This window comes from Egibacteraceae bacterium (assembly GCA_035540635.1).
GTDB lineage: Bacteria > Actinomycetota > Nitriliruptoria > Euzebyales > Egibacteraceae > DATLGH01.
In genome coordinates, this window is sequence record DATLGH010000034.1 from 1 (window position 1) to 55,611 (window position 55,611).

General features: G+C 72.2%; 56 protein-coding genes and 1 tRNA gene (1 of these 57 only partly in view). 29 read left to right on the plus strand and 28 right to left on the minus strand.

Translation table 11 applies throughout. The annotated features are described in order from the left end of the window. The coding region (locus VM324_06135; GenBank protein HVL98849.1) for a hypothetical protein at window positions 1–320 on the minus strand (320 nt) is incomplete at its 3' end. Between the two features lie 134 nt (window positions 321–454). Between VM324_06135 and VM324_06140 the strand changes: the two genes are divergently transcribed. The 4 genes from VM324_06140 to VM324_06155 all read left to right on the plus strand — a co-directional run bounded on the left by VM324_06140 (window position 455) and on the right by VM324_06155 (window position 4,904). Continuing rightward, window positions 455–1,669 (plus strand): acetyl-CoA C-acetyltransferase, encoded by a 1,215-nt coding sequence (locus VM324_06140; GenBank protein HVL98850.1) that lies wholly within the window; start codon window positions 455–457, stop codon window positions 1,667–1,669. A 99-nt stretch (window positions 1,670–1,768) separates the two neighbouring features. Continuing rightward, window positions 1,769–3,454, plus strand: coding sequence for a HAMP domain-containing sensor histidine kinase (locus tag VM324_06145; GenBank protein ID HVL98851.1), 1,686 nt, complete (start codon window positions 1,769–1,771; stop codon window positions 3,452–3,454). Between the two features lie 264 nt (window positions 3,455–3,718). Continuing rightward, window positions 3,719–4,375, plus strand: coding sequence for a response regulator transcription factor (locus VM324_06150; protein ID HVL98852.1), 657 nt, complete (start codon window positions 3,719–3,721; stop codon window positions 4,373–4,375). 316 nt (window positions 4,376–4,691) lie between these two features. Further along, window positions 4,692–4,904 carry a Flp family type IVb pilin gene (locus VM324_06155; GenBank protein ID HVL98853.1) on the plus strand — a complete coding sequence of 71 codons (213 nt, stop codon included), beginning with the start codon at window positions 4,692–4,694 and terminating at the stop codon, window positions 4,902–4,904. A gap of 230 nt (window positions 4,905–5,134) precedes the next feature. On the opposite strand, the gene VM324_06160 is transcribed toward VM324_06155, so the two are convergent. After that, the gene (locus tag VM324_06160) at window positions 5,135–5,464 is read right to left on the minus strand and encodes a hypothetical protein (protein ID HVL98854.1); all 330 of its coding nucleotides are present in this window, start codon (window positions 5,462–5,464) and stop codon (window positions 5,135–5,137) included. Between the two features lie 92 nt (window positions 5,465–5,556). On the opposite strand from VM324_06160, the gene VM324_06165 reads away from it, so the two are divergent. The 9 genes from VM324_06165 to VM324_06205 all read left to right on the plus strand — a co-directional run bounded on the left by VM324_06165 (window position 5,557) and on the right by VM324_06205 (window position 16,285). Then, a complete protein-coding gene (locus tag VM324_06165) occupies window positions 5,557–6,543 on the plus strand; it encodes a pilus assembly protein TadG-related protein (GenBank protein HVL98855.1) in 987 nt (328 codons plus the stop codon). A 26-nt stretch (window positions 6,544–6,569) separates the two neighbouring features. Beyond that, window positions 6,570–7,358, plus strand: a complete 789-nt coding sequence (locus VM324_06170; GenBank protein ID HVL98856.1) for an RcpC/CpaB family pilus assembly protein — start codon at window positions 6,570–6,572, stop codon at window positions 7,356–7,358. After that, a complete protein-coding gene (locus VM324_06175; GenBank protein HVL98857.1) occupies window positions 7,355–8,563 on the plus strand; it encodes an AAA family ATPase in 1,209 nt (402 codons plus the stop codon). The genes VM324_06170 and VM324_06175 overlap by 4 nt, the downstream gene beginning before the upstream one ends. Continuing rightward, complete coding sequence (locus tag VM324_06180) at window positions 8,560–9,984, plus strand: CpaF family protein (GenBank protein ID HVL98858.1); 1,425 nt, start codon at window positions 8,560–8,562, stop codon at window positions 9,982–9,984. Before VM324_06175 ends, VM324_06180 begins: the two co-directional genes overlap by 4 nt. Then, window positions 9,981–11,861, plus strand: a complete 1,881-nt coding sequence (locus tag VM324_06185; GenBank protein ID HVL98859.1) for a type II secretion system F family protein — start codon at window positions 9,981–9,983, stop codon at window positions 11,859–11,861. The genes VM324_06180 and VM324_06185 overlap by 4 nt, the downstream gene beginning before the upstream one ends. A gap of 11 nt (window positions 11,862–11,872) precedes the next feature. Then, window positions 11,873–12,808: a type II secretion system F family protein gene (locus tag VM324_06190; protein HVL98860.1), complete on the plus strand. Its 936-nt coding sequence runs from the start codon at window positions 11,873–11,875 to the stop codon at window positions 12,806–12,808. Window positions 12,809–12,903: 95 nt separating this feature from the next. Next, window positions 12,904–13,794, plus strand: a complete 891-nt coding sequence (locus VM324_06195; protein HVL98861.1) for a DnaB-like helicase C-terminal domain-containing protein — start codon at window positions 12,904–12,906, stop codon at window positions 13,792–13,794. A 2-nt stretch (window positions 13,795–13,796) separates the two neighbouring features. Beyond that, window positions 13,797–15,311: an alpha/beta hydrolase gene (locus tag VM324_06200; protein HVL98862.1), complete on the plus strand. Its 1,515-nt coding sequence runs from the start codon at window positions 13,797–13,799 to the stop codon at window positions 15,309–15,311. Window positions 15,312–15,739: 428 nt separating this feature from the next. Then, window positions 15,740–16,285 carry a Uma2 family endonuclease gene (locus VM324_06205; protein ID HVL98863.1) on the plus strand — a complete coding sequence of 182 codons (546 nt, stop codon included), beginning with the start codon at window positions 15,740–15,742 and terminating at the stop codon, window positions 16,283–16,285. A gap of 86 nt (window positions 16,286–16,371) precedes the next feature. Here the strand turns inward: VM324_06205 and VM324_06210 are convergent, their stop codons facing one another. From VM324_06210 to VM324_06220, 3 genes are all read right to left on the minus strand, one after another. Continuing rightward, complete coding sequence (locus VM324_06210) at window positions 16,372–16,611, minus strand: hypothetical protein (protein HVL98864.1); 240 nt, start codon at window positions 16,609–16,611, stop codon at window positions 16,372–16,374. Window positions 16,612–16,704: 93 nt separating this feature from the next. Then, complete coding sequence (locus VM324_06215) at window positions 16,705–17,229, minus strand: hypothetical protein (GenBank protein ID HVL98865.1); 525 nt, start codon at window positions 17,227–17,229, stop codon at window positions 16,705–16,707. Next, the gene (locus tag VM324_06220) at window positions 17,217–17,489 is read right to left on the minus strand and encodes a hypothetical protein (GenBank protein ID HVL98866.1); all 273 of its coding nucleotides are present in this window, start codon (window positions 17,487–17,489) and stop codon (window positions 17,217–17,219) included. The genes VM324_06215 and VM324_06220 overlap by 13 nt, the downstream gene beginning before the upstream one ends. 157 nt (window positions 17,490–17,646) lie before the next feature. On the opposite strand from VM324_06220, the gene VM324_06225 reads away from it, so the two are divergent. Beyond that, on the plus strand, window positions 17,647–18,099 hold the full coding sequence (locus VM324_06225) for a hypothetical protein (protein HVL98867.1): 453 nt from the start codon (window positions 17,647–17,649) through the stop codon (window positions 18,097–18,099). Window positions 18,100–18,157: 58 nt separating this feature from the next. Next, a complete protein-coding gene (rpe, locus tag VM324_06230; protein ID HVL98868.1) occupies window positions 18,158–18,829 on the plus strand; it encodes a ribulose-phosphate 3-epimerase in 672 nt (223 codons plus the stop codon). An 8-nt stretch (window positions 18,830–18,837) separates the two neighbouring features. Here the strand turns inward: rpe and VM324_06235 are convergent. The 3 genes from VM324_06235 to VM324_06245 form a co-directional block, all read right to left on the minus strand. Then, window positions 18,838–18,912, minus strand: a tRNA-Val gene (locus VM324_06235). A 43-nt stretch (window positions 18,913–18,955) separates the two neighbouring features. Then, window positions 18,956–19,711, minus strand: coding sequence for a hypothetical protein (locus VM324_06240; GenBank protein HVL98869.1), 756 nt, complete (start codon window positions 19,709–19,711; stop codon window positions 18,956–18,958). Window positions 19,712–19,769: 58 nt separating this feature from the next. Beyond that, on the minus strand, window positions 19,770–20,027 hold the full coding sequence (locus VM324_06245) for a hypothetical protein (GenBank protein HVL98870.1): 258 nt from the start codon (window positions 20,025–20,027) through the stop codon (window positions 19,770–19,772). Window positions 20,028–20,216: 189 nt separating this feature from the next. On the opposite strand from VM324_06245, the gene VM324_06250 reads away from it, so the two are divergent. Further along, a complete protein-coding gene (locus VM324_06250) occupies window positions 20,217–21,464 on the plus strand; it encodes an LCP family protein (GenBank protein HVL98871.1) in 1,248 nt (415 codons plus the stop codon). A gap of 4 nt (window positions 21,465–21,468) precedes the next feature. Then, complete coding sequence (locus VM324_06255; GenBank protein ID HVL98872.1) at window positions 21,469–22,794, plus strand: hypothetical protein; 1,326 nt, start codon at window positions 21,469–21,471, stop codon at window positions 22,792–22,794. Here the strand turns inward: VM324_06255 and VM324_06260 are convergent. Continuing rightward, a complete protein-coding gene (locus VM324_06260; GenBank protein ID HVL98873.1) occupies window positions 22,782–23,978 on the minus strand; it encodes a peptidoglycan DD-metalloendopeptidase family protein in 1,197 nt (398 codons plus the stop codon). The two genes, VM324_06255 and VM324_06260, sit on opposite strands and share 13 nt — an antisense overlap. 199 nt (window positions 23,979–24,177) lie before the next feature. Between VM324_06260 and VM324_06265 the strand changes: the two genes are divergently transcribed. The 4 genes from VM324_06265 to VM324_06280 all read left to right on the plus strand — a co-directional run bounded on the left by VM324_06265 (window position 24,178) and on the right by VM324_06280 (window position 29,824). Further along, entirely contained in the window at window positions 24,178–25,935 is a 1,758-nt protein-coding gene (locus tag VM324_06265; GenBank protein ID HVL98874.1) for a VanW family protein, read from the plus strand. A gap of 81 nt (window positions 25,936–26,016) precedes the next feature. After that, a complete protein-coding gene (locus VM324_06270) occupies window positions 26,017–27,360 on the plus strand; it encodes a hemolysin family protein (protein HVL98875.1) in 1,344 nt (447 codons plus the stop codon). Then, entirely contained in the window at window positions 27,357–28,661 is a 1,305-nt protein-coding gene (locus VM324_06275; protein ID HVL98876.1) for a hemolysin family protein, read from the plus strand. Before VM324_06270 ends, VM324_06275 begins: the two co-directional genes overlap by 4 nt. Continuing rightward, a complete protein-coding gene (locus VM324_06280; GenBank protein HVL98877.1) occupies window positions 28,658–29,824 on the plus strand; it encodes an alpha/beta hydrolase in 1,167 nt (388 codons plus the stop codon). The genes VM324_06275 and VM324_06280 overlap by 4 nt, the downstream gene beginning before the upstream one ends. Here VM324_06280 and moeB read toward each other — a convergent pair. The 15 genes from moeB to mutM form a co-directional block, all read right to left on the minus strand. Continuing rightward, the gene (gene moeB / locus VM324_06285) at window positions 29,778–30,944 is read right to left on the minus strand and encodes a molybdopterin-synthase adenylyltransferase MoeB (protein HVL98878.1); all 1,167 of its coding nucleotides are present in this window, start codon (window positions 30,942–30,944) and stop codon (window positions 29,778–29,780) included. The two genes, VM324_06280 and moeB, sit on opposite strands and share 47 nt — an antisense overlap. A 214-nt stretch (window positions 30,945–31,158) precedes the next feature. Continuing rightward, a complete protein-coding gene (locus tag VM324_06290) occupies window positions 31,159–31,566 on the minus strand; it encodes a metal-sulfur cluster assembly factor (GenBank protein HVL98879.1) in 408 nt (135 codons plus the stop codon). After that, window positions 31,559–32,020 (minus strand): SUF system NifU family Fe-S cluster assembly protein, encoded by a 462-nt coding sequence (locus tag VM324_06295; GenBank protein ID HVL98880.1) that lies wholly within the window; start codon window positions 32,018–32,020, stop codon window positions 31,559–31,561. The genes VM324_06290 and VM324_06295 overlap by 8 nt, the downstream gene beginning before the upstream one ends. A gap of 66 nt (window positions 32,021–32,086) precedes the next feature. After that, complete coding sequence (locus VM324_06300; protein ID HVL98881.1) at window positions 32,087–33,319, minus strand: SufS family cysteine desulfurase; 1,233 nt, start codon at window positions 33,317–33,319, stop codon at window positions 32,087–32,089. 27 nt (window positions 33,320–33,346) lie between these two features. Next, window positions 33,347–34,093: a Fe-S cluster assembly ATPase SufC gene (gene sufC, locus VM324_06305; protein HVL98882.1), complete on the minus strand. Its 747-nt coding sequence runs from the start codon at window positions 34,091–34,093 to the stop codon at window positions 33,347–33,349. A gap of 34 nt (window positions 34,094–34,127) precedes the next feature. Beyond that, complete coding sequence (locus tag VM324_06310) at window positions 34,128–34,478, minus strand: non-heme iron oxygenase ferredoxin subunit (GenBank protein ID HVL98883.1); 351 nt, start codon at window positions 34,476–34,478, stop codon at window positions 34,128–34,130. Beyond that, window positions 34,478–35,785, minus strand: a complete 1,308-nt coding sequence (gene sufD / locus VM324_06315; GenBank protein HVL98884.1) for a Fe-S cluster assembly protein SufD — start codon at window positions 35,783–35,785, stop codon at window positions 34,478–34,480. The genes VM324_06310 and sufD overlap by 1 nt, the downstream gene beginning before the upstream one ends. Before the next feature lie 193 nt (window positions 35,786–35,978). Beyond that, a complete protein-coding gene (gene sufB / locus VM324_06320; GenBank protein ID HVL98885.1) occupies window positions 35,979–37,385 on the minus strand; it encodes a Fe-S cluster assembly protein SufB in 1,407 nt (468 codons plus the stop codon). A 9-nt stretch (window positions 37,386–37,394) separates the two neighbouring features. Then, entirely contained in the window at window positions 37,395–38,075 is a 681-nt protein-coding gene (locus VM324_06325) for a helix-turn-helix domain-containing protein (protein HVL98886.1), read from the minus strand. A 122-nt stretch (window positions 38,076–38,197) separates the two neighbouring features. Further along, a complete protein-coding gene (locus tag VM324_06330; protein HVL98887.1) occupies window positions 38,198–38,641 on the minus strand; it encodes a response regulator in 444 nt (147 codons plus the stop codon). Window positions 38,642–38,743: 102 nt separating this feature from the next. Beyond that, on the minus strand, window positions 38,744–39,877 hold the full coding sequence (locus tag VM324_06335) for an NDP-sugar synthase (protein HVL98888.1): 1,134 nt from the start codon (window positions 39,875–39,877) through the stop codon (window positions 38,744–38,746). Between the two features lie 83 nt (window positions 39,878–39,960). Next, entirely contained in the window at window positions 39,961–40,794 is an 834-nt protein-coding gene (locus VM324_06340) for an ABC transporter permease subunit (protein ID HVL98889.1), read from the minus strand. Then, complete coding sequence (locus VM324_06345; GenBank protein HVL98890.1) at window positions 40,791–41,870, minus strand: ABC transporter ATP-binding protein; 1,080 nt, start codon at window positions 41,868–41,870, stop codon at window positions 40,791–40,793. The genes VM324_06340 and VM324_06345 overlap by 4 nt, the downstream gene beginning before the upstream one ends. A 131-nt stretch (window positions 41,871–42,001) precedes the next feature. Beyond that, entirely contained in the window at window positions 42,002–42,373 is a 372-nt protein-coding gene (locus tag VM324_06350) for a S1 RNA-binding domain-containing protein (GenBank protein HVL98891.1), read from the minus strand. Between the two features lie 190 nt (window positions 42,374–42,563). Then, window positions 42,564–43,421 carry a bifunctional DNA-formamidopyrimidine glycosylase/DNA-(apurinic or apyrimidinic site) lyase gene (gene mutM / locus VM324_06355; GenBank protein ID HVL98892.1) on the minus strand — a complete coding sequence of 286 codons (858 nt, stop codon included), beginning with the start codon at window positions 43,419–43,421 and terminating at the stop codon, window positions 42,564–42,566. 103 nt (window positions 43,422–43,524) lie between these two features. On the opposite strand from mutM, the gene VM324_06360 reads away from it, so the two are divergent. Both VM324_06360 and pruA read left to right on the plus strand, forming a co-directional pair. After that, the gene (locus VM324_06360; protein ID HVL98893.1) at window positions 43,525–43,968 is read left to right on the plus strand and encodes a hypothetical protein; all 444 of its coding nucleotides are present in this window, start codon (window positions 43,525–43,527) and stop codon (window positions 43,966–43,968) included. A 48-nt stretch (window positions 43,969–44,016) separates the two neighbouring features. Next, a complete protein-coding gene (pruA, locus tag VM324_06365) occupies window positions 44,017–45,639 on the plus strand; it encodes an L-glutamate gamma-semialdehyde dehydrogenase (protein HVL98894.1) in 1,623 nt (540 codons plus the stop codon). 59 nt (window positions 45,640–45,698) lie between these two features. Here the strand turns inward: pruA and VM324_06370 are convergent, their stop codons facing one another. Further along, on the minus strand, window positions 45,699–46,463 hold the full coding sequence (locus VM324_06370) for an SDR family NAD(P)-dependent oxidoreductase (GenBank protein HVL98895.1): 765 nt from the start codon (window positions 46,461–46,463) through the stop codon (window positions 45,699–45,701). A gap of 212 nt (window positions 46,464–46,675) precedes the next feature. On the opposite strand from VM324_06370, the gene VM324_06375 reads away from it, so the two are divergent. Further along, window positions 46,676–48,079, plus strand: a complete 1,404-nt coding sequence (locus tag VM324_06375) for a 3-deoxy-7-phosphoheptulonate synthase class II (GenBank protein HVL98896.1) — start codon at window positions 46,676–46,678, stop codon at window positions 48,077–48,079. A gap of 13 nt (window positions 48,080–48,092) precedes the next feature. On the opposite strand, the gene VM324_06380 is transcribed toward VM324_06375, so the two are convergent. Next, complete coding sequence (locus VM324_06380) at window positions 48,093–49,274, minus strand: MarP family serine protease (GenBank protein ID HVL98897.1); 1,182 nt, start codon at window positions 49,272–49,274, stop codon at window positions 48,093–48,095. Between the two features lie 54 nt (window positions 49,275–49,328). Next, window positions 49,329–49,823, minus strand: a complete 495-nt coding sequence (locus tag VM324_06385) for a hypothetical protein (protein HVL98898.1) — start codon at window positions 49,821–49,823, stop codon at window positions 49,329–49,331. Window positions 49,824–49,870: 47 nt separating this feature from the next. Between VM324_06385 and serB the strand changes: the two genes are divergently transcribed. From serB to VM324_06400, 3 genes are all read left to right on the plus strand, one after another. After that, complete coding sequence (serB, locus tag VM324_06390) at window positions 49,871–51,094, plus strand: phosphoserine phosphatase SerB (GenBank protein HVL98899.1); 1,224 nt, start codon at window positions 49,871–49,873, stop codon at window positions 51,092–51,094. Continuing rightward, on the plus strand, window positions 51,091–51,846 hold the full coding sequence (locus VM324_06395; protein ID HVL98900.1) for a hypothetical protein: 756 nt from the start codon (window positions 51,091–51,093) through the stop codon (window positions 51,844–51,846). Before serB ends, VM324_06395 begins: the two co-directional genes overlap by 4 nt. Window positions 51,847–51,913: 67 nt before the next feature. After that, window positions 51,914–53,125 (plus strand): pyridoxal phosphate-dependent aminotransferase, encoded by a 1,212-nt coding sequence (locus VM324_06400; GenBank protein ID HVL98901.1) that lies wholly within the window; start codon window positions 51,914–51,916, stop codon window positions 53,123–53,125. Between the two features lie 64 nt (window positions 53,126–53,189). Here VM324_06400 and VM324_06405 read toward each other — a convergent pair whose 3' ends face one another. Further along, window positions 53,190–54,065 carry a hypothetical protein gene (locus VM324_06405; GenBank protein HVL98902.1) on the minus strand — a complete coding sequence of 292 codons (876 nt, stop codon included), beginning with the start codon at window positions 54,063–54,065 and terminating at the stop codon, window positions 53,190–53,192. A 226-nt stretch (window positions 54,066–54,291) separates the two neighbouring features. Here VM324_06405 and VM324_06410 point away from each other — a divergent pair, with 226 nt between their 5' ends. After that, the gene (locus VM324_06410; protein HVL98903.1) at window positions 54,292–54,807 is read left to right on the plus strand and encodes a YbhB/YbcL family Raf kinase inhibitor-like protein; all 516 of its coding nucleotides are present in this window, start codon (window positions 54,292–54,294) and stop codon (window positions 54,805–54,807) included. Between the two features lie 64 nt (window positions 54,808–54,871). Then, a protein-coding gene (locus VM324_06415) for a Rieske 2Fe-2S domain-containing protein (GenBank protein HVL98904.1) crosses the window boundary here: on the plus strand, window positions 54,872–55,611 show its 5' portion. Its footprint extends 115 nt past the window's final position; only the first 740 of its 855 coding nucleotides appear in the window; the start codon lies at window positions 54,872–54,874; its stop codon lies beyond the right edge, outside the window.

A 55,611-nucleotide genomic window follows, 5' to 3' on the forward strand; every position in this document is an offset into this window, starting at 1 on the left:
GGCCCCACCAGCCTCGGCGCCCACACCGGCGGCGGCGGGTCGGGGACGGGCGCCGCCGGTGTGGGCGCCGAGGCTGGTGGGGCCTGCTCGGTCCCGGGCGGCGCGGCTTCGGGCGCGGCCTCGGCCACGGCGGCCGGGGGCGCCCCGCCGCCGCCGGGCGCGGCGATGACCGGTGGCGGACCGACTTCCGTGCGATGGACGGTCACCCCGGCCAGCGCCACGGTGAGCTGGACGGCGATGGCCGCCGCGGTCACGATCCGGCAGCGCTCCTGCCAGCTGCTCGCCCGACGCTGCTGCGGGCTCGACGCGCGCACGTCCATCTGGCCCCCCGAGAAGGTTCCGGCCCCACACAATGGCGGCTCCCGCTGCGGGGGGCAAGGGGTTCCTGGCTGCTCTGCGGCGGCCCCGCGGTCCGGCGCTACCCTCGGCGCCCCGCCGCCGGAAGGAGCACGCCGTGCCAGAGCCCGTGATCGTGGCCGCGACCCGCAGCCCGGTGGGCAGGGCGTTCAAGGGGTCGCTCGTCCACCTGCGACCCGACGACCTGGCCGCGGCGATGGTCACCGCGGTCCTCGACAAGATCCCTGAGCTCGACCGCACCGAGATCGACGACCTCATGCTCGGCTGCGGCCTGCCGGGCGGCGAGCAGGGCTTCAACATGGCGCGGGTCGTCGCGATCCTCGCCGGGCTGCCGACGGTCCCCGGCACGACCGTCACCCGCTACTGCTCCTCGAGCCTGCAGACCATCCGGATGGCGGCGCACGCCATCAGAGCGGGGGAGGGCGACGTCTTCGTCGCGGCGGGGGTGGAGACCGTCAGCCGCTTCGCCAAGGGCAGCGCCGACAGCCTGCCCGACACGCGCAACCCCCGCTTCGCCGAGGCGGGCGAGCGCACCGCGCGGCGCGCCGACGGCGGCGCGGGTCCGTGGGAGCCCCATGCGGGCCTGCCCGACGTCTACATCGCGATGGGCCAGACCGCCGAGAACGTCGCGCAGCTGGAGGGGGTGACCCGCGAGGGGATGGACGCCTTCGCCCTGCGCAGCCAGACGCGCGCCGTGGCGGCGCAGCGCAGCGGGTTCTTCGACCGGGAGATCACCCCCGTGACCTTGCCGGACGGCACGGTGGTGGCCGCCGACGACGGGCCCCGCCCGAACACGAGCCTCGAGAAGCTCGCGAGCCTCGAGCCGGTGTTCCGCCCCGACGGCACCGTCACCGCCGGCAACGCCTGCCCCTTGAACGACGGTGCCGCCGCGGTCGTCGTCATGAGCGACGAGAAGGCCCGCCGGCTCGGCGTGGCGCCCCTCGCGCGGGTCGTCGCGAGCGGCGTGTCGGCCCTGGACCCCGAGATCATGGGGCTCGGGCCGATCGGCGCGACCCGGCAGGCGCTCGCGCGGGCGGGCATGACCATCGCCGACGTCGACCTCGTGGAGATCAACGAGGCGTTCGCCGCGCAGGTCATCCCCTCCGCCCGCCGCCTCGACGTGGACATAGAGCGCCAGCTGAACGTCAACGGCGGCTCCATCGCCATCGGCCACCCCTTCGGGATGACCGGGGCGCGCATCATGTGCACGCTGCTGAACGGGCTGGCCACCGCGGACAAGGTCGTGGGGCTCGAGACGATGTGCGTAGGGGGCGGTCAGGGGATGGCGATGATCGTCGAGCGGCTCCGCTGATCGCCCTACCTGACCGGCACACTGTCCTGCCGGTCCCCTACTAAACACCCCCAATTGGGGGGTTCACAGACCGTCACCGGGTGTCTACACTCCCCCCTCGTGGCTACCAACGGCATAGGGTCGCGCTCATCCCCCTATTGGGGGGGCGACCGGCGGCAGACGCTCGCACGGCCAGGGGGGTCGCCGACGACCGCTCTCCTCGTTGGCGCGGGGCTCATCGTCGGCCTGTGGGCGCTGGTCAACCTCGTCGGCGGGCTGAGCGCCCCCGGCGCGGGCACCGACATGATTCTCCTCCACGCCTTGCTCGACACCGGTGCGGCGGCGCTTGCGGTGGTCGTGGCTGTGCTCTGCGTCGTGCGCTGGCGCCTGGTCGGGGAGGCGGCGGCGCTGTGGTCCGGCGTCGCGTTGCTCGTCTACGGGATCGTCACCCTCGCTCTCACGGGCGTGCTGCCGCACGTGTTCGACGTCGGTGATGCGGTCGTGTGGCTGCGGCCCGCCAGCCGCTTCGTCGTCATGGCGTTCCTCGCCGCCGCGGTCGTCAGCCCGCCCGTGGACGGGCGTCTCGGACTCACCAGGTTGCTCCTGTTCGCCGTGTCCGCGACCGTCGTCCTCGCCGTCGCGTTCCAGCTCATTCCGGGTGCCTCCCAGTACCTCACCGGCGGGGCCGACGCCCATCTCGGCGTCCCGGCGAGCGGCTACGGCTCCCTCCTCGTCACGGTGCTGTGGGGCGCCCTGTTCGCCGGGTTCATGCTTCGCGGCCACCGGGAGAGCCGTCCGCTGCTCAGCTGGCTGGGCCTGCTCCTCCTCGGGCTGGCGTTGGCGGAGCTCACCCGGCTCCTCGCGGCCTACAACGTCGACCTGTGGAGCGCCGGCGCCCATCTCCTGCGGCTCACGGCCCTGGCCGTCGCCATGGCCGGAGCGACCATCGAGCTGCAACGCGCGTTCAGCCTCCAGAGCGACCACCTCATGCGGACGGTGGTGTCGGCCCGCGCCGCGGAGGCACGCGTCCGCGCCGAGCGCCAGGAGGTCGAGGAGCGCGCGCACGAGGCCCGTAACGCGCTCACGGCGATCGAGGGGGCGAGCCAGACACTCGAGCGCTACCGCGACCGCCTCGACGCCGACACCCGCAGCTCGCTCATGACGGCGTTGAGTGCGGAGATCGCACGGCTGCAGCGGCTCGTGAGCGCGGAGAAGATCACCGCGGACCGGGTGCCGTTCAAGGTCGCCGAGTCGCTGGCCCCGGTCGTCACCGGCGCGCGTACGCACGGTGCCGGTGTGCTCGTCGACATCGACGACGAGCTCACCGCCTTCGGCCGCTGGGCCGACACGGCCGAGGTGGTGCAGAACCTCATCGAGAACGCCCGGCGCTACGCTCCCGGCTCACCCGTGGTCGTCCGCGCCCGTCGCGAGTGCGATAGAGTGCTCGTGCGCGTGGAGGACCGCGGCCCCGGCGTCGCCCCGGAGCAGCGCGAGGCGATCTTCCGTCGGGGCGTACGCGGCAAGCAGGGCGACGGCGTCGCGGGGTCGGGACTCGGCCTGTACGTGTCGGCCCGGCTCATGCGCGACCAGGGGGGTGACCTCCGGCTGGAGGACCGCCCGGGCGGCGGTGCGGTCTTCGTGGTGGACCTGCCGGCTGAGGAGGACTCAGCGGTCGAGACCGGTGGAGGGGGGCATGTCGAGGGCGTCAGCACAGCGCTGGACGAGCGCGACGAGGCTCCCGAGGTCGTCGAGGGGGACGGACCTGCCGCCCACCCTCGCCGTGCCGAGCGCGGGGGCCTCCGGTAGACGGATCACCACGGAGGCCTCCAGCTCGGTCTCTTCCGTGCCGACGAGGGCGATGTCGAAGTGGCCCTCGGCCTCGTCGCCGTCGAGGACCACGACGTCACGGTCCTCGCGGCTGAGCACCCGCGACAGCGCGTCGCTGAACAGTCGCGGCTCGACCGCGATGGCCAGACGGCGGCGGGCAGGCGTCATGAGAAGAGGATGGCCTGTCGCCTACCGTCCGTCATCCCTAATATTGATGAGCATGTGGGAATGTGCGGGGCTGCCATGAACACACGGATCCTGATCGTCGAGGACCACGCGCTGCTGGCGCAGAGCCTGCAGTTCGCCCTGGAGGACGACGGCTACGAGGTCGAGGTTGCCGCGGACATCAGCCCTGAGGCGGTGGTGAAGGCGGCTGACCGCTTCCGGCCCGCTATCGTCCTCCTCGACCTCGACCTCGGCGACGAGGGCTCCTCCCTGCCGATCATCCCGCCGCTGCGGGACATCGGCGCCTGCGTCGTCATGGTGACCGGTGAGGAGAACCGCGCGCGCCTCGGCGAGTGCGTGAACGCCGGGGCGATGGGGATCGTGCCGAAGTCGGCGCCCTTCGGCGATCTCGTCAGCGCCGTGCGCGAGGCCGCGGAGCTGCGCAGCCTGCTGCCGAAGCCCGACCGCGACGCGCTGCTCGCCGAGATGCGCCGCCAGCACGCCGAGGCCGAGAAGCGCCTCGCCGCCTTCTCCCGCCTCACCATGCGGGAGAAGGAGGTCCTCGCCGGCCTCTGCGACGGCAAGTCCGCCGAGACCATGGCCACCGAGGCGTTCGTGTCCCTCGCGACCATCCGCAGCCAGATTCGCACGCTGCTGCAGAAGCTCGGCGTCAACTCCCAGATCGGCGCCGTCGCCATGGCCCGCCGCGCCGGCTGGGAGCTCGACCGCGACTGACCCGCATTCGCCGGGGTTGCCACGCCCCGACACGGCGGCCCCCATCGACGAGCACGGTCGTCTGCCCACGCCATCATCGGGGCGCCGACGGCCACGCGGCCTCGCGTTCTCCACCCGAGTAGTACGCAAGCCGTGGCCCCGGGTCATCAATATTGATGATCGCAGCGCCGCCAACGCCGACGAAGCCTCCCGAAACGGACGAGGGGACATTCATCAATCTTGGGGATGACGCCCTCCCCCGGCCGCGCGACTATTCCGTCATCAAGCAAGACGTTCGCACGAAGGCGGGCGTCGCGAGCACCAGGAGAAGATCACAATGATTCACGCACTTGTCACCCTCCAGATGCTGGCGCAGCGCGCCGGCGAGCGTCTCAACCGCGAAGAGACCGGCGCCACTGCCGTTGAGTACGGCCTGCTGGTCGCCCTTATCGCTGCCGTCATCGCCGCTACGGTCTTCACCCTCGGTGGCGAGATCGATACTGCATTCCAGACCGTCGTCGACTGTATCCAGGCCCCCGCCGCCTGCTAGTTAGCTAGCCAAGCCGCACAACGGGAGGCCCGGTGGTTCCTTCGGGGCCGCCGGGCCTCCCACTCTTACTACGCACGAGGTCCACCGATGAACACGAGCGAGTCGAACCTCGGCGATGGTCTGGCCTGCTCGGGCGCAGGCGAGCAGGGTGCTACCGCCGTTGACTACGCACTGATCGCCGCGGTCATGCAGGAATCGTCGGCACGTCGGTCAGCAGATACTCAACCTCTTCACCAACCTCGAAGGTGCGTTCTGACATGAAGCGGCGGCGTGGACACAACGGCGAGCGCGGCGCAGCCGCCGTCGAGTTCGCCCTCGTATTCCCACTCCTCATCGTTTTGCTCTTTGGGATACTCGTATTCGGCCTGGTGTTCTTTCAATGGCAAGGCGTCCAGGCCGCCGCTCGGGAGGGCGCTCGCATGGCATCCCTGAGCCAGACCACGCAAGCTCAGATCCGCGACCGTGTTGACAACTCCTTGCAAGGCGTTCCACTCCCCAACGGCCGGACGATCGCCGTTGATCCCAACGTGGCCCGTCCGTGCAATTTCCGCGCAGGTCAAACCGTCAGGGTGCGAGTGGCTACTACCACCACCATCAATATCCCGCTCATCCCCACCGCAACGGTGTCCCTTGGGGGACAGGGAGTCTTCCGGTGCGAATAGCTGCCCGCATCGAAGTTATTCCCCAGGATCACGGTGCAGTCTCGGTCATGGTGGCCGTGTGCCTCGTCATGCTGTTCGGTGCCACAGCCCTGGCCGTGGATGCTGGCCGCTTGTGGGAGCAACGTCGCCATCTTGTCACGACCACCGACGCCGCGGCGCTCGCTGCTGCCCAGTTGTACGGCGAGGCCAGCAATGGCTGCGCGGCCGCCCCTGGTTGGATAGCTAACAACCACGCCACCGCCGCCATGACATCCTGCAACCTGGTTCCCATTGGCTCAAATGCCGGCCATGTCACCGTACAAGCCCGCACGGACGTCGACTTCTCCTTCGCACCGGCCCTGCCTAGCGCCCCTAGCAGCGCAAGCGTGCCATCCAGCTCCACGGCCATCTTCGGCCAGGCCAACACCGTGTTTGGCTTGCGCCCGATCGGCATCTGCAAGGACCACCCTGCGCTCCAAGCATGGATCACCGCGGGTGCTCAGGACGATGGCCAGATACACCGCATCGGCTATAACAAGAATGACAACGCCCACTGCGGCGAGGCCACTGGGAACTGGGGCCTGATGGCCTTCACCGGTGAGCAGTCAAACGCGGTGTTCAAAGAGCACGTGGAGGTGGGGTACGACGGCGGCGTTTCCATCGGCGATGAAGTGCGTGCGAGCACCGGGTCGTTCAACAACTCCATTCAGCCTCAGTTGAACACGCTCAAGGGGCAAACCTTCGCGGTGCCCATCTTCAGCTCGGTCATCGATCCAAACGGGCAGAACGCCCGCTACGTCATCTCCGGGTTCCTGACCATCACCCTGCACGATTTCAAGGTCACAGGCGCTGCGGCTGGTCGCTGGATGGACGTTGAGTTTCACCGGCGCGCCCTTACAGGGACATGCTGCTCAAGCGGGCCTTCGACCGGAGCGATCGTCATCGCCATCTGCGCGGTGGACCCCGATGCCACGGCCATCGCAGCTTGCAACCCTTAACAACAACTAAAGGAAAGAGACGGACAATGGCAAGACGGATACTCGGTATCGTGGCGGCGGTGGTGCTCGCCGCGGTCGGCACGGGCGTGCTAGTGCTGTACGTGCAGGGCGCCGAGCAGCGCGCCCTGGCCGGTGAGCGCACCGTCGACGTGCTCGTCGTGCAGGCGCCCATCAAGAAGGGCACGACCGCCGAGCAGTTGGCGGGTCTGGTCGAGTCCAGCAAGATCCCGGCCAAGGTGCAGGCCATCGACAGCGTCAGCAGCCTCGACGAGCTCGACGGCAAGGTCGCCGCAGTGGACCTCGTGGTCGGCGAGCAGCTCGTCGCCACGCGCTTCGTCGAACCGGCGCAGCTGGCTCGTACCGGCTCCGTGGACATCCCCGACGGTCTGCAGCAGGTGACCCTGTCGCTGGAGCCGCAGCGGGCTGTCGGCGGCCGGCTCGCGCCGGGGGACACGGTCGGGGTGTTCATCTCCTTCGCGCCGTTCGACCTGGAGGGCGTCATCCTATCGGACGAGGAGGGGAACACCGCGGAGGTCAGCAAGACACCGAACACCACACACCTCACTTTCCACAAGGTCCTGGTGACCAACGTCCAGGGCGAGGCCGCGCCCGCAGCCGAGGACGACGAGGACGCCACCACCGGTCCCACGCCCGCACCCGGCGGGAGCTACCTGATCACCCTGGCGGTCGACGCGGCCCAAGCCGAGCGGATCGTCTTCGCCGCCGAGTTCGGGCTCCTGTGGCTGTCCAACGAGCCGGGCGCCGCCGTTGAGGACGGGACCGAGATCCGCACGAGAGGAAACGTGTACCCATGACCGACAGCCGCATCGTGCTGGCGACCACCGACCCCGACTACGAGCGCCGCCTGCGCAGCGCCTACGCGGGGGCGCTCAACGGTGACCTGCGTACGCTCTCCGACGAGGTGCTCGGCCTGCCGGCATCCCAGATCGTCGAGGCGATCGCCGGGGGCTCGTCCCCCGTCGAGGTCCTCGCCCTGGGCCCGGGCTTGCCGGTCGAGGAATCACTCGAGCTGGCGCGCCGCTTCGACCTCGACCATCCCGAAGTCAGCGTCGTGCTCATCACCCGGCCCTCAGCCGACTTGTGGGCCAAAGCCGCACGCTCCGGCGTGCGCGACATCCTCGATCCCGACGCCGACTCCGCGGAGCTCCTCGACGTCATGGAGCGGGCCAGCCAGAGCGCCGTGCGGCGCCGGGCCAGCTTCGCCGGGGACCCCGATGCCGCAGACGCCACCCCCGGTCATATCATCACCATCGTCTCTCCGAAGGGCGGGTCCGGCAAGACCACCGTGGCGACCAACCTGGCCGTGGGCCTGGCCCAGGTCGCACCCGGAGAGGCCGTGATCGTCGACCTCGACCTGCAGTTCGGCGACGTGGCGGGGGCGTTGCAGCTCATCCCCGAGCACACCATGGCCGATGCCGCCCGCACCCCAGACCTCCTGGACGCCACCGCCCTCAAGGTGCTGCTCACCCCCCACAGCAGCGGGCTGTACGCGCTGTGCGCCCCCGACTCACCCGCCGAGGGCGAACTGATCACCGGCGAGGCCGTCACGGCGATCCTGCGGCGCCTCAGCGAGAACTTCCGCTACGTCATCATCGACTCCTCCGCAGGCCTGACGGAAGCGACCCTCTCGGCGCTCGAGGCGTCCACGGACATCATGCTGATGTGCTCCATGGACGTGCCCAGCGTGCGCAGCCTGCGCAAGGTCGTCGTGGCACTGGACCAGCTGCATATGACCAGCCAGCGCCGTCACCTGGTGCTCAACCGCGCCGACACTCGCGTCGGCATGTCCGCACAGGACGTCGAAGCCACCGTCGGGCTGCCCGTCGACGTCGCCGTGGCCAGCAGCAGAGCCGTTCCCCTCGCCATCAACCAGGGCATCCCGCTGGTGCTCAGCGACGCCAAGCACCCCGTGTCCAAGCAGCTTGCGCAGCTTGTCGGGCGGTTCGTGGAGCAGCCGGCCAGAGCCGGGCGGTTCGGCAAGCGGAGGAGCACCCGATGAGGCTGTCAGACCGCCTGAGCCAGGTCAACGGGGGCACGCCGAGGGCGAACCCCACCGAGCACCGCGTGCTGCCGCTGCCGGCGCCACCAGAGGAGCCGGCGACTGACCCGCTGGTCGAGCTGAAGCAGCGCGCCGAGCAGTCGCTGTTCTCCCGGCTCGGGGCCCGCCTGTACGACGCATCACTCAGCGAGGAGCAGCTGCACACCTTCGTGCGCCAGGAGCTCAGTAAGGTGATCGCCGAGGAGCGCGCGCCCCTCTCCGACACCGAGCGGGACAACCTCGTCAGCGCCATCAGCGAGAACGTCCTCGGTTACGGGCCGGTGCAGCCGTTCCTCGACGACCCCAGCGTGACCGAGGTGATGGTCAACGCGGAGAAGCGCATCTACATCGAGCGCGCGGGCAAGCTCGAGCGGACCAGCGCGCGGTTCTTCTCCGACGACCACCTGCGGCGCGTGATCGAGCGCATCGTCAGCCAGGTCGGCCGCCGCATCGACGAGTCCTCCCCCATGGTCGACGCGCGCCTGCCCGACGGGTCGCGGGTCAACGCCATCATTCCCCCGCTGTCGGTGGACGGACCGACCCTGACCATCCGCAAGTTCGCCGCGGACCCCTACCAGACCGACGACCTCGTCGGCTTCGGCACCATGACCCCCGAGATCGCCGAACTGCTCGCCGCGTGCGTGCAGGGACGACTGAACATCCTGGTTTCCGGCGGGACCGGCACCGGCAAGACGACGATGCTGAACGTCATCTCCTCGTTCGTGCCGCCTGGGGAGCGGATCGTGACCATCGAGGACTCCGTCGAGCTCCAGCTGCACCAAGACCACGTCGTCCGCCTCGAGGCCCGCCCGCCCAACATCGAAGGCAAGGGCGCGGTCGGCATCCGCGACCTGGTGCGCAACGCCCTGCGCATGCGCCCCGACCGCATCATCGTCGGCGAGGTCCGTGGCGGCGAGGCCCTCGACATGCTCCAGGCCATGAACACCGGCCACGACGGGTCACTGACGACCCTGCACGCCAACACCCCCCGCGACGCCATCGCTCGCCTTGAAACCATGGTGCTGATGGCGGGCATGGACCTGCCGATGCGGGCCATCCGCGAGCAGATCTCCTCCGCAATCGACGTCATGGTGCACGTCACACGGCTGCGCGACGGGAGCCGGCGCATCACCCATGTCACCGAGGTGCACGGCATGGAGGGCGACGTCGTCACCCTCCAGGACATCTTCACGTTTGACTACTCCGCAGGCATCGACGAGAGCGGCCGCTACCGCGGTGGCCAGCGTCCCACCGGCATCCGCCCGGCGTTCACCGAGCAGCTCAGCCACTACGGCATCCAGCTGCCGGTGCGCCTGTTCGGCCAGCCGGACAACGCCGCGGTCATCGAGGCCCTGCGCCCCGGCCGCCGGCCGCTGCCATGAGACACCGTTACGCCTTCGCGGGGGTCGCAGCAGTGGTGTTCGCGCTGGCCCTCGCGCCGGCGCTCGCAGCCGAGACGATCGACACCGACGGTCTGAGCATCACCGCGGTCGACACGACCGATCATCCTGAGGTCAGGGTCACGGTCAGCGCATCGCGGGATCAGGTCGGTCCCGACCTGCCAGCGGAGGCCTTCAGCCTCACCGAGGGCGGGCAGGATCGTGAAGTCGCCGTCCAAACACTGCCCCCTGATGAGCGCCAGGTTGTGGTCGCCATCGATGCCTCCGGCAGCATGGGCGTCGAACCAATGGAGGCCGCCAAAGCCGCCGCTGCGACGTTCGTGCAGCGGCTGCCAGAGGGGACGCGTGCCGCGGTCATCGAGTTCAGCGCGGATGCCAGGGTGGTAAGCCCCCTGTCGGCCGATGTCGCCGCGCACGTCGCGGCCATCGGTGGCATGTCGGCCGACGGTGGCACGGCGTTGTACGACGCGATCGCCGCCAGCCTGGAGCAGTTCGAGGGTGGCGACGGCCAGGCGCTCGTCCTGTTGTCCGACGGCGGCGACACGGAAAGCGCCCTCGCCCTCGACCAGATCGAGGCGCGCGTCAGGGCCTCCGGTGCCACCCTCTACATCGTCGGGCTGGAGACCGAGGCGACCGACACCGCGGCCCTCCAGCGCCTGGCCCTCGCCGGCAACGGTCGCGTCGTTTCCGCGACCGAGCCCGCTCAACTCGCGAGCATGTACGACATCATCGCGGAAGACATCATCGCGGCAGAACCACGCGACAACTACCTGCTGACCTACCGTTCCAACGTCCGGGGGCCTGTCGACCTGAGCGTCGTAGTAGCCCACCAGGCCGGCCTCTCCGAGGTGACCAGCCGGGTGACCATGCCCTCCCCGCCGGTCGTGGCCTTCGCACCCAGCATCCTGGCATCACCATGGACCCTTGCGGTCGGCGCGGCCATGGTGTTCATCGCCATCGGCCTGCTCATGCTCGTCGCCCTCTGGCCGGGCGAGGTGCGCTCGATTCTCTCCGTGCGCAGAGCGCACGACACGACGGGGGCACCCACGATCCCGGGCATGGCCTCGTTGGCCAACCGGGCGACCCTGGTGGTCGACCGCGCCCTCACCCGCCGGAGCTGGACTCCGTCGCTGAACGCCAGCCTGGAGCGTGCCGCCATCGCCCTGCGCCCGGCTGAGTTCGTCCTGCTGACCGGCTGCGCCGTGATCACCGCGTTCGCGGCCGGGCTGCTGTTCGGCGGGTTCCTGCTGGGTCTGATGCTGAGCGCAGTCGTGGTGATTGTGGCCTTCCTGGGCTTGAAGGCCCTGGGGGAACGCCGACGTGCGAGGTTCGCTGATCAGCTCGGCGAGACCCTCCAGCTACTCTCCGGCAGCCTCCGCGCCGGCTACAGCCTCCTGCAGGCCGTCGACGCCGTCGCCCGCGAGGCCGACTCCCCCACCGCCGAGGAGTTCCGGCGCATCGTGGTCGAGACCAGGCTCGGGCGCGAGCTCGACGACGCCCTGGAGGCCATGGACAACCGGATCGGCAGCGAGGACCTCCAGTGGGTGGTGCAAGCGATCACCATCCACCGCGAGGTCGGCGGTGACCTCGCGCAGGTCCTCGACACCGTCGCGGGGACCATCCGGGAACGCAACCAGATCCGCCGCCAGGTCAAGGCGCTGTCCGCCGAGGGCAAACTCTCCGCGATCGTGCTCTACGGCCTGCCGTTCGGCGTGGCTGGCTTCGTGGCCCTTACGAATCCCTCCTACCTCGCCCCTCTGGTGAGGGAGCCGATGGGATGGGCGATGCTGGCCGTGGGCGGGCTCCTGCTGGCGGTCGGCGGCGTCTGGCTGCGCAAGGTCGTCCGGATCACGTTCTAGGGAGTTGCCCGATGCCCATCCCGGTCCTTCTCGCCGCTGCCGCCGTCGCCGGCTCCCTGCCGCTGCTGTGGTGGGCCATCGCCGGCACCCGCGACCGCGCACGCCACGCCGTGGCCCACAACCTCGCCGGGGGCCTCGTCTCCACCGACCTGCGCCAGGCCGCCCTGGTGCGCGGCGCCGGCGAGCGGGCCGTGCGTCCCGCTCTCGCGTCGCTCGCCGAGCGCAGCCGCCGCTTGACCCCGGCCGGGTGGCTCGCCGCGCTCGAACGGCGCCTGGCACTGGCCGGTCGCCCGGCCGCCTGGCCGCTGGAGCGCGTTTTGGTCGTGAAACTGCTACTTGGCGCGGCCGGCGTGGTCTTCGGGATCTTGCTGTTCAGCACCAACGTCTCGCTGCGGTGGTTCGTCGGCGGTGTGGCAGCAGCCCTCCTCGCCTACTTCACCCCCGACCTGCTCCTCTACAGCAAAGGCACCGAGCGAGCGCAAGCCATCCAGCTGAAGCTGCCCGACACCCTCGATCAGATGTCGATCTGCGTGGAGGCAGGTCTTGGCTTCGAGGCCGCGATGGCTCGGGCCGGCCGGACGGGGGACGGCCCGCTGGCCGATGAATTGATGCGCACCCTCCAGGAGATGCAGGTCGGCGTGAAGCGCACGCAGGCGCTGCGCAATCTCGCGGACCGTACGAACGTGGCGGACCTGCGCCACTTCGTCCTGGCGGTCATCCAGGCGGAGTCCTACGGCGTCCCGACCGCCGACGTGCTGCGCACGCAGGCCGCCGAGCAGCGCGTGAAGCGCCGCCAGCGCGCCGAAGAGAAGGCCATGAAGATCCCGGTCAAGGTCATCTTCCCCCTGATCTTCTGCATCCTGCCGGTGCTTTTCATCGTCATCCTCGGCCCCGCGGTCATCAACATTTCCCAGACGCTGTTCGGCGCCGGGGGGCTCGGGGGGTGAGCGTCCCACGCACGGTCGCACGCGTCCTCGAAGACCTCCGAGCGGGGTCACCGGGCCGACGCACCGGGCCGCTGACGGCGTTTCCTACCGGATTCATGCCGCTCGACGAGGTGCTCGACGACGGCCTGCGCGCCCATGACCTCTTGCTCATGGGTGGCGTGCCGGGCGTCGGCAAGACCGTGGCGGCGCTGCAGATGGCCCGCAACATGGCCGCCGCCGGCAGCACGGCCATCTACGCGTGCTACGAGCACGACGAGGTCGACCTGCTCGGCCGGCTGCTGCTTCTGGAGCTCGGCGCCCTCGCGCGTCGGGAAGACGCCGTCGTGCTCGACAAGCTTCGCGTCGTCGTGCGGGAAGCCGCGCAGGGCCTGCGCAGCCTCGACGTCGTCGGTGAAGGACGGGCGCTGCTCGACGCGGCGCGCGACGCCATTGCTGACTACGCCGACCGCCTCCTGCTCGTGTGCGCCTCCGGCCGCCATACCGGCGTTGCCGAACTCGAGCAGCTCGTGACCGAACACGGCAACGGCACCGCGGCGCTGTTCGTCGACTACCTGCAGAAGGTGGCGGTCAAGCCTGATCCCCGTGACGAGGGCGAGAAGGTCACCGCGATCGCCGAAGGGCTGAAGGAGCTCGCGCTCGCCCACGACTGCCCGGTCGTCGCGGTCGTCGCCGCCGACCGGGCGTCGCTCGACGCGCGCCGGCTGCGCATGCACCATCTGCGCGGCTCGTCGGCGCTCGCCTATGAAAGCGACGTCGTCCTCATCCTCAACGAGAAGTTCTCCTGCGTGTCGAAGGTGCACCTGGCCTACGACGCGCGGCGCGCCGAGACCTACCGCCACTACGCGGTGTGGAGCATCGAGAAGAACCGCAGCGGCCCCACGGGGGTCGACCTGGAGTTCCGCAAGGACTTCGCCCACTACCGCTTCGACCCGCTCGGCGGCCACGTCGCTGAGCGGCTCGTCGACGAGCGCTTCGACGTCGACTGACGATGAGCCGGTCCAAGCCGCTCGGCCTCCTCCTCGCGGCCAGCCTCCTGCTCACCGCCTGCGGGCTCACGCAGCCGGCTCCCGAGGCGCTGCCCGCCGAGGAAGAGGCCACGGTGGACCCGACCGAGCCGCCCGAGGAACCACTCGAGAGCACGCTCGTGTGGACACCGTGCGAGGAGCCCTTCGAGTGCTCCACGCTGCCGGTGCCCCGCGACTACGGCCAGCCCGACGGCCCGACCGTCACGCTCGCGCTCATCCGCCTGCCGGCGCCTGCGGCCGCGCGGCGCATCGGCTCGCTCGTCGTCAACCCCGGCGGCCCGGGCGGCTCGGGCGTCGACTTCGTCCGCCAGGCGGGGGTGGAGACGTTCCCCGCCGAGCTGCGCGCCCGGTTCGACATCGTCGGGTTCGACCCGCGCGGCGTCGCCGCGAGCGAGGGCATCGCCTGCGACCAGGAGGCGGTCGCGCGCTTCGCCGGCACGCTCACCAGCGGCGTCGCCGACGTGCTCGCCGCCGCGCAGCGCTTCGCCGCCGGTTGCGCGGCACACGGCGGCGAGCTGCTCCCGCACGTGGCCACGCCGAACGTCGCCGCCGACCTCGACCTGCTCCGCGAAGCCCTGGGCGACCGCCGCCTGACCTACCTCGGCTACTCCTACGGCACGCTCATCGGCGCGATGTACGCCGAGCGCTACCCCGACAAGGTCCGCGCGATCGTGCTCGACGGCGCGGTCGACCCGGCGCAGGACGTCGTCGCCCGCGCCCGCGACAAGGCCGCCGCCACCGAGGTCGCGCTGCAGGACTTCCTGCAGTGGTGCAGGGACGAAGAGTGCTCGATGAGCGCCGTCGGGGAGCCGTCGATGGTGTGGGCCGCGGTGCTCGCCGCCCTCCAGCGGGGATCGGTGCCCGCACCGCTGCTCGGCGCCGGGCGCAGCATGAACCGCGGGGAGGCGATGTTCACCACCTCGGCGCTGCTCGCCGACCGCGCCGACGGTTGGCCGCTGCTCGCCGAGGCCCTCGCCATGGTCGCCGGCGACCACGACGCGAGCCTCCTGCTGGGGATGTTCGACGCCCTGAGCGGCCGCGACGCCGAGGCCGAGGAGCTGTCCGGCTTCGAGTTCGGCCAGCTCATGGCCGTCAACTGCCTCGACCTGCCGGCGCCGCCCGCCGAGGAGTACCCGCGCCTGCTCGCCGAGATGGAGGGCGTCTCCCCGCTGTTCGGCGCGGTGACGCTGCTGTCGTGGGCGCCGTGCAGCTACTGGCCGGTGCCCCCCGTGCGCCAGGCCGCGCCGATCCACGCGCCCGGCAGCCCGCCGCTCGTCGTCATCGGCACCCGCAACGACGGGGTCACGCCCTACGCCTGGTCGGAGGCGCTCGCCGGCCAGCTCGACAACGCCGTGCTGTTCACCCGCGACGGCGACACCCACACCGCGTTCGGCGGCGCGAACGTGTGCACCGACCGGGCGATCATGGGCTACCTGCTCGAGGAGCAGCCGCCCGAGGCCGGCAAGTCCTGCGGCTGACGTTCCTGCGATGGAGACTGCCCGTACCGCCAGAGGTGGTCCGGTCAGTCGTCGAACCGGCTCGGCAGCCCACGTTCACGCTGATCCGCCTCGACCGGGCAGGGGATCGTGGTCACGAAGTCCTCGCTGCCTGGCAAGGCGTCAAGCGGCCTGATTCGTACTACCCACTCCGCTTGGTAGCCGCCTCAGTAGCCGACCGCGGTCGCCAGCAACGCCACCGACCACAGGGCGAACGCCGCGGCCATCTTCGATCGGTCCATGCCGACCCCCCTCTCGTCCGGCGGGCCCCGCGGGCGTCGATAGTCACTCCTCCTGGCACGGACTCGGGACCTCGAGGGTCCCGGGGCTCGTCCACAGTCGGCCGGCGCATCGGGTGGCGGCGTACGCTGGCGCCCATAGCGTCGCTCCATGTGACCAGGAGGCAGCCGATGGGCACACCCGCTGGCGCCCGGCTCACCTACCGGGAGTACGAGGCGCTTCCCGAGCCGGACGACGGCAGCCGCTGCGAGCTCGTCGACGGACAGGTCGTCGTGACGCCGCCCCCCGACGACCCTCACCAGCAAGCGCTCCGGGAGCTCACCATCGAGCTGGGCCTGTGGGCTCGCGCGCACGCGGCAGAGGTGCTCCCCGGGCCCGGGCTGCTCGTCGCCGAGGACTCCGAGCTGATCCCCGACCTCATCGTCGTGCTCGCCGATCACCTGGACGAGGCCGGCCGGCGGGCGAAGACCCGTGCCGACCTCGTCGTCGAGATCTCCTCGCCGTCCACCCGACGGCGCGACCTCGGGCGCAAGCGTGAGCTCTACCAGGCGGCCGGCATCCCCGAGTACTGGTTCGTCGACCGGGAACGCGGCGAGGTGCTCGTGCACCGCCGGAAGGAGGGCGGCTACGCACCGGCGGTCCGCCTCACCCGCGGCACCAGTGTCACCTCGCCGTTGCTGCCGGGGTTCACGCTGCCCGTCGACCGGCTCTTCTGAGCCGCCGGCACCCGCGCAGGGCTACCTGCTCGAGGAGCAGCCACCCGAGGCCGGCAAGTCCTGCGGCTGACCGCCCCGCCGAGCGGTCAGGATGAGCGGGGCTGCTCTCGCCCGACCCTGAACATCCCGGTGAAAGCGCCCACACAGACGGCAAGCGCGAGAGTGGCGGCGCGGTTGCGGCCGAGCATCACGTACCAGTAGCCGACCGCGGCCGCCAGGAAGGCAAGCGACCACAGCGCGAACACGGCGCCCAGCGTCATGCGGTCCATCCTCAACGCCCCCTTGTCCTTGGTGTGCGGCAACGTACCCCTCTCGTCGGCCGTCAACCCCCTCCTCTGGAGGCTGGACCCGTGCACACCGACACGCTGATGGATGATCGGCCGTCACTGCGGCGCCCCTGGCGCCGCCGCCACAGGTCGTCACGCGGCGGTGAACCGCTCCACCGCGCGGCGGAACGAGGGCGGGTCGATGTTGGGGAACCGGAACAGTTCGGGCTCGATGCGGGTGAACGCGGCGCGCAGCTCGTCGGGCGCGACGAGGCCGCGGGTTACCATCGTGCGGGCGTCCTCGAGGTCCTGGCGGTGACCGCGGTGGATCTTGGCCAGCGCCTGCCAGACGAGCTCGACGTGGTAGACCACCAGCCGGCCTTCCTGGGTCTCGAACCGACCATGCTCCCGCCAGTCGGCAGGCAGGGGGATGAAGTCGGCGGGGGTGGCGAGCTCGACGTTGAGCCGCAGCGCGTCCTTGAGCGCCGGGATGGCGCGCAGCAGCGCGTCGCCGCCCGGCCCGGCGAACGCGAGGTCGACGTCGATGGTGGCGTCACGCCAGCCGAGCAGGACCGCGGTGGCGCCACCGGCCAGGTGCGCCCGGGCGGGGTGCCGCGCGTGACGGCCGAGCTCGCGGAGGAACACGCGGATGCGGTCGGCCGTCGCTAGGCCGCGCATGCCAGCGCCTGCTCGAAGGAGACCAGGCGACGCACGAGCGCGTTGTAGCGCGCGTGCGCGGAGTCGGGATCATCGGTGGCGAGCAGGTCCCATAGGCGGTGCTCGGGGTCGTCGAGGCCGGCCTCCACGGGGATGCCGAGGTCACGCAGCCGCGGAGCGCCGATCGACACGAGCAGCGACTCGACGGAGACGACGCCGCTTTCGAGGTCCTCGATGCCCTTCGCGACGAGGTCCGCCCCGGGCAGGTCAGGATCGATCACGCCGCCATCGTAGGCAGGCGGGTCGCGATCCGGGAGCGGCCGGCTGGCGGCCGGACGCACTGGCGTTTGTCCCCAGGCAGCAGAGGCGTCGCCTCGATCACCGCCACGCCGGAAGCGATCCTGTGGGTGGTTGCAGCAGCCCCTGCAGGAGCGGATCATGGCCACCAGCGAACGTGCGCGACATGAGCTCTACGGCAAGCTGGAGGAGGTGCTCGGTCCGGTGCACACCGACACGCTCATGGACCACCTTCCCCCGGGCGGCTGGGGAGACGTGGCCACGCGCCACGACCTCGGTCGACTGCAGGCCACGCTCAGCGGCCAGTTGAGCCAGCTCGACGCCAAGCTCGGCGCTCGCATCGACAAGCTCGAAGCTCGCATCGACAAGCTCGACGCCAAGCTCGACACCCGGATCGCGGCGCTCGACACCCGCATCGACAAGCTCGACGCCAAGCTCGACAGTCAGGTCGGCGCGCTCCGCCTCGACCTGAGCGCTGTGGAGGAGCGCATCATGTCGAGGATGCACCGGGCGCTCGCCATGCAGACCGGCGCGCTGCTCGTCGTCGTGGTGGGGGCGCTGGCCACCGCCTTGCTCGCCCTCGCCGGCTCCTGAAGGACCGGTCCCCGCCCCGCACTTCCTCCTGCGCCCCCCCGTGCACTACGCTGCGCCCATGAGCGCAAAGATCGTGCCGGCGATGCTCCCGGTTGACTTCACCCGCCTCGGCGAGGACTGCATCGCCCTCGAGAAGGCCGGGGCCGACCGGTTCCAGTGGGACGTGATGGACGGCCAGTTCGTGCCGAACATCACCTACGGGCCCGACCTCATCGCCGCGTGCCGCCCCCTCGTCGACGTCGGCTTCGAGGCGCACGTCATGTGCCGCGACCCCGAGTGGATGGTCCCCAAGCTCGTCGACGCGGGCTGCGACATCATCATCGTCCACGTCGAGGCGATGAAGCAGCCCCACGCCACCTACCAGTCGATCCGTCAAGCCGGGGCGCGGGCAGGCATCGCCCTGTCACCCGCGACGCCGGTGAGCTACATCGAGCACGTGCTCGACCTCGTCGACCTCGTCCTCGTCATGACGGTCAACCCCGGGTTCGGCGGGCAGGCCTACATCTCCACCATGGAGCCGAAGATCGCCGAGGCCCGCGCCCTGATCGACGCCAGCGGCCACGACGTCGAGCTCGAGGTCGACGGGGGGATCAGCGCCGACACGATCGCCGGCGCGGCGAAGGCCGGGGCGAACGTGTTCACCTCGGGCAGCGCGCTGTGGAAGTACGACTCGTTCGCGGAGGGCGTCAAGGACCTGCGCGCCCGCGCCGAGGCGGCACTGGACGGCTGATCGACGGATGGTGGGCTCGACAGGTTTCGAACCTGTGACCTCTCGCGTGTGAGGCGAGCGCTCTCCCACTGAGCTACGAGCCCGGCCCGACCGAGCATAGCGGCGCGGGGAGCACCCGGCCAGCCGCTACGGGTTGACAGGAAGCGCCGCGGTGAGGATCGTGCGCTCGTCGACGGACCCATCCGGCAGGCCGGTGTTCCGGCGGCGGGTGAGCAGGAGCTTGCGCGCGTCCGCGTCGAGAGGGATGAGGTAGTAGATGCGCCCGTCCGTCACCTGCAACGGCTGGACGCCCACCACCTCACCGTCGTCCGGGCCCCGCAGGTAGACGACGTACTGCACGTCCGAGCCGCTCCGGAGGTTCATCACGAGCAGCGCGAGCTTGCCGTCGTCAACCTTGATCCGCGCGTCGAGGTCCTCGAGCGTCGACGTCCACGGGACCTCCTCGCCGAACAGCATGATCTCCGAGGCGTCGGTGACGTTGTCGGCGCGCGCCTGATGGTCGCCGATGGTGGTCCGAAGGGTGAAGTTCCAACCGGCCAGCATGATGAGCAGGACGAGGCCGACCAACGCGAGCAGCCGCGGAGAACGCAGCCCCCCCGGCGGCGCGGGCGGGAGCTCGCCCTCGCCGTCGTCGTCGTCGCTGTACTCGCGGCGCTTCGTCTCGAGGGACTTCGCTGCGCGGGCCCGGCGCCGCTCCTCGTCGCGTTCGACATCGGCAAGGTCATGCGCGAGCGCGCGCAGCTCGCCCACCCGGGCGCGGCAGTCAGAGCACTCGAGCAGGTGGGAGCGGAACACCCGACCGTCGGACTCGTCGAGCCCACCGAGCACATGGACGACCGCCATGCCCTCGAAGAACCGGTGCCCCTCCGCGTCCGTCCCCATTGTGGTGCCAGAATAGCCCGGGCCGCGGCGCCGGGGCTAGCCAGCACCTGCGGGTGAGCTACGAGGGCACCCGGCCGCGCTCCCGCGGGGCCGGGGCGCGGTCGGTCACCTCGGCGACGAGCCGGGCCACGCCGAGCTCGACCTCCTCCGCCTCGACCGCGTGCTCGAGCAGGTCTGCGATGAGTGCGGCACGCTCGTAGGGGCGGAGCATCCAGGCCTCCAGCCGGGCGAGGAGCCAGATCACGCCGAGCAGCAGCAGCGGAAACCCCGCGACAAGCGCGAGGGCTCCCACACCCACACCGAGGTTCGCCTCCACCTCCACACGCCTTTCACCGGTCCTCCCTGAGATCCCCGGTAGCAGGGGTGGAGAAACCCCGGCACCGGGGAGGCGGTGAGCGCACGATGCGGGATGGCCAACGCTCGAGCCCTCGCGACACGAGGGTCCGCCCGCACCGGATCGCGCGGGGGGCGCGGTACCGTGAGGGCGTGAACGAAGGGCGCGGCGGTGGCTGACGACGGCTGGGGGCCGGTCGAGCGCGGCGGCGGCGGAGGCGGCGGGCGTGCCGCCACGCCGTCGGCTCCGCCGCGCGAAGCCGCCCCGCGCCTTGGCGGCGACGGCTTCGGGCCGGTCCAGCGGGGCAGGGCCCTGCCCGGTCGGGGCCTCGTGCGGGGGCTGGGCCGAGGCCTGCGGCCGGCACCGGGGGGCCGGACCGGACGGGGAGTCGCACGCACGCTGCTGACCGCGGTCGCCGCGCTCGTCGTCCTCGTCCTGTTCATGGGGGCCGCGCTTGCCGCTTTCACGAGCGCCCAGGTCAACCGGGTCGACGTCGGCGGCCTCGGCCGCGCGTCCGGGCAGATGAACGTGCTCATCATCGGCAACGACAGCCGTGCAGGGCTGACCCCCGAGGAGCTCCAGGCGCTCGGCACCGAGGAGGTCGACGGCGACCGCACCGACACGATCTTCCTGCTCGCCGTCTCCGGCGGCCGCGCCGCGATGCTGTCGTTTCCCCGCGACCTCCTCGTCACCCGCTGCGACGGCACCCAGGGGCGCATCAACGGCGCCTACGCCCATGGAGGCCCGACCTGCATGGTCCAGACGGTGACCCAGGTGTCGGGCATCCCCGTGACCCACTACGCCGAGGTGAACTTCCTCGGCTTCATCACCATCGTCGACGCCGTCGGCGGCGTCACCGTCCACTTCGACGCGCCGTTCGTCGACCGACCCGCGGGCGTGGACCTGCCCGCCGGCTGCCAGCGCCTCGACGGGCGCCAGGCCATCGGCTACGTGCGGGCCCGCACGGTCGACAACGACCTCGGCCGCATCGCCCGCCAGCAGCGGTTCATCGCCGAGCTCGCGGAGGAGGTCATGCGACCGTCGACGCTGCTGAACCCGCCCCGGCTGTTCGCCACCGCCCGTGCCGCCGGCCGCGCCGTCACCGCCTCCCACAACCTCGGCACCTTCGACCTGCTGCGCCTCGCCCGCGCCGGGAGGGGCTTCGCCGGGGCGGGCCTCGCGACGTACACCGTGCCCGCCACCGCTCGCTCGGTCGGCGGCGCGGCGGTGCTCGTCCCCGACGCCGCCGGCGCCGAGACCCTGTTCGCCCAGTTCCGCGACGGTTCGGTGCTCCGCCCGCCGCCGGACGCCGAGGCGCCGGCCCCCCCGGCCCAACCCGGCCCCGCCGAGCCCGCGCCGCAGCCCGAGCCTGTCCCCGACGACGCGGCCGGCGCCGCGCCCGTGCCCGCGGGCTGCTGAGGGCGTGACCGCTCCGGCGACGGGACGGGGCCGCGCGGTGCGCGAGGCGCTCGACGCAGCACCGACCTGGAAGCTGTTCACGGCGGTGGCGGGCCCGCTGCTCGCCGTGTACCTCGCGACCGCGAGCTACGGGATACCCCAGAGCCCCGACCCGATCGCCGCCGCCATGCCCGCCTGGCAGCTCGTCGAGCGTGGCACCCTGTCCCTGGACGCGTCCGTCGGTGACAACCCGTGGCTCGTCGACACCGGCGAGCGGGTCGTGAGCAACCGCCAGCCGGGCGTCATCGCGTGGGGGGTGCCGTTCTACGCCCTCTGGCCGCTGCCTGCAGCGGACGACCTGCCGATGGCCCCCGCGGGGGTGGCCGCAGCCGTCGCCGCCGCGCTCGCCATGGGCGTGCTGGCCCTCGTCCTCCGCCACCTCGTCGCCCCCACCGAGGCGATGGTCGCCGCCCTCGTCGCGGGCCTGGGGACCGCCACGTGGACGGTGTCGGCCGACGGGCTGTGGCCCCACGGCCCGAGCCAGCTGTGGCTCGGGCTCGCGCTGCTCGCGCTCGCCGGCACCCGCTACGTGGCGGCTGGGCTGGGTTTCACCGCGGCGATCGTCACCCGCCCGAACGCGGCGGTCCTCGCCGCCGTGGTCGGCCTCTACCTCGCCTGGCGGCAGCGCTCGGTGCGGCCGGCGGTCCTCGTCGGCGCGGCGTCCGTGCTCGGGGTCGTCGCCCTCGTGGCCTACAACACCGCGGTGTACGGCTCCCCGTCGATCGCCGGCGGCTACCCGAGCGACTTCACCGACCGCCTCACCACCATGACGTGGCTCACCTACGCGGAGAACGTGGTCGGCACCTTCGTGTCGCCGGGCCGGGGCATCCTCGTCCTCTCCCCGTTCCTGCTCGTGCTCGCCCCGGGGCTGCGTGCGGGGTGGCGGGCGGCGCCCTCGTGGGTACGCGGCTCGGCGCTCGCCGGGGTCCTCTATCTCGCGCTGCACCTGCGGATGAACCGCTTCTCCGGCGGCACGAACTTCTTCAGCTACCGCTACCCGATCGAGTCGCTGACCCTCGCCGCGCCCCTGCTCGTGCTCGCCTGGCGGGAGTGGGTCGCGGGCAGCGCCCGGCGGATGCGGTGGTTGGCGACCGCCGTCGCCGCCTCGTTCGGCGTCCACGCGCTCGGGGCCCTCTTCTTCACCGCGCCGCTCGACCCGCGCAGCCCGTGGACCGAACCGGCGATCGTGCCGGTCGCCCGGGCGGCCGGGCCGCTGCTCGTCGGTGCCGCGGTCGCCGCGGTCGCCGCCGTGTGGGTCGCGGCGGGTCGCCGGTGGCGTCAGGGGAGGTAGCCGCGGGGGTTGCGGGCCGACCCGTTGACGCGCACCTCGAAGTGCAGGTGGGGCCCCGTGCAGCTGCCGCTGCAACCCACCGAGCCGATCCGCTCACCGGCGCTGACCTGCTGCCCGCGGCTCACCATGATGCGGCTCTGGTGCGCGTAGGCGGTGACGATCCCGCCCCCGTGGTCGATGAGGGTCATCGACCCGTAGCCGCCCATCGTGCCGGTGAAGCCCACCGTGCCCGCCCGCGCCGCCACGATGCCGGCTCCCGACGGGGCGCCGATGTCGACCCCCTGGTGCTGGCGGCCCCAGCGGGGCCCGTACTCGCTCGTCACCGGTCCGCTCGCCGGCCACACCCAGCCGCCCTGCGCGACGGGGGGCACGACGGACGTTGCGGCCCCGCCCGCGGAGCGGCTCGCACGCGGGGCCGCCGCCGCCCGGCTGGCGCGCCGGGCCATCGTCGCGAGCTCGCGGCTCTCCGCCTCGAGGTGGCGTTCCTGCGCCTCGAGCTGGGTTACCGCCTCGGAGCTCGCCGCGAACACGAGCGCGCGGTCGTTGCGCAGATCGGCGACCTCGGCGTGGAGGTGACGCTGCTGGTCGAGCACCCGTGCGAGCGTCGCCTCCTCCTCCTCGAGGACCTCTCGCTGCGCGTCGACGGCGATCCCGGCGGCCGACACGCTCTCGAGGCTGCGCCGGTCCGCCGAGGCGACGATGTCGATGTAGGAGGACCGCCGGACGGCCTCTGTGGGGTTGTCGGCGGCGAGCAGGGCGTCCATCGGGCCGCCGCCACCGCCCCGCTTGTAGAGCTCCACCGCCCGGTTGCGCATGACCCGTCGGCGCTCGGTCGCCTGGTGCTGGAGGTCGGCGAGATGATCGCGTGCGTCGTCGACCGCCTGCTGCTGGCGCTGCACCGCCTGCTCAGCCTGGCCCACGGCCGCGAGCACCTGCGCGAGATGGGCCTCGGCCTCGCGCAGCGCCGCTGCGTCCTGCGACTGACGGGCGCGGGCGGCGTCGAGCTGAGTCTTGACCGCGGCCACCTTCTGGCGCGTCTGGGTCAGGCGCCGCTCCTCGGTCGAGCGCCCGCCGCCGGAGTGCGCCCCCGCAGGGACGAGCAAGGTACCGAGCATCACCGCCACGAGGGCCATGACGACGGTTGCCTGCAATCGTCTGCGGTGCGCTTCCTGCACTGGCTCCATGTCCCGATCGCGCGCCCCTCGAGGCGGCGCCCCCGGGAACGGGCACGCCGACAACGCTGAGGAGCTCACCAAGTTGTGGGGAAGACTCGCGGAAGACTAGACGGGACGGGTGGCAGGGTCAAAGACCTCCTACGACGCACAGCGGCGCGAGCCGCCCCCCGACGCCTGGCGCAGCCGCTGGTAATCTCGTCGTCACGGTATGCGCACACTCATCCCGGCTCCGCCTCGGGGGGGCCCGATCGCACGGGTCCGGCGGGCCGCCACTCTCGGTCTGCTGGCTCTCGCCGCCCTCGCAGCCGTGGCCGCCCTGTCGCTCGGGGGCATGCGCCTGGCGCGCGCGGGCGCGTTGCCCGGCACCCAGGTCGCCGACCTCGAGGTCGGCGGCCTCGCCGAGGGCGAGCTCGCCGCCGCCGTGCGCCGCTACGCGGAGCGCCGCGAGCAGGCGCCGGTGACGGTGGCGTCGAGCGACACCCGGGTGTCGGGCGTCGCCGCGGACCTCGGCTACCGCCTCGACGTCGACGCGACGGTGCAGGCGGTCCTCCGCCGCGGCCGCCAGGCCAACCCCCTCGCCGCGCTCGCCGACCAGCTGCGGGCGTTCGGGGGCACGATCGAGGTCGAACCGGTCGAGGACGTCGACGACGCGCGCCTCGACGCGTGGCTCGAGAACACCGCCGGGGCGCTCAACCAGTTCCCCGTCGAGGGCACCCTCGAGTTCGACGGGGCGACCATCACCCGTGTCGACCCCCAGCCGGGCGCGGTGGTGCCCCCCGGACCGCTCCGCGAGCGCCTGCTCGCCGTGGTCCTCGACGCCGACGGGGACAACGTCGTACAGGCCGGAGCCGAGCCGGTGGAGCCCGAGACCACCGTGGAGGACGTCGACGCGGTGCTGGCCCAGGCCGAGCGGGCGGTCTCAGCGCCCGTGACCCTGTCGCGCGGCGACCGCGGCGTCACGTTCTCACCCGACGACATCGGCAACCTGCTCGCTGTGGCCCGTGACGGCGGGGACCTGCGCCTCGAGGTGGACCCCGCGAGCCTCGCCGACGTGGTCGCCGCGAGCACCCTCGAAGCCTTCGCGACCGAACCGGTCGACGCCCGCTTCACCGTCTCCGGTGGCGCGGTGAGCATCAGCCCCTCCCGCGAGGGCTTCCGCTTCGACCCGCAGACCGCCGCCGCGCAGCTGCTCGCCGTGGCGACATCGGAGGGCCCCCGCGACGCCACCCTCGAGGGTGAGGTCATCCCCCCGCAGCTGTCCACCGCCGACGCCGAGGCCCTGCGCATCGTCGAGCGCGTGTCGACGTTCACCACCGAGTTCCCTGCCGCTCAGAGCAGGGTCACGAACATCCACCGCATCGCCGACCTCGTCGACGGCGTGCTGCTCGAGCCGGGCGAGACCTTCTCGGTGAACCGCCACGTCGGGCCGCGCACCACCGCGAAGGGGTTCGTCGGCGGCGGCGCGATCTTCGAGGGGGAGTTCGTCGAGCAGATCGGCGGTGGCGTCAGCCAGTTCGCGACGACGCTGTACAACGCCGCCTACTTCGGCGGCTACGCCATCCCCCAGCACAAGGCGCACTCCTACTACATCAGCCGCTACCCGCCCGGGCGGGAGGCGACGCTGAACTACCCCGACGTCGACCTCGTCATCCGCAACAACTCGCCCCACGGCGCCCTCATCAAGACCGCGCACACCGGCACGTCGGTCACCGTGTCGATCTACGGCACGCGCTGGGTGAACGTGGAGTCGGTCCCCGGTGAGCGCACGAACGTGACCGCTCCCCCGCTCGAGGTCCGGCCCGCGCCCAACCTGGCGCCGGGCGGCGAACGCGTCGTCCAGGAGGGACGCCCGGGGTTCGACATCACCGTCACCCGCGTGCTCACCTTCCCCGACGGGCGCGTCGAGCAGGAGCGGGTGTTCACCCGCTACCTGCCCGAGCCGCGCATCGTCGAGCGCGGGCCGTAGTGGCCGCCCGCGCGGCGCAGGAGTCGTGACGGGCGCGCCCCACACCTACACTGCTCACCGAGTGACCGGCCTCCCCACGCCATGCTGACCGCGCTCGGCCTGCTGGCCGTCGGTGCGCTGATCGCCGCCAACGGCTACTTCGTCGCGGCGGAGTTCTCGTTCGTCGCCGCCCGCCGCACCCGTCTGGAGGAGGCGGCCTCCGCCGGCGACCGCCGCGCCACCCTCGCGCTCACCGTCCGCGAGCGGCTGTCGTTCATGCTCTCGGGCGCCCAGCTCGGGATCACCGCGACGTCCCTGCTCGTGGGCTACATCGCCGAGCCGACCCTCGGCCGCGCGCTTCGACCCCTCGTCGCCCTCGCGGGCCTCGGCGAGCAGGCCGCGTTCGGGGTCGCCTTCACCCTCGGGTTCATCGTGGCCACGACGGCCCAGATGGTCGTCGGCGAGCTCGCCCCGAAGAACCTCGCCATCGCCCGCGCCGAGCCGGTGGCCCTCTCCCTCGCCCGCTCCACCTACTGGTACACCCGCCTGGCCGGCCCGGTCATCCGCCTGTTCGACAACGCCGCGAACGGGCTGCTGCGCGCCGTGGGGATCGCGCCGGTCCAGGACGTGCCGAACGCGGTGTCCCCCGAGGAGCTCGAGCACATCATCGCCGAGTCGACCCGGGAGGGGTCGCTCACCGCCGGCCAGGCGGGCCTGCTGTCACGTGCCCTCGACTTCCGCAGCCTGCGGGCCGGCGACGTCATGGTCGCCCGCCCGCAGATCGTGTCCATCCCCGCCGACGCCACCTGCGAGGACCTGCGCCGCCTCGCCGTGGAGAGCGGGCACTCCCGCTTCCCGGTCGTCGGCGGGGACCTCGACGACGTCCGCGGGGTCGTGCAGGCCAAGGACGTCTTCCGCGTCGACGCGGCGGTGCGCGCGCGCGCGCCGGTCCGCAGCCTGCTGCAGCCCACGCTCGCGGTCCCCGAGACCGCGACGGTCGGCTCGCTGCTCGGCGAGCTGCGCGCCGCCCACAGCCCCCTCGCGGTGGTCGTCGACGAGCACGGCGGCACCGCCGGCATCGTCACCCTCGAAGACATCGTCGAGGAGCTCGTCGGGGAGATCCGCGACGAGCACGACCCGGCCGAACCGGGCGTGCAGGCGCTGCGGGACGGCTCCTTTCTCGTCCCCGGAGGGTGGCGCATCGACGAGACGGCCCGCGACACCGGTGTGGCGCTGCCCGAAGGCGACTACGACACCGTCGGCGGCCTCGTCATGGCCAGCCTCGGGCGGGTACCCGAGCCGGGCGACATCGTGGAGGTCGACGGTGCCCGGCTGCAGGTGCACTCCCTGACAGGCCTTGCCGTCGGCGCTGTCCGCCTCGTCCCCGCGGGCGCCGGGTCGGCGCGTCACGGGTCCCCGCACGACGGCGACGGAGGCCCGCGGTGAGCCCCACCGCCGCGCTCGTCGGCCTCGCGCTGCTCCTCGCCAACGGCGCGTTCGTCGCCGCGGAGTTCGCGCTCCTCGCCGCCCGCCGGTCGCGGCTGGAGCAGCTCGCCGGCGAGGGCAGGCGCGCCGCGGCTCACGCCCTCGCCGCCGTCCGCGAGCTGTCGCTCATGCTCGCCGCGGCCCAGCTCGGCATCACGATGTGCTCGCTGGGGCTCGGGGCGGTCGCCGAGCCGGCCCTCGAGCGCGGGTTGTCGCAGCTCCTCGTTCTGGCGGCCCTGCCCGAGGGCGCCCGCCACGCCATCGCCTTCGCCCTCGCACTGTCGATCGTCGTGTTCCTCCACATGGTCGTCGGCGAGATGGCGCCGAAGTCGTGGGCGATCTCCGACCCCGAACGCTCGGCGATGTTGCTCGCCCGCCCCTTCCGTGCCTTCGCGGCGGTCGTGCGACCGTTCATCCGGCTGCTCAACGCCCTCGCGAACGGCCTCGTCCGGCTCGTGGGCGTGCAGCCACAGGACGAGCTCGCCGCCACCCACTCCCCCACCGACCTGCTCATGCTCGTCGCCGAGTCCGCCCAGCAGGGGACGCTGCCCCCGGAGCAGTCCGACCTGCTCGCCCGCGCCCTCGACCTGTCCGACCTCGACGCCCAGGCGGCGATGACCCCGCGCAGCGACATCGTCGCCGTCCGCGCCGACGCGGGGATCGACGAGCTCGAGCGCCTCGCACGCGAGACGGGCCGCTCGCGCATCCCCGTCCGCGACGGCGAGCTCGACCGGATCCGGGGGGTCGTGCACGTCAAGGACCTCCTCGCCGTCCCCGCCGAGCAGCGCGCCCGCGTCACCGCCGCGACGCTGGCCCGCCCCGCGCTCGTCGCCCCCGAGTCCCGGCCGCTCGATAGCCTCATGCTCGACATGCGCCGTGACCGCCAGCACGTGGCCATCGTCGTCGACGAGTTCGGCACCGTCACCGGGCTCGTCGCGCTCGAGGACCTGCTCGAGGAGCTCATCGGCGAGTTCGAGGACGAGTCGGACCGCCCCGGGTCCGCCGGCCACGTGCTCCGGCGTCGCCCACCCGATGGCGCGCTGCTGCTGCCGGGCGCGCTGCGGCCCGACGAGCTCGCCGACCGGACCGGCGTCGCCGTCCCCGAGGGCGAGTGGGAGACCGTGGCCGGCTACGTCATCGCCCAGCTCGGGCGCCTGCCCCGGGTCGGGGACGCGGTCCCCGTGCCCGACGGGTCACGGCTGGAGGTCACGACGATGCAGGGCCACCGCATCCTCGAGCTGGCCCTCCGGCGCCCGCGGTGAGCGGAGCGGCCGGCACGACGGCGGGCCGCGAGCGGCGACCGCGCAGGGTCGTCGCGGTGGTGGCGGCCGCGGGCGTCGTCGCGGCGGTGCTCAGCCCGCCGGTCTCCGCGCGCCTGAAGGCGGTCGCGGTCGGCGCCGAGGCGATCGGCTACGCCCTTCCGCGGCCGTTCGCCGCCGACGTCTCCCGCGTGGAGACGCGGCTCGGCGGTGTCACCGGCGACCTCTACGCATCGAGCCGGCCGGCGCCCGCCATCGTGCTGCTGCCCGGAGCCACTCCGGCCGGGCGGGACGACCCTCGCGCGGTGGCCGTCGCCCGCGCCGTCGCCAGGGCCGGACGGACGGTCTTCGTCCCCGAGCTCACCCTCTACGCGCGCAGCATCGACGTGGAGGACGTCGACCGCATCGCCACGGCGGCGACCGCACTCGCCGGCCATCCCCTCGGGCTGGGACCCGTCGTGATCGTCGGGTTCTCCTACGGCGGCGCCTACGGCCTCGTCGCCGCGGCCGACCCCCGCCTGTCGGGGCGCCTCGCCCTCGTCGCGACGTTCGGCGCCTACTGGGACCTCCTCGGTGTCGTCCAGGCGGCCACGACGGGCACGTCGATCGTCCAAGAGACGCGCATCGGGTGGAACGCCGACCCCCAGGCCGGCGAGCTGCTCACCGAGCACGCCGTCCAGCTGGCCCCCGCGGGCCACCGCGACCAGCTCGCGGCGGCGCTGGCGGGCCAGGCCGAACCCGCCGAGCTCGACAGGGACGCCCGGGCGCTCTACGACCTGCTCACCAACGACGACCCCGAGCGCACGCCCGCGCTCGCCGCACGGCTCGCGCCCGACGCGCGCCGCACCCTTCGGCAGCTCTCACCCGCCCGCACCGCTCACCGGGTCGACGCGCCGCTCGTCGCGATGCACGCGGTCGACGACCCGGCGGTGCCCTACGCCGAGGCGCTGCGGCTCGTGCGCGACCGCCCCGACGCCCGCCTGCTCACCGTCGAGCTGTTCACCCACGTCGACTTCGCCCCGGCGAGCCTGCTCGCGGGCGCCCCGGACCTCTGGCGCACCTGGCGCTTCGCCGGCTGGGTGCTCGCCGCACAGGAGCGCCCCGTCCTCGCAGGTCGGGCTAGTAGGTGGGGATGGAGCGGTCCACCTGGCGCGCGTAGGCGTTGATGCCCCCGTGGAGGTTGCGCACCTTGCGGAAGCCCGCCTCGCTGAGCAGCCGGCACGCCTGCGCCGAGCGGACGCCGCTCTTGCAGTGGACGACGATGTCCTCGGCCGAGTCGAGCTCGTGGAGGCGCTGGGGCAGGGTGCCGAGGGGGATGAGGTCGGCGCCGGGGATGCGGGAGATGTCGTACTCGTGCGGCTCGCGGACGTCGATGACGCGGACGTTCTCGCGCACGCGCGCGAACTCCTCGGGGGTGATCTCCACCAACCCGCCGTCGCTCACCTGCTGCTCCCCCTCGACGGCGGGCACGCCGCAGAACTGCTCATAGTCGATGAGCTCCGTGACCGTCGGGTTCTTGCCGCAGATGGGGCACTCCGGGTCCTTGTTCACCTTGATGGTCTGCCAGCGTGACTCGAGGGCGTCGTAGATCTGCATCCGACCGACGAGCGGCTCGCCGATGCCGGTGAGCAGCTTGATGCCCTCCGTGGCCTGGCCGGCGCCGATCGTGGCGCAGATGACGCCGAACACGCCGCCCTCCGCGCACGACGGCACCATACCGGGCGGCGGCGGCTCGGGGAACATGCACCGGTAGCAGGGGCCCTCCTTGGCGTAGAAGACCGCCAGCTGGCCGTCGAAGCGGAAGATCGAGCCGTACACGTTCGGCTTGCCGAGCAGCACGCACGCGTCGTTCACGAGGTAGCGCGTGGGGAAGTTGTCCGTCCCGTCGATCACGACGTCGTAGCCGGCCACGATGTCGAGGGCGTTGTCGCTCGTCAGCGCGGTCTCGTGGAGGCGGACCTCGACGTGGGGGTTGATGTCGTTGATCGTGTCCCGCGCGCTCTCGACCTTGCGCTTGCCGATGTCCGAGGTCCCATGGATGACCTGGCGCTGGAGGTTGGATTCGTCGACGACGTCGAAGTCGACGAGGCCGAGCGTGCCGACCCCCGCGGCCGCGAGGTACATGGCGAGCGGCGAGCCGAGCCCACCGGTGCCCACGAGCAGGACCTTCGCCGCCTTCAGGCGGCCCTGCCCCTCCACGCCCACGTTCGGCATGATGAGGTGGCGCGCGTAGCGGCGGATCTCGTCGTTGGTCAGGGGGGCCGGCTCTTTGATGAGGGGTTCCATGCGGCAGTCAACCATTCGTGCAGGCGGAAATTCCCTCTGATGGTACGCCTCGCGACGGTGACCCCCGGGTGGCAACAGGGCAAACCGGGGGGGTCCGTGGCGGCAGCAGGGTGATGCGCAGGCCGATGCCGAAGTCGAGGTCGCCGGCGGCGCGCGTGGTCGCGAAACGGTCAACAGCAGTCATGACGTCGCGGGTTGCGACCCCCACGAAGATTCAGACGCTGAACCCCATCGCGCGGAGCTCGTCCTTCGCCTCGTCGGCGATCATGTCGGTGCTCCACGGCGGCGAGAACGTGAACTCGACGTCGACCTCCTCGACCCCCGGCAGGGGCGCGAGCACGAGCGTGCACTGGGAGTGGATGAGCTCCGTCAGCGGGCACCCCATCGACGTGAGCGTCATCTCGACGGTGACCTTGCCGTTGTCCTTGTGGATGGCGTAGATGAGGCCGAGGTCGACGACGTTGATGCCGATCTCGGGGTCCATGACCGCCTTGAGCGCCTGGCGCATGGCCTCCTCGGTCGCCATCCCGTCCTCGCCGACCGGGACGTCGGTGAAGGCGTCGGGCGCACCGGTTCCCGCGCCCGCCTCCTGCGGCCAGCTTCGCATGTCGGTCTCACTCATGGGTGACGCGGTGTCCCGCTTCCCCCTCCCGGTAGGTCTCCATTGCGTCCCTCAGCGCCATCCACCCGAGCAGGGCGCACTTCACCCGTACGGGGAACTTCGCCACGCCCTGGAACGCCACCCCGTCGAGCAGGTCGTCCTCACGCTTCAGGGCCTCGCCGTGCATCATGAGCCGGAAGGCCTCGGCGAGGTCGTCGGCGTCGGTGAGCTCCCGGCCGAGCACGGCCTCGGTCATCGCCGAGGCCGCCGCCATCGAGATCGAGCAGCCCTCGCCCTCGAACGCGAGCTTGTCGATGCGTTCACCGTCGACGTGCATGCGCAGGTCGAGCTCGTCCCCGCAGAGCGGGTTGGAATGGTGCACGTGCACGTCGCACGGCTCGAGTTCCCCTGACCGGTTCCGCGGCTTGCGGTAGTGGTCGAGGATGATCTCGTGGTAGAGGTCGTCCAGTGACATGGGTGTCGTCATACCGCCTTCTGCTCGATGACGGATGTCGGGTTGCGGTGTCGCCACTCCATCGCGCTAGGCATCGAAGAACTTCCTGGTTACCTCGATCGCGTCGACGAGCGCGCCGAGCTCCTCCAGGGTGTTGTAGAGGTAGAAGGACGCCCTCGTCGTGGCGGGCACGCCGAGCACCCGCATGAGCGGCTTCGCGCAGTGATGCCCCGCACGCACCGCCACGCCCTCGCGGTCCATCAGCGTGCCGACGTCGTGGGGGTGGATGCCCTCGATGGTGAAGCTCACCGCAGCCCCGCGCGCGTGCGGGTCCTTCGGCCCGTGCACGACCACCCCGTCTATCGAGCCGAGCGCGTCGAGCGTCCTGCCGAGCAGCTCGATCTCGTGCGCCCGCACGGCGTCCATGCCGATGCCCGACAGGTAGTCCACCGCCGCGCCGAGCCCGACCGCCTCCGTGTACGGGGGGGTCCCCGCCTCGAACTTGTAGGGGATCTCGTTGAAGGTCGTGCCCTCGAGCGTGACGTTCGTGATCATCTCGCCGCCACCGAGGAACGGCGGCATCGCGTCGAGCAGCTCCGGCTTGCCGGCGAGGACACCGATGCCGGTCGGCCCGCACATCTTGTGGCCGGTGAAGCCGAGGAAGTCCGCGTCGAGCTCGCGCATGTCGGTGGGGACGTGCGGGACGCGCTGCGCGCCGTCGACGACCACGACCGCCTCCGCGTTGGCGGCCCGTACCTTGGCGGCGAGCTCGGCGACCGGCACGACCGTGCCGAGCACGTTCGACATCGCCGTCACGGCGAACAGCTTGACCCGCCCCGTCGCGACGATCTCGTCGAAGGCGTCGACGTCGAGGAACCCGTCGCCCGTGACCGGCACGTAGCGCAGGTCGTAGCCGGCGATCGGCTGCACGAGCTGCCACGGGACGATGTTCGCGTGGTGCTCCATCTGGGTCGACAGGAGGATGTCGCCCTCGCCGAGGCGGGTGCGGGCCCACGAGTAGGCGACGAGGTTGAGCGCTTCGGTGACGTTCTTCGTGAACACGACGCCGCGGGGGTCGGCCCCGACGAAGCGTGCGATCTTCGTCCGCGCGTCCTCGTAGGCCTGGGTGCACTCCTCGGCCAGCGCGTGCACCCCGCGGTGGACGTTCGCGTTGTAGTGCTCCGCGACGCGCGCCATCGCGTCGATGACCGCGCGGGGCTTCTGGCTCGTCGCGGCGGAGTCGAGGTAGACGAGCCTGCGCCCATGGACCTGACGGTCCAGGACGGGGAAGTCCCTGCGGATGGTGGCGACGTCGAGCATCGGCGGGTTCAGCGCGCCCTTCTCTTCCTAGACCTTGCTCTTCAGGTGCTCGTAGCCCTTGGCCTCGAGCTCGTCCGCGAGCTCCGGGCCGCCCGACTGGACGATGCGCCCCTCGAACATCACGTGCACCCGATCGGGGGTGATGTACCGAAGGATACGCGTGTAGTGGGTGATGAGGAGGACGCCGAGGTCAGGGCCCCGCAGACGGTTGACGCCCTCCGCGACGACCCGAAGCGCGTCGACGTCGAGACCCGAGTCGGTCTCGTCGAGGACCGCGATCTGCGGCCGCAGCACCGCCATCTGTAGGATCTCGAAGCGCTTCTTCTCGCCGCCGGAGAAGCCCTCGTTCACGTTGCGCTGGAGGAACTTCTCGTCCATGTCGAGTTTGGCCATCTCCTCGCGGAGCACCTGCATGAACTTGCGTACGGGGATGTCCTCGTCGCTGACCGCGTTCACCGCGGTGCGCAGGAAGTTCGTGAGCGACACCCCGGGGATCTCCGTCGGGTACTGCATCGCGAGGAAAAGGCCGAGTCGCGCCCGCTCGTTGGGGGGCAGCTCGGCGATGTCCTCACCCCTGACGAGGATCCGGCCACCGGTGATCTCGTACGCGGGGTGGCCCATGATCGCGTAGGCGAGCGTCGACTTGCCCGACCCGTTCGGGCCCATCAGCGCATGGGTTTCGCCCTTGGCGACCTGGAGGTCGAGTCCGTGCAGGATCTCGGTGCCCTCCACCTGCACGGTCAGGCCCTGGATGTACAGGTCGGTGTTTATCATCTTCTTCCTCAACGGTTTCATGGCGGTCCCGTGACTAGTAGTGGCGGGGAGCGGGGGCGTCGTTCAGCTGCTGCTCGACGTCGACGTAGACCTTGCCGTCTTCGATCTTGGTCGCGTAGACGGGGATCGGCTTGACCGCCGGCAGCGAGTCCGGCTCGCCGGTGTCGAGGTCGAACACCGAGCCATGGAGCAGGCACTCGATGGTGTTGTCCTCGAGGTAGCCCTCGGGAGCGAGGTCGTAGTCGGCATGACTGCAGGTGTTGTGCACAGCCTTGACGGTGGTGGCGTCGAGCCGCGCGAGTGCGATCGGCTCGCCGCCCGCGACCACCTTGACCGAGTGGCCGATCTCGATGTCCTCCAGGTTGGCAACCACCTCGAAACCCATCACCGCCTCCGGGGGTCCATGAGCACGTGCGCTCCCGAGCGGATCTCCTGCTCGATCTCGCCCAGGATGGTCTCGGTGACGGCCGGCAGCTCGATCCGGTCGGTGACCTCGCCGAAGAACCCGAACACGAGCATGCGCACGGCCTCGTCGTGGGGTATGCCGCGCGAGGTGAGGTAGAACAGCTGCAGCTGGTCGACCTGGCCGACCGAGGAGTGGTGCCCGCACTGCACCACGTCCGAGCAGAGGATCTCCAGGAACGGGATCGAGTCGGCGTGGGCGCCGGCGGTGAGGATGAGGTTGCGGTTGGTCTCGTCCGACGTCGTGGCCTTCGCATGTGGCTCGATGCGGATGTTGCCGAACCACGTCGCGCGGGAGTTGCCTTGCAGCGCCCCCTTGTAGATCGACTCGCTGGAGGTGTTCGGGGCGTTGTGGTGTATGACGGAACGGTGCTCCATCTGCTGCTCGCCGGAGGCGAAGTACACGCCGAACAGCTCGGCGTGCCCGCCGGGGCGGTTCAGGCCCACGTCGGGACGCAGGTACACGGTGCCGCCCCCGAGGGTCGCCTCCAGGTGGCGGTACACGGCGTTGCGCTGGACGTGGCCGCGGTGGCTGCCGACGTGGTCCACGCCGGCGCCCCAGTCCTGCGCGGTGACGACCTGCGCGCGGGCGCCGTCGCCCACGACGACCTCGATCACCTCCACGACCGTGGCCTGCCCCTCGCCGGCGTGGTCGACGTAGATCTTGGCCTCGGCGAACGCCTCGAGTACTACGAGCACCCGTGGCACGTGAGCCCCGTCGGCGTCGGCGTGGATCGTCACCGTGATGGGGTCGACGATCTTCGTGTCCGACCGCACCCGGACGAACGCACCGGCGGTGAAGCCGGCGAAGTTGAGGGCGTTGAACTTGTCAGAGGCGCCCACCGCCACGCCGAGCGCGTTGTGCACGACCTCGGGATGCTGTCGCGCCGCGGTGGAGATGTCGGAGACGAGCACGCCGGGGTCATGGCTGACCGCCTCGACGACCGTGCCGTCGACGATGCGGATGCTGCCCGCAACCTTGTCGCCGAGCGCGGCGACGACGCCGGTTACCCGAGCTCGCCCCTGCCCGCCCGAGGTCACGACCGGGCGGTCGAGGTCGAACCGCGCGGGGTCGGTGTAGCGCCACTCCTCCATGCGCTTGTCGGGCCACTCGAGGTCGCTGAAGGCCTTGAACGCCTCCTGCCGGCGGTCCCGCAACCATTCCGGCTCCCCCAGCCGCTCCGACGTCGCGAGCACGTCCGCCTCGGTCAAGTCCCTCAAGTTCGTCACAGTCCGGTTTTCCTTCTTCAACGAGGTTGGCGGTACCGCCCGATCAGCCGACCCGACGCGGGGCGGTCGAACGAGGCGAGCGGGGCCGCGTGGAGCGTTGGCGGGGGCCACCGCCGCCCGGAGGGGGCTAAAGGTTTCAGCGAGCGCAGCGTCCCCCGGAGGGCGGGGGTGGCCCCCGCCCCCAGGTTCGAGCTCACCCGACCGACCCCTCCATGTTCAGGCTGATCAGGCGGTTGAGCTCCACCGAGTACTCCATCGGCAGCTCCTTGGAGATCGGCTCGATGAAGCCGCGCACGATCATGGCCATCGCCTCGGCCTCCTCGACCCCGCGCGACTGCAGGTAGAACAGCTGCTCCTCGCCGATCTTCGACACGCTCGCCTCGTGGGAGATCTGCGCGTCCTCCTCGGCGATGTTCATGTACGGGTAGGTGTCGCTGCGGGCGTGCTCGCTCAGGAGCAGCGCGTCGCAGATCGTCGAGTTCTTCACCCGGTGCGCGCCTTGGGCGATCTCGACCTGGCCGCGGTAGCTCGTGCGGCCGGTGCCCTGCGACACCGACTTCGACACGACCGAGCTCGAGGTGTCCGAGGCGTGGTGGTGCATCTTCGCGCCGGCGTCCTGGTGCTGGCCGTCGCCGGCGAACGCCACCGATAGGACCTCGCCGCGGGCGCCGCGGCCCATGAGGTACACGCTCGGGTACTTCATCGTGAGCTTGGAGCCGATGTTGCCGTCGATCCACTCGACGGTTGCGTCCTCGTAGGCGGCGGCGCGCTTGGTCACGAGGTTGTAGACGTTGTTGGACCAGTTCTGGATGGTCGTGTAGCGCAGGCGTGCGCCGGGCTTGGCGATCAGCTCCACCACCGCGGAGTGCAGCGAGTCCGAGGAGTAGATCGGCGCGGTGCAGCCCTCGACGTAGTGCACGTAGGAGCCGGGCTCGGCGATGATGAGCGTGCGCTCGAACTGGCCCATGTTCTGGGTGTTGATGCGGAAGTAGGCCTGCAGCGGAATGTCGACCTTGACGCCCTCGGGCACGACGATGAACGACCCGCCGGACCACACCGCGGTGTTGAGCGCGGCGAACTTGTTGTCGTTGGCCGGGATGATCTTGCCGAAGTGCTCGCGGAAGATGTCCTCGTGCTCGCGCAGTCCCGTGTCGGTGTCGAGGAAGATCACGCCCTGGGCCTCGAGGTCCTCGCGCACCTTGTGGTAGACGACCTCGGACTCGTACTGGGCGGCGACGCCGGCGACGAGCCGCTGCTTCTCCGCCTCGGGGATGCCCAGGCGGTCGTAGGTGTTCTTGATGTCCTCGGGCAGGTCCTCCCAGGAGTTGGCCTGCTTCTCCGTGGACCGCACGAAGTAGAAGATGTCGTCGAAGATGATCTTCGACAGGTCACCGCCCCAGTTGGGCATGGGCCGGCGCAGGTAGTGCTTGTAGGCCTTCAGGCGCATGTCGAGCATCCACCTGGGCTCGTCCTTCAGCGCCGAGATCTCGCGGACGACGTCCTCGGACAGTCCGCGCTTCGGCTCAAAGACCGGCTTGCCCTCGTCGTGCCAGCCGTACTTGTACGTACCGAGCTGCAGGTCTTCCGCTTTCGTGGCCATGGATCGCTCCTAGAGGGGCTTTGACGTGCAGTCGTCGGTGATGTGGCAGACGCACGCAGGCGCGCCGCCCGCGATGGTCATCTCGCGCGACACCGGGGTGCCGAGCAGCTCGCTGAACAGCTGGGTCTCGTACGCGCAGATCTCGGGGTGCTGCTCCGCGACCTCCTTGATGGCGCAGTGACCCTGGGTGAGCTCGAGGACGGTGCGGCCGTCCGCGTCGGTCGCCCGCCCCGCCTGGGCGAAGTAGCCGTCGGCGCTCAGCAGCTCGGCCAGGCGCGTCGGGCCCTCCCTGGAGTCCACCCCGGACAGCGCCGTCGCGTAGCGCCCGCCCTGGCGGGCGACCCGCCACCGCATGAAGCGGGCCAGCGCGTCGTGCCCGTGCTCCTGCTCGAGGTAGGTGAGCAGCTCGATGGCGAGCTGGGCGGAGTTGTCGGGGAACAGCCGGTGCGCGCGGTCGGTCAGGGCGTACCGGGCGCTCGGGCGACCCGGGCCGTCCCGGCGGACCGTCTGCGCGTCGACGAGGCCGTCACGCTCGAGCACCTGCAGGTGCCGGCGGATCGCCACCTCGGACAGGCCGAGGGTCGCCGCGAGCTCGGCCACCGACTGCGCCTGCCGGCGCAGCTCGTCGACGATGCTCGCGCGCGTGTCGCCGAGCAGGTCGACGAGCATGGCGGGTTCTCTCCGGGTCACGACAATTACTGTACCGCAATGTTGAGAAACCTACACAGGTTCGTCGCTCTGGCGGGCACGGCGTCCGGCTGCCCCCTCTCCCGGGGGCGCTTCGCTCGGGCAGGCCCCCTGCCAGGGAGCGGCTAAAGGCCGAACTGGTGCTCGAGCTGGCGGAGGAGCTCCGCGCGGCTGAGCTCGGCGCGGCGGACCGCCACGCGCTGGTCGGGGCCGCGGCGGGCGACCTCCGCGACGGTCTGGCACAGAACGATGATGTCGAAGGGCTTCGTGAGGTAGCCGTCCGCCCCGGTGCGGTAGGCCGTGACGTGGTCGGTCTCCCCGGCCTTGGCCGTCAGCATGATGACCGCGACGTCGACGTGGTCGGGGCTGCGCCGCAGCAGGGACAGCACCTCGTAGCCGCTCATGCCCGGCATCATGACGTCGAGCAGCACGACGTCGACCCGGGCCTCGGCGAGGATCGCCAGACCGGCGAGCCCGTCGTCGGCCTCCAGGACTTCGGCGTAGCCCTCGAGGGCCGCGCTCACGATCGACCGGATGACCGGCTCGTCGTCGATCACCAGCACCCGCATCCCGGCTGTCTCCTCTCGTTCCCCCCGGATGTTCGGCCGTCCGCGCGCCCGACTTGAGCGTCTTGCCGGCGTGGGCTGCGTGGGGCTGGAGGAGCGAGGCGACTACGCGGGGGCGTCGACGACGAGAACCCCGTCAGGCAGCTCGACGTCGTTCCACAGGCGCGTGCCCCGCAGCTGGTTGCGGCTGCCGACCACGGTGCGGGCGCCGACGATCGCGTTGCGGAGCACGACCTCGTCGCCGATCCTCGCCCCGGCGCACACGATGGAGTCGATGATCTCGGTCTTGTGGCCGACCTCGACGTCGTCGAAGAGGACACACCCCTCCAGCTCGGCTCCGGAGCGCACGATGCACCGGTCGCCGAGGACCGTGCGGCCGAACAGCTGCACACCCGCCTCGAGGCGTGTCCCCGAGCCGATCACCGCGGGCTGGATCACCGTGCTGCCCTCCCGCTCGACGTCGTCGCCCTCCCAGAGGCCGTCGGCAGTGAGCCGGCCCTCGGGCCACCAGTCGACGCGCCCCTCCATGACGTGGCGGTTGGCCGACAGGTAGAAGCGCGGCCGGCCGATGTCGAGCCAGTAGCCGCCGTCGAAGATGCCGTAGAGCGGCTCGCGCTCCTTCACCAGGCCCGGCAGCAGCCCCTGCTCGAAGGAGAAGAACGAGTCGGGTGGGATGTGGTCGAGCAGGGACGGGTCGAGCATGAGGATGCCCGCGTTCACCAGGTGCGAGCTCGTCTCCTCGGGGACGGGCTTCTCGAGGAAGCGCTGCACGCGGCCCTCCTCATCGAGCTCGAGCACCCCGAACTCATGGACGTTGCGCGCGGACGTGAGCCAGAAGGTGAGCGTCGCGTCGCGCTCGGCGTGGAACTTCGCCATCGTCCCGACGTCGGGGCTCGCGACCACGTCGCCGTTCATCCAGAGCAGGGGGCGGTCGTCGAAGGCGCCCTGATCGGCGCACCAGCGCAGCGCCCCACCGGTGCCGAGAGGCTTCGGCTCGGTGATGACCCGCAGGGTGATCCCCAGCCGCTCGGCCTCCTTCTCCACCCCGCTGAAGCGCTCCGCGTTGTACCCGAGCGCAAGCGTCACGTCCTCGATCCCCGTGGCGGCGAGGTGGCGCAGCTGGTGCTCGATCAGCGGCCGGTTCGCGATGGGCACCAGCGGCTTGGGCAGATCGGCGGTGACCGGGCGGAGCCGCGTTCCCTTGCCGCCTGCCAGTATCACGGCCTGCACGTCAGCCACGAGGCGTCCTTTTTCGTCGGATCTCGCATGATGTTCCGCCGAGGACCCGCACGGCAAACCCTATGGGGCATCCGAACCCTCCGCTACACGAGCGCGAGCGACTCGCGGCGGCATCGCCTGACCGTGGACGACGTGAGGCGCCACAAGACGAGCGCCCCGAGCAGGGCGGCGAGCACGGCGAGCAGCGCCGTGGTCGCGGGACTGACCGCGGCGAGGTCCCACACGCCGTCGAGCGCGAAGCTGTCGCCCGAGCCCGGCACTGGCAGCTGGGGGGCCTCCCCCGTCGGGCTCAGCAGACCGAGCAGCCACGGGCCCACGAAGAACACCGTTACGATGACCGCCAGCCGCAGCGCGCCGCCGCTCTCGACGATCGCGCGCACCGACGGGGCCCGGGCGGACTGCCACACGCCGAAGACCGCCGCGGCGTAGGCGACCACGACCGCCCCGGCCAGGGCGGCAGCCACCACGCCGACCGACGGCAGCGGCGCCGTGGACAGGCCGAGCGCCCGGGCCGCGAGCGCCCCGGGGATCCACACCGCGACGAACAGCCAGCCGCGCAGCGCCCCGTAGAGCGTCGCCGCGGCGACCTTGCCGACCGCGATGCCGGCGTCGGAGAGCGGCGAGGCGAGCAGCGACTCGAGTGTGCCCCGCTCCCGCTCCCCGGCCAGCGAGTCGATGGCGACGAGCCGCGCCGGCAGGAACGCCATGAACACCGCGAAGAAGACCGGCAGGTTCGCCACCGCGGTGAACCGCAGCGGCACGAGCAGGCCGAACAGCCCGACGACGCCGAGGGTCCGGGTCAGCGGCTTGCGGCCCACCCGGCCGAGCAGGTCCCCGAGCTCCTTGCGGAGCACGAGCTGCCAGTCGGGGACGGGCCGGCGGGCAGGCGTCCCGGCGGCACCGGCGGGACCGCTCATGGCGTCCGCGGTTTCACATCCGGCGCCGCCGTGGCTGCGGGCCGCTCACCTGCCCACCCTGCAAGGCCCTCCGCCACGCCGGCGCTGGACGCTCCCCCACCCTCGGCGGGCCACCCCCCTCCCCTCGCCGGGATGGTCGAGGGCCCGGGTGGCGCGGGCTCGTCGCCGTCGACGGTGTCGGAGATGAGGGACAGGAAGGCGGCCTCGAGGGTCTGGTTCTCGGGTTCGACGCGGTGCAGCGCCGCCCCGGCCCGCACGAGCGCCCCGACGACGGGCGCGACGCCGTCGAGACCGTCGACGGTCACCGCGACCGCTTCGCCGCCGATGGCGCTCCACGTGGGACGGGGCAGCGCCGCGGCGGCCGCCTCGAGGACGCCGCGCCCCTCGACGCGGACGCGGGTCACGCGCGCGCCGCGGCGAAGCTCCGCGGGCGCGTCCGAGGCGATCACCCGCCCGTCCTTGACGACGGTGACGACGTCGCACATGCGCTCGGCCTCGGCGAGCAGGTGCGTGGTGAGGAACACCGTCGTGCCCCCGGACACGAGGTCGAGGATCTCTCGACGCAGACCGGCGGCTGCGGCCGCGTCGAGACCGTTGGTGGGCTCGTCGAGCACGAGCAGCTCGGGTCGGCCGACGAGCGCCCGCGCGACCGCCATGCGCTGGCGGATCCCACGCGACAGGTGCTGGGGGCGCTCGTCGAGGCGGTGCGCGAGGCCGAGCTCCTCCACGACCTGCTCGACGCGCGCGCGGGCGGCGGCGCGGTCGAGCCCGTAGGCCGCGGCAGCGAACTCGAGGTTCGCGCGGACGCTCAGGCCCTCGTACAGACCGTGGTGCTCGAGGACGGTCCCCGTGCGCCGGCGCACCGACGCCCCCCCGGCCGGCAGCTCGCGCCCGAGGACCCGCACGGTTCCCGACGTCGGCGCGATGAGGCCGAGCAGGAGTCGGATGGTGGTGGTCTTGCCGGCGCCGTTTGGCCCGAGGAAGCCGAAGACGGTGCCCCGGGGGACCGCGAGGTCGATGCCGTCGAGCGCCCGGGTCGTGCCGAAGTCGCGCGTCAGGCCCTCACAGCGCACCACCTCGTCACCGTCGGGCGGGCCCTTCGACAGCCGAGGCACGGGGGCGTGCCCGGTGACGCCGGGTGATGGTGGAGGGTGGGAGGGGGAGCGGTCCGAAGGCGGCACTCGACACGCCCCCTCGACCGAGCCGGCTACTGGTGGGACCTGCGGCGGCGACGCACCTCGCCCTGGATCATGTCCGACTGGTGCATGAACTTGCGGAGCCGCTGGTTGAACTCCTTGTCCGGCTTCGTCGTCTGCCGGCGCTGCACCTCCTCCTCCCACTGCGGGTCGGCCCGCTTGATCGAGAGGTCGATGCGGCCGTCGTCCTTCACGGCGACGACCTTCACGTCCACCTCTTGTCCCTCGCTGAGGTAGGCGTGGATGTTCTCCACGAAGTCGCGGTCCACCTCGCTGATGTGCACGAGCCCCGTCGTGTCGGGAGCGATCTCGACGAACGCCCCGAAGTCGTGCAGACGGACCACCTTGCCGCGGACGATGCTACCTGGGTGTGCGGACACCATACTCCTCTCGCGGTCACACGCGCCTCGAAGCAACGGTTGACCGCTGATCGCTGTCAGGACGGATACGGAAAGGCTACCAGCCCCGGCGCGGTGCAGACGTCCAGGCTCGGGGACAGCCCATCCGCGTGACCTGCGCGGGCCAGGAGCGCGGCCCTCCGCGGTGGGCCGCCGCCCGGGCACCCCGGCGTGCTCACCGGCGCTGGCACACCCGGCAGTACGTCGTGCCGCGCCCGCCGAGCACGGTCTTCACGAGCGGCTCGCCGCACCGGGCGCAGGGCCTGCCCGCCTGCCCGTAGGCCGTGAGGAAGGTCGCGAACCGCCCCGACTCGCCGTTCACCATGGCGTAGTCGCGGAAGGTCGTCCCCTCGCGCTCGATGGCTTCGGCGAGCACCGCGCGGATGGCCTCCCAGAGGGCCCGCGCGCGCTCGCGGCCGACCCGGCGGGCGTGGGGGTTGACCCGCGCGCGCCACAAGGCCTCGTCGGCGTAGATGTTGCCGACCCCCGCGACGGGCCGCTGCGTGAGGAGGTAGGGCTTCACCGGCATGCGGCTGCCCGCGAGCGCGGCGTGGAAGGCGTCGGGGCGGAACTCCTCGGAGAGGGGTTCGGGCCCCAGCTGGGCCAGGGTGGCGATCGTGGAGTAGTCGCCGGCGTCGACGACGCTGAGCCGTCCGAACCGGCGGACGTCGCGGAAGTGCAGGGCCGCGCCCTCCCCGCCGTGGGGGCCGGCGGGGTCGGCGAGGAGGTGGAAGGTCGCGCGGACGTAGGGGTCGGGGTCGGCGAGGCGGAAGGAGCCGGTCATGCCGAGATGCATGACGAGCTCGCGGTCTGGCGATGAGCGCCCCGCGGGGTCCCCGGCGCCCGGAGCGGGCACCAGCGGCAGGAGGAGGTACTTGCCGCGGCGGTTCACCGCGCTGATGCGCCGGCCGGCCGCCTCGTCGAGGCGGCTGAACCGTCGCTGCGGTGTGGCCTTTACGCCGACGATCGTGCGTCCCGTCAGCAGCGGCGCGAGCTGGCGGCGAATGCTCTCGACCTCGGGCAGCTCGGGCACGCGCCCATGATGCCGTGTCATGGTTCAGGCAGGCTCCTTGCCTGCCGATCACCTGGGAACCGGCAGCCGCGCACGCGGCAGCCCCGATCCCGAGCCGACTTCCATGGGTGTGGTGCACGGTTTCCATCAGCTGCCCGGCGCGGGGTCGCGGCAGTTCGACCCTGGTGCCGTGGAGCTGTTCCTGCGCGCCCAGTCGGCATGGCTGGGCCAGGGACTGGCGCGCGCCTTGGACCCCGTGGCCGTGCGCATCGTGCTGGCCGCCCACGACGCGTCCCACCCATCGTGGCTCGGCGTCATCGCCGCGACGCAGCAGGCCCTCGGCGCCGCCCCTGGCCAGGCGCTCGCCGGGTTGTACGCCTTTCACGGCCGCGTCGCCGGGTGCCTCGAGCGGGGCCCCGACCCGCTGCTCGACGCCTTGGTGGCCGAAGGGGTAAGACGGCTGCTCTCCGTGCGTCTCGCCGCGTTGACCGAGGCGGCGGTCGCCGCGTCCGTCGCGCCGGGAGCCGTCGTAGGCGCCACGCCCGCCGAGGCTCGGCCCGCAGGCTAACCTCGGTCGGTACCACCCGCGTCGGTAGCACCCGCGAAGGAGGTCGCCATGACCGACGTCGTGCCCTCGGTTCCCGACGCCGCCAACGAGCCGGTCCGCGCCTACTGCCCCGGTAGCCCCGAACGTGCCGCACTCGCCGACCGGCTCGCCGCGATGGCCGAGGAGCGGGTGGAGGCGCCGGCGGTGATCGCCGGGCAGGCGGTCACCGGCGGCGAGACATTTCCGGTCACCGCCCCGCACGACCACCGGCTCGTGCTCGCCGACGTGCACGCCGCGGACGCGGGACGGGTCAGCCGGGCGATCGACGCAGCGCTGCAGGCCGCGCCCGCCTGGGCGCGCACGCCCTTCGAGGAGCGCGCCTCGGTGCTCCTGCGCGCGGCCGAGCTGCTGGCCGGCCCGTGGCGCGACACGCTGAACGCCGCGACCATCCTCGGACAGTCGAAGTCGTGGCAGCAGGCCGAGATCGACGCCGCCTGCGAGCTCGTCGACTTTCTCCGGTTCAACTGCCACTTCGCCCAGCGCCTCTACGCCGAGCAGCCGCTGTCCGTCGCCGGCGCGTGGAACCGGATCGACTACCGGCCCCTCGAGGGCTTCGTGCTCGCGGTGACGCCGTTCAACTTCACCGCGATCGCCGGCAACCTGCCCACCGCGCCGGCCCTGCTCGGCAACGTCGTCGTCTGGAAGCCGTCGGAGAAGCAGGCCCTGGCCGCACACCACACCATGCGCCTCCTGCAGGCCGCGGGCCTGCCCGACGGCGTCATCAACCTCGTCCACGGCGACGGGGCGCTCGTCACCGACGTGGCGCTCGACCGTCCCGAGTTCGCGGGGCTGCACTTCACCGGGTCGACGGCTGTGCTGCGCCACCTGTGGCGCACGGCCGGCGAGCGCATCGAGCGTTACCGCTCCTACCCCCGGCTCGTCGGCGAGTCGGGGGGCAAGGACTTCGTCGTCGCGCACGCGAGCGCCGAGGTCGAGCCCCTCGTCGTCGCCCTCGGCCGCGGGGCGTTCGAGTACCAGGGCCAGAAGTGCTCGGCGGTCTCCCGCGCCTACGTCCCCCGCTCGCTCTGGCCACAGGTGCGCGAAGGCATCGCCGACCTCGCCCGCGCCCTGCCCATGGGCGACCCGGCCGACCCGGCGACGTTCCTCGGCGCGGTGATCGACGGCACGGCCTTCCGCAAGCACGTCGACGCCATGGCGAAGGCCCGCAGCGTCGGCAACGAGGTGCTCGTGGGGGGCGGTGCCGACGACGCCTCCGGCTGGTTCGTCGAACCGACCGTCCTGGTCACCGACGACCCGAAGTCGGAGACGATGACCACCGAGCTGTTCGGGCCGATCCTCACCATCCACGTCTACGACGACGCCCGCTGGGAGGAGACCCTGTCGCTCGTCGACGCCACGAGCCCCTACGCCCTGACCGGTGCGGTGTTCGCAACCGACCGCAAGGCCCTCCAGGAGGCCGGGGCGGCGCTGCGCAACGCCGCGGGCAACTACTACGTCAACGACAAGCCGACCGGCGCGGTCGTGGGCCAGCAGCCCTTCGGGGGCGCCCGGGGCTCGGGCACGAACGACAAGGCCGGCAGCGCCTGGAACCTCCTGCGGTGGGTCTCGCCACGCACCGTCAAGGAGAACTTCGTTCCGCCGACCGACTGGCGCTACCCCCACATGGGCTGACCGCGGCTGGTGCGCGGGGCACGCCACACCGACCCCGAACCGGAGACGTTTGCGGCAGGTCAGCGCGGGCCCATCCGCAGGGCGCCGTCGAGGCGGATGACCTCGCCGTTCAGCAGCGGGTTCTCGATGATGTGGCGCACCAGGGCGGCGAACTCGTGTGGACGGCCGAGGCGCCTCGGGTGGGGCACCGCGGCCGCCAGCGAGGCGCGCACCTCGGCGGGCAGGGCGGCGAGCATCGGCGTGTCGAAGGTCCCCGGCGCCACGGTGGCGACGCGGATCGCGCGGTCGGCGAGGTCGCGCGCCGCCGGGAGGGTGAGCCCGACGACGCCCGCTTTCGACGCCGCGTACGCCGCCTGCCCGATCTGGCCCTCGAAGGCGGCGATCGAGGCGGTGTTGACGATGACGCCGCGCTCCTCGCCCACAAGGTCCTGCTCGGCCATGCGGGCCGCCGCGAGACGCAGGACGTTGAAGGTCCCGACGAGGTTGACCTGGACGACCGTGGCGAACACGTCGAGGGGCAGCGGGCCTTGGCTGCCGAGCACCCGTCCGGCGGTGGCCACGCCCGCGCAGCTGACCGCGATGTGCAGCCCGCCGAACGCGGTCACGGCCGTGTCGACCGCGCGCTCGACGTCGCCGGGGACGGTGACGTCCGTGGGCACGAAACGCGCCCGGTGGCCGAAGGCGGCCTCGGCCGACTTGCCGTCGGAGGTCGGCAAGTCGGCGATGACGACCCGGGCGCCCGCATGGACGAGCGCCCGGACCGTCGCCTGACCGAGCCCCGACGCGCCCCCGCTCACGAGTGCGCCACTGCCGCCGATCTGCATCTGCCTCTCCTGTGCGCGAACGCTCGCATGCCCGCCGGAACCCGCCACCCGAAGCGTACCCGCGCGGGCTGGGCCCTCCGACGGGGCCCGGGTAGACGAGGCGGTCCCCGGGAGGGCTCGAGGCGCGGCTTCGGCGAAGGCTCCGGGCGGGGTCCGGCCGGCCCGCGGGGGCAGGCTTTGCGCGGGGCACCGACCGGTGTGAGCATGGGGCCATGACCTCAGGGCAGACATTTCCGCCTGGGGCGGTTTCGCCGCCTGCCTCCGCCGGCGCGCGCGTGCCGGGGTGGTCCCCGGACTCGTGGCAGAGCCTGCCCGCGGGCCAGCAACCCGCCTGGCCGGACGAAAGCGCGTTGAAGGCCGCCCTCGCCGAGCTCGCCGCCCAGCCCCCGCTCGTGTTCGCGGGCGAGTCCCGCGCTCTGTGCAACCAGCTTGCGCAGGCCGCGGCCGGCAAGGCCTTCCTGCTCCAGGGCGGCGACTGCGCCGAGACCTTCGCCGCCTTCAGCGCCGACGGGATCCGCGACAAGCTGAAGATCCTCCTGCAGATGGCGGTGGTCCTCACCTACGCCGCCCAGATGCCGGTGGTGAAGCTCGGCCGCATCGCCGGCCAGTTCGCCAAGCCGCGCTCGTCGGACGTCGAGACCGTCGACGGCACGGTCCTGCCAGCCTACCGGGGCGACGCGGTCAACGCCCTCGACCCCACCCCCGAGGCGCGGGCGCCCGACCCGGCGCGGCTGGTGCGCTGCTACCACCAGGCGTCGGCCACCCTGAACCTGCTGCGGGCCTTCACCCGTGGGGGGTTCGCGGATCTCGAGAAGGTCCACGTCTGGAACCAGGAGTTCGTGGCGGCGAGCCCCCAGGGTCGGCGCTACGCCGCGATGGCGGAGGAGATCACCCGCGCGTTGGCGTTCCTGCGGGCGTGCGGCGTGAACGTCGAGAACGACCCGACCTTCCACACCGTCGACTTCTGGACGTCGCACGAGGCGCTGCTGCTCGGCTACGAGCAGGCGCTGACGCGGCGGGACTCGCTGACCGGTGACTGGTACGACTGCTCGGCGCACATGCTGTGGGTCGGCGAGCGCACCCGCGACCCCGACGGCGCGCACGTGCACTTCCTCGCGGGGGTGCACAACCCCGTCGGGGTGAAGCTCGGCCCGACCGCGACACCCGAGGAGGTCGAGGCCCTCGCCGCACGCCTCAACCCGGACGGCCGGCCGGGACGGCTCACGCTCATCACCCGGATGGGCGCGGACGCGGTGGAGGAGGCGCTGCCACCGCTCGTGCGCGGTGTGCGCGACCTCGGGCTGCCCGTCGTGTGGTCCTGTGACCCGATGCACGGCAACACCTTCACGACCGGCGGCGGCTACAAGACCCGGCGCTTCACCGACGTCCTGCACGAGCTGCGGGTCTTCTTCGGGGTGCACCACGCCGAGGGGACGATCCCCGGCGGCGTCCACATCGAGCTCACCGGCGAGGACGTCACCGAGTGCCTCGGCGGCGCCCAGGGGATCGCCGACCTCGACCTCGCCACCCGCTACGAGACGGCCTGCGACCCGCGGCTGAACAACCAGCAGTCGCTCGAGCTCGCCTTCCAGGTCGCGGAGTGGCTGCGCGGCTGACGGCGTACTGGGGTCAGAAGCGGCAGGGGCCCGTGCCGACGACGGCGTTGCGGGCGACGGCGGCTTCCACGTCGGGGCGCACGCGCTCGGCGGTGAGCGCATAGCCGGTGACGGGGTCGGCCGGGGCGGCGGCGAAGACGACGCCGCCGACCCCTCCGGCACTGGTCACGAAGGGTCCGCCCGAGTCGCCGCGGCGGACCTCGGCGCGCAGGGTCAGCACCTCACGCGTCACGTTGCCGCGCCCGTAGATGTCCCGGCCGACGGCCTGCTGACGCGAGCGCACCGTCGCAGGCTTCACGACGAGCTCGCGCTGGCCACCGGGGAAGCCGAGCGTCGCGCCCTGGACGTCGCGGTCCACCGGCTGCGGCGACCACCCGATCGCCGGGGCCGCCGTGCCCGGCGCCGACACGACGGCGAGGTCGAGGGCGGGGTCGTAGTGCACGGCCACGGCGTCGTGCGTGCCGCTCGGGTCGCGCACGGTGAGCGACTGCCCACCGGCGATGACGTGCGCGTTCGTGACGACGAACCCCGGCTGGGTGACGAAGCCGCTGCCCGTGGAGATGCCGCCACAGCCGCTCGCCTGCACCTGCACGGTGCTCGCCTGGCCTGCGGCCGCAGCGGCGGCCACGGCCCCCTCGGCCGGCGGGTCGACCGGCGGGGCCGTCGCCCCGCCGGCGATGCCGCTGAACACCTGCGGGAAGCCCTGCTGGTCGAAGTAGGTCCCGACACGGCCGAACACGTCCGGCGGCGGTGGCAGAGCCTGGTCGAGCCGCGCCAACACCGCCGACTCCCGGACCTGCTGTGCGACCGCCCGCAGCGGAGCCTGGGAGAGCGGCTCGCCGAGCAGCCAGATCGCGAGGACGAGGGTGAACAGCCCGACGGCGATGCCCGCGGCCCGGTCCACCGGTGCGGCGCCGACGCCGGCCGCGACCGCTCGCAGCCGCAGGCCGAGCGCGAAGCCGATCGCCTGCCCGAGGATGAAGCTCGCCAGCAGGATCCCGAGCGTGACGAGGGCCAGCGTCGGCCCGGGGCCGTCGACGAAGCGGGACGCGATGTCGGGGGCGAACTTCGCCCCGAGGACGATGCCGATCACCGCCCCGCCGAACGCGGCCACCTGCGACAGCGCGCCCTGGCGGAAGCCCCGCACCGCGGAGTACAGGATGAGCAGCACGAGCAGCAGGTCGAGGAAGTTCATGGTGGCAACTGTAGATGAGGGGCGAGCCGGGAAGACCGCATGCGGCGGCGCATGTCAGACGAGCGCCCTGATCTCGCCCGCGGAGGCGTGCAGGACGGCGCGTGCAGCGTCGTGCAGGGCCGCGTGGTGGCGGCGGAACGTCTCGATCTCGTCGGCGTCGCGACCCGGACCGGGACCGGTCGTCGCCGGGTCGGCCGGCTCGTCGAGGGCGGCCAGCGCGGCGTCCCAGTCGGTCTTGGCCGCGGCGTGCCGCAGGTGCATGGCGGGAGCCTGCAGCAGCGCCCGCTCGAGGTCCTGGATGACGGTCAGCACGACGTCCGTCGTCGTCCGCACCCCCGGCGTGGTGAGCAGGTGCAGCGCCTGCAGCTTGCGCATCGCCATCGCCATCACCAGGCGCGGGTCGCCGAGCTCGGCGACCGCGGAGTCGACGGCACGCAGGTCGACCGTCACCGACGAGGGGACCCCGAACCACTCCCGCAGGAGATCGAAGAGCTTCTCCGCCGAGGCGCGGGCCGCGAGCAGCTCCTGGGGCTTCGGAATCTCCTGCATCGTCGCGGAGGCTATCTCAGCGAAGCCGGCCGCTACCCTGCGGGTCGATGGACGACGCCACCGCACTGCTGCTCACCGTCTCGGGCCGTGACCGGCCCGGTCTGACGTCCGCCCTGTGCGAGGAGCTGGCCCGCTGCGGCGCCCGCATTCTCGACATGGAGCAGGTCGTCATCCGCGAGCGCCTCACCCTCGGCATCCTCGTCTCCCTCGGGGGCGACGAGGACGCAACCTGCCAGGCGGTGGCGGAGCGGGCCGCGTCGATGGGGGTCAACGTCGAGTTCGAGCCCATGGCCGCCCGCCGCCCCCGCACGGAGGCGCCCCGCCACTACGTGACCATCCTGGGCCAGCCGCTGCGCGCCGGGGCGATCGCGGCCATCACCGGCCGCCTCGCCCGGCTCGGCGCGAACATCGAGCGGATCGTGCGTCTCGCCCGCTACCCGATCCTCGCGTTCGAGCTGCTCGTCTCCGGGGGCGACCCCGAGCGGCTGCGCGCGGACCTCGCCGTGGAGGCCGCCGCCCAGCATGTCGACGTCGCCGTGCAGCCGGCGACGCTGTACCGGCGCGCCAAGCGGCTCATCGTGATGGACGTCGACTCCACCCTCGTCCAGGGAGAGGTGATCGAGGCGCTCGCGGCCTCCGCCGGCTGCGCGGGCCGGGTGAGGGAGATCACCGCGCGGGCCATGGCCGGCGACCTCGACTTCGAGCAGTCCCTCCGCGAGCGCGTCGCCCTTCTCGAGGGGCTGCCAGTCGGCGCGCTCGACGAGGTCCGTGACCATCTCGTGCTCACCCCCGGGGCCCGCACGCTGCTGCGCACGCTCAAGCGCCTCGGCTACGTCACCGCGATCGTGTCCGGGGGCTTCACGCACATCACCGACGACCTCAAGGCGCGCCTGCACCTCGACTACGCGGCGGGGAACAGCTTGGAGGTCGTCGACGGCCGCCTGACCGGACGGCTGCTCGGGCCCGTGATCGACCGGGCCGCGAAGGCCGACCGGCTCGAGGCGTTCGCGGCCGACGCGGGCATCCCGCTGTCCCAGACGGTTGCGGTCGGCGACGGCGCGAACGACCTCGACATGCTGACCCGCGCCGGCCTCGGCATCGCCTTCAACGCGAAGCCCGCGGTCCGCAAGGCGGCGGACACCGCCGTCAGCGTGCCCTACCTCGACGCGATCCTCTTCCTGCTCGGCATCACGCGCGAGGAGATCGAGGCCGCCGACGCGGCCGACCGTGCTCCGGGCCCCCCGCCTGCGGGTACGATCCCGACGCGATGAGACTGCTGCGAACCCGACAGGAGGTGGTGTTCTACGCCGACCGGCTCGGGTTGCTGCTCGGCGCGGACGCCGACCGCCTCTCGGCGATGCGGACCGACGCCGACAGCGTGGACCTGCTCACGTGGAACATCTTCGCCTCGCTCGGCACGCACGTCGACGAGCAGTGGCTGGCTCACCGGCTGAACCCCCTGGGCGGGGCGCGCGTCCGGGCGCCCGTGCGGTTGGCGTACTGGACCGGCCGCCACCGCGAGCCGCTGCTGCGGCCCAGCCACGCCTACGTCGCCGCCCTGCGGGAGCGGTCGGCGAAGGCCGGCGGTGGCGGCGCCGGCGTCGTGGCGTTCACCGAGCCGGTCGAGGTGCCCGTGCGCATCGAGTCGCCCGAGACGCTCGTGCTCGTCGACACCGTCGGTCACCGGCAGCCGCGTGGGGCCGGGGGGCGCGAGCGGGTGCTCGAGCTCATCGACGCCGGCCTCGACCATGCCCGCCGCCTCGGGTGCTCGCTCTCCGTGGCGGTCGTGTACCCGTCCGGCACGCCGGCTGCCGGTGACCTGTCGGCGCGGATCAACGAGCTCCGCGACCCCGCGACCCTGCGTGCCGAGCTCGGCAACCGGGCGCTGGCGCCGGTTGCGCTACGGGAGCTCAGCTGGCAGCGCCTCGTGAACATCTGGGAGGCCGAGCGCGACTACCTCGACCTCGCCGGCCAGCCCGTCAAGGCGTTCCTGTCCCACCTCGAGCAGCGGGGCCTGCGGTAGCCGTCGCGGACGCAAGCGCTGCTGCACGCCGCCGACGGCCCGACCGACCCGAACGAACGGACCCTCCATGACCACGACCACCGGCGCGGCCACGTCCCGGCGGCTGCGCGACCTCAGCGAGTCGGTGACCCTGGCGATCACCGCGAAGGCCAAGGCGCTGCGGGCGCAGGGCGAGGACGTCATCGGCTTCGGCGCCGGCGAGCCCGACTTCCCCACCCCCGCGCACATCGTCGCCGCCGCGCAGGCGGCCTGCGCCGACCCCGTCAACCACCGCTACTCCCCCGCGGCGGGGCTCCCCGCCCTGCGCCGGGCCATCGCCGCCAAGACCGCCCGCGACTCGGGGCTCGACGTCGACCCCGCGGAGGTGCTCGTCGCCAACGGCGGCAAGCACGCGCTCGCGAACGTCTTCCAGGCGCTCGTCGACCCCGGGGACGAGGTGCTCCTGCCGGCACCGTACTGGGTGAGCTACCCCGAGCAGATCCGCCTCTCGGAAGGTGTGGTCGTCGCGTTGCCGACCGACGCCGCGTCGGGGTTCCGCGTCAGCGTCGACCAGCTCGAGGCGGCCCGCACGCCCCGCACGAAGGTGCTCGTCTTCGTGTCGCCGTCGAACCCGACGGGCGCGGTCTACCCGCCCGAGGAGGTCGAGGCAATCGGCCGGTGGGCCGCGGACGCAGGCATCTGGGTGGTGACCGACGAGATCTACGAGCACCTCGTGTACGGCGACGCCACGCACGTGTCGCTGCCGGTCGTCGCTCCGCAGGCCCGCGACCGCTGCGTCGTGGTCAACGGTGTGGCGAAGACGTACGCGATGACGGGATGGCGCGTCGGCTGGTCGATCGCGCCCGTGCCGGTGACCCAGGCCATGACGCGGCTGCAGAGTCACACGACGTCGAACGTCGCCGGTGTGACGCAGGCGGCGGCGCTCGCGGCCCTCGAAGGGCCCCTCGACGAGGTCGCGCGCATGCGCACCACCTACGACCGTCGGCGGCGCGTCACCCACGAGCGGCTGTCGTCGATCGAGGGCGTGACCTGCCCGCTGCCCGAGGGCGCCTTCTACGCCTTCCCCTCCTTCGAGGGCGTCCTCGGCCGCACCATCGGCGGGCGGGCCGTGCGGACGTCGCTCGAGCTCTGCGACGCGCTGCTCGAGGCGGCGCGGGTCGCGCTCGTGCCCGGCGAGGCCTTCGGCGCCCCGGGCCACGCCCGGCTCTCCTACGCACTCGGTGACGAGGACCTCGTGCGTGGCCTCGACCGGCTCGCCGAGGCGTTGTCCCCGGCCTGAACTCAAGCCGCCCGTCCGGCTCCGCCGCCGTGTCACGGGCGTGACGGCGGAGCCGCCGGGGGATCTACAGCCGCGGGGCGGTGACGAGCGTGAACGTGGTCCCCGTGCGATCCTGCGCTTGGCGGAGCTGCGGGCCGAGGCGGGTGACGCCGACGAGGCCGAGGTCAGGGCCGGCGAGGTGCACGCCGACGGTGACGAGCACGCCGAGGGCTCGCCCGTCGGCGCTGTTGACGGGACCACCGGAGTCGCCGAAGAGCGCCAGGCCGTTCACGAAGGCCTGGTCGGGGTCGCCGAGCCCGAGCGCCACGCCGGTGCGGGCCGGCACCGTCTGCCCGAGCACGAGCCCCTGCCCGTAGTGCTGCACGATGACCGGGGCGCTCGTGAGGTCCTGGTTCACGCCGGTGGGCCCGCCGAAGTGGCACATCTGCGGGTTGGCGGCGACACCCGGGTCGAGGCGGACGAGCGCGAAGTCGCGCGCCCCCCCGAGCACGGCATACGCGAACTCGCCGACGCGCTGCCCGCTGGCGTCGCGCGCCTCGGGGCCGGTCCCGGCGGCCCAGGCGTTCTCCGAACCCGTCTCGGTGAGGATGCAGTGCCCGGCGGTGCCGATGTAGCGCCTGCCGTCGCTGCCGGTGAACAGGTAGTTGAACGTGCAGGCGCCGGTGTCGCTCAGCACGCGCGCTCCGGGCCGCACGCCGGTGCAGGAGCTGGACAGCCCGAGCGGTGAGGCGGCCCGCCCTTTCAGGAGCCCGGTGACCGAATCGACGAGGGAACCGAGCAGCACGGGCGTGCCGTCGGCGACCGTGGGACCGCACCGGTCGGGTGCGGAGGAGCTCGACGCCTTCGGCGACGAGGGGGCGGCGGCCGCGGGGGCGACGCTCATGACGGCGAGGCTCAGAGACAGCACGACGAGGAGCAGGCGTGGACGCATGCGGATCATCTTCCTCTGCGTGAGGGAACGGCGGCGGGGGTGTAGCGCTTGCACAGTACCTGAGTCCGGCACCTAGTCAAGGGCCATCCACCTCACCACCACCCACGCTCGTTCCAGCGAACGGGTAGCGGCGCCACTAGGCTGAACCGGGTCCACGCCGACGAGCGGTTCTGGCGGTGGAGACGTGATCCTCCGTGGGGGCGCGCAGAAGCCGGCGGTGTGGGTAGGAGAGGTCATGGCCTGGAGCGAAACGACGACCACAGGAGGACCACGAGCCATGGCGGCCTTCCGCCTCACCAGCCCGGCGTTCGAGCATGATGCCGAGCTGCCACTGCGCTACACCGGTGAGGGCGACGACCTCTCGCCGCCGCTGAACTGGGCGGGAACGCCGCCGGGGACCAAGGAGCTCGCGCTGGTCTGCGACGACCCGGACGCCGAGACCGGCGTGTTCACGCACTGGGTCGTGTACGGGCTCGCCCCCGACGTCACCGGCCTGCCCGAGGCGATCCCCGGTGACGCGATCATCGAGAGCGAGGAGGTCTCCCTCGTCCAGGGACTGAACGAGTTCGACGAGGTGGGGTGGAGCGGGCCCGTGGCCAGCGACGAGCGCGGCCCCCATCGCCTGTTCTTCCGGCTCTTCGCGCTCGACACCGAGCTCCTCGACCTTCCGCCGGGCGTCTCGCGCGCCGAGCTGCGGACCGCCGCAAAGGACCACATCATCGAGCAGGCGCTGCTCGTCGGCATCGTCTGACCCTCCGCCGCACACGCCCGCGTCCCCGCAGGGCGGCAGGGCGGCGCGACAGAAAGGCCGCGACATGTCAGTGCTCGAAGACCTCGCCGAGCGGCTCGGCCGCAATGCGGCCCTCGACCGGGTGGTGGGGCCCCTCGACCGGGCGCTCCGCCCCGTGCTCGACCGCCGCCCCGTGAAGGATGCGCTGAGCGGCACCTGGCTCGGCCACCGGCTCCACCCGCTCGTCATGGTCGTGCCGCTCGGCTCCCTCATCTCCTCCGGCGTGCTCGACCTGTTCGGCGGCGAGGAGGCCGAGGCCGCTGCCGACCGCCTCCTCGGGGTCGCCGTCGCATCCGCGGTCCCGACCGCCGCCGCGGGCCTGTCCGACTGGCTGCACACCGACAGCGGGGGCAAGCGGGTCGGCGTCGTCCACGCGGCGTGGAACACCACGGCGGTCGCGCTCGCGGTCGCCTCGCTGCGCGCACGCGCCGCCGGCAACCGGCGACGGGGCAAGGCGCTTGCCATGCTCGGGCTCGCGGCCGTGGGCTCCGGCGGCTACCTCGGCGGTCACCTGAGCTATGCGATGGGGGTCGGCGTCAACCACAGCGCCTTCGTCCAGGGCCCGAGCGACTGGACCGACGTCGCGGCGGTCGACGACCTCCCCGAGGGCCGCGCGGTGCGCGCCACAGCCGGTGACGCGGCCCTCATGCTCGTGCGCGAGGGCGAGCGGATCCACGCCCTTGCCGACCGCTGCGGCCACCTCGGCTGCTCGCTCGCCGACGGTGCGGTGCGCGAGGGCGTCGTCGAGTGCGGCTGCCACGGCAG

What these genes read in the sequence shown, in the direction of transcription:
- VM324_06225 (HVL98867.1), top strand. Translation starts at nt 17,647, where the DNA reads ATGGCCACCAGCGAACGTGCGCGACATGAGCTCTACGGCAAGCTGGAG.
- VM324_06380 (HVL98897.1), bottom strand. Translation starts at nt 49,274, where the DNA reads ATGAACTTCCTCGACCTGCTGCTCGTGCTGCTCATCCTGTACTCCGCG.
- sufB (HVL98885.1), bottom strand. Translation starts at nt 37,385, where the DNA reads ATGGCCACGAAAGCGGAAGACCTGCAGCTCGGTACGTACAAGTACGGC.
- rpe (HVL98868.1), top strand. Translation starts at nt 18,158, where the DNA reads ATGAGCGCAAAGATCGTGCCGGCGATGCTCCCGGTTGACTTCACCCGC.
- VM324_06190 (HVL98860.1), top strand. Translation starts at nt 11,873, where the DNA reads ATGCCCATCCCGGTCCTTCTCGCCGCTGCCGCCGTCGCCGGCTCCCTG.
- VM324_06185 (HVL98859.1), top strand. Translation starts at nt 9,981, where the DNA reads ATGAGACACCGTTACGCCTTCGCGGGGGTCGCAGCAGTGGTGTTCGCG.
- VM324_06395 (HVL98900.1), top strand. Translation starts at nt 51,091, where the DNA reads ATGAGACTGCTGCGAACCCGACAGGAGGTGGTGTTCTACGCCGACCGG.
- VM324_06340 (HVL98889.1), bottom strand. Translation starts at nt 40,794, where the DNA reads ATGAGCGGTCCCGCCGGTGCCGCCGGGACGCCTGCCCGCCGGCCCGTC.
- VM324_06195 (HVL98861.1), top strand. Translation starts at nt 12,904, where the DNA reads ATGCCGCTCGACGAGGTGCTCGACGACGGCCTGCGCGCCCATGACCTC.
- VM324_06215 (HVL98865.1), bottom strand. Translation starts at nt 17,229, where the DNA reads ATGCGCGGCCTAGCGACGGCCGACCGCATCCGCGTGTTCCTCCGCGAG.
- VM324_06300 (HVL98881.1), bottom strand. Translation starts at nt 33,319, where the DNA reads ATGCTCGACGTCGCCACCATCCGCAGGGACTTCCCCGTCCTGGACCGT.
- VM324_06290 (HVL98879.1), bottom strand. Translation starts at nt 31,566, where the DNA reads ATGAGTGAGACCGACATGCGAAGCTGGCCGCAGGAGGCGGGCGCGGGA.
- pruA (HVL98894.1), top strand. Translation starts at nt 44,017, where the DNA reads ATGACCGACGTCGTGCCCTCGGTTCCCGACGCCGCCAACGAGCCGGTC.
- VM324_06170 (HVL98856.1), top strand. Translation starts at nt 6,570, where the DNA reads ATGGCAAGACGGATACTCGGTATCGTGGCGGCGGTGGTGCTCGCCGCG.
- serB (HVL98899.1), top strand. Translation starts at nt 49,871, where the DNA reads ATGGACGACGCCACCGCACTGCTGCTCACCGTCTCGGGCCGTGACCGG.
- VM324_06410 (HVL98903.1), top strand. Translation starts at nt 54,292, where the DNA reads ATGGCCTGGAGCGAAACGACGACCACAGGAGGACCACGAGCCATGGCG.
- VM324_06385 (HVL98898.1), bottom strand. Translation starts at nt 49,823, where the DNA reads ATGCAGGAGATTCCGAAGCCCCAGGAGCTGCTCGCGGCCCGCGCCTCG.
- VM324_06330 (HVL98887.1), bottom strand. Translation starts at nt 38,641, where the DNA reads ATGCGGGTGCTGGTGATCGACGACGAGCCGGTCATCCGGTCGATCGTG.
- VM324_06150 (HVL98852.1), top strand. Translation starts at nt 3,719, where the DNA reads ATGAACACACGGATCCTGATCGTCGAGGACCACGCGCTGCTGGCGCAG.
- VM324_06310 (HVL98883.1), bottom strand. Translation starts at nt 34,478, where the DNA reads ATGGGTTTCGAGGTGGTTGCCAACCTGGAGGACATCGAGATCGGCCAC.
- VM324_06180 (HVL98858.1), top strand. Translation starts at nt 8,560, where the DNA reads ATGAGGCTGTCAGACCGCCTGAGCCAGGTCAACGGGGGCACGCCGAGG.
- VM324_06175 (HVL98857.1), top strand. Translation starts at nt 7,355, where the DNA reads ATGACCGACAGCCGCATCGTGCTGGCGACCACCGACCCCGACTACGAG.
- VM324_06265 (HVL98874.1), top strand. Translation starts at nt 24,178, where the DNA reads ATGCGCACACTCATCCCGGCTCCGCCTCGGGGGGGCCCGATCGCACGG.
- VM324_06350 (HVL98891.1), bottom strand. Translation starts at nt 42,373, where the DNA reads ATGGTGTCCGCACACCCAGGTAGCATCGTCCGCGGCAAGGTGGTCCGT.
- VM324_06260 (HVL98873.1), bottom strand. Translation starts at nt 23,978, where the DNA reads ATGGAGCCAGTGCAGGAAGCGCACCGCAGACGATTGCAGGCAACCGTC.
- VM324_06375 (HVL98896.1), top strand. Translation starts at nt 46,676, where the DNA reads ATGACCTCAGGGCAGACATTTCCGCCTGGGGCGGTTTCGCCGCCTGCC.
- moeB (HVL98878.1), bottom strand. Translation starts at nt 30,944, where the DNA reads ATGGAACCCCTCATCAAAGAGCCGGCCCCCCTGACCAACGACGAGATC.
- sufC (HVL98882.1), bottom strand. Translation starts at nt 34,093, where the DNA reads ATGATAAACACCGACCTGTACATCCAGGGCCTGACCGTGCAGGTGGAG.
- VM324_06405 (HVL98902.1), bottom strand. Translation starts at nt 54,065, where the DNA reads ATGATCCGCATGCGTCCACGCCTGCTCCTCGTCGTGCTGTCTCTGAGC.
- VM324_06200 (HVL98862.1), top strand. Translation starts at nt 13,797, where the DNA reads ATGAGCCGGTCCAAGCCGCTCGGCCTCCTCCTCGCGGCCAGCCTCCTG.
- VM324_06270 (HVL98875.1), top strand. Translation starts at nt 26,017, where the DNA reads ATGCTGACCGCGCTCGGCCTGCTGGCCGTCGGTGCGCTGATCGCCGCC.
- VM324_06400 (HVL98901.1), top strand. Translation starts at nt 51,914, where the DNA reads ATGACCACGACCACCGGCGCGGCCACGTCCCGGCGGCTGCGCGACCTC.
- VM324_06370 (HVL98895.1), bottom strand. Translation starts at nt 46,463, where the DNA reads ATGCAGATCGGCGGCAGTGGCGCACTCGTGAGCGGGGGCGCGTCGGGG.
- VM324_06155 (HVL98853.1), top strand. Translation starts at nt 4,692, where the DNA reads ATGATTCACGCACTTGTCACCCTCCAGATGCTGGCGCAGCGCGCCGGC.
- VM324_06360 (HVL98893.1), top strand. Translation starts at nt 43,525, where the DNA reads ATGGGTGTGGTGCACGGTTTCCATCAGCTGCCCGGCGCGGGGTCGCGG.
- VM324_06205 (HVL98863.1), top strand. Translation starts at nt 15,740, where the DNA reads ATGGGCACACCCGCTGGCGCCCGGCTCACCTACCGGGAGTACGAGGCG.
- VM324_06240 (HVL98869.1), bottom strand. Translation starts at nt 19,711, where the DNA reads ATGGGGACGGACGCGGAGGGGCACCGGTTCTTCGAGGGCATGGCGGTC.
- VM324_06295 (HVL98880.1), bottom strand. Translation starts at nt 32,020, where the DNA reads ATGTCACTGGACGACCTCTACCACGAGATCATCCTCGACCACTACCGC.